48 protein-coding genes (2 of these 48 running past the window's edge) are annotated in these 57,671 nt (G+C 51.3%); 36 read left to right on the top strand and 12 right to left on the bottom strand.

All coding sequences use genetic code 11. The annotated features are described in order from the left end of the window. The 3 genes in view from mdtC to mdtA are tightly spaced (each overlapping or abutting the next) and all read right to left on the bottom strand, a layout consistent with a single transcriptional unit that may run on beyond the window. Positions 1–203 carry the beginning of a multidrug efflux RND transporter permease subunit MdtC gene (gene mdtC, locus NA624_RS15150; protein ID WP_001210091.1) on the bottom strand. Its footprint begins 2,878 nt before the window's first position, so only the first 203 of its 3,081 coding nucleotides appear in the window; the start codon lies at positions 201–203; its stop codon lies beyond the left edge, outside the window. Then, on the bottom strand, positions 204–3,326 hold the full coding sequence (gene mdtB / locus NA624_RS15145) for a multidrug efflux RND transporter permease subunit MdtB (RefSeq protein ID WP_001197795.1): 3,123 nt from the start codon (positions 3,324–3,326) through the stop codon (positions 204–206). Further along, positions 3,326–4,567, bottom strand: coding sequence for a multidrug efflux RND transporter subunit MdtA (gene mdtA / locus NA624_RS15140; RefSeq protein WP_000678803.1), 1,242 nt, complete (start codon positions 4,565–4,567; stop codon positions 3,326–3,328). The genes mdtB and mdtA overlap by 1 nt, the downstream gene beginning before the upstream one ends. A 282-nt stretch (positions 4,568–4,849) precedes the next feature. Here mdtA and NA624_RS15135 point away from each other — a divergent pair, with 282 nt between their 5' ends. Further along, entirely contained in the window at positions 4,850–4,909 is a 60-nt protein-coding gene (locus NA624_RS15135) for a type I toxin-antitoxin system Ibs family toxin (RefSeq protein WP_105887528.1), read from the top strand. A 98-nt stretch (positions 4,910–5,007) separates the two neighbouring features. Here NA624_RS15135 and yegD read toward each other — a convergent pair whose 3' ends face one another. Beyond that, the gene (yegD, locus tag NA624_RS15130; RefSeq protein WP_000469634.1) at positions 5,008–6,360 is read right to left on the bottom strand and encodes a molecular chaperone; all 1,353 of its coding nucleotides are present in this window, start codon (positions 6,358–6,360) and stop codon (positions 5,008–5,010) included. A 133-nt stretch (positions 6,361–6,493) separates the two neighbouring features. Here yegD and alkA point away from each other — a divergent pair, with 133 nt between their 5' ends. Beyond that, positions 6,494–7,363 (top strand): DNA-3-methyladenine glycosylase 2, encoded by an 870-nt coding sequence (gene alkA / locus NA624_RS15125; RefSeq protein ID WP_000494726.1) that lies wholly within the window; start codon positions 6,494–6,496, stop codon positions 7,361–7,363. Here alkA and NA624_RS15120 read toward each other — a convergent pair. Next, complete coding sequence (locus NA624_RS15120; RefSeq protein ID WP_000042944.1) at positions 7,331–10,321, bottom strand: MASE1 domain-containing protein; 2,991 nt, start codon at positions 10,319–10,321, stop codon at positions 7,331–7,333. The two genes, alkA and NA624_RS15120, sit on opposite strands and share 33 nt — an antisense overlap. Positions 10,322–10,651: 330 nt before the next feature. On the opposite strand from NA624_RS15120, the gene udk reads away from it, so the two are divergent. From udk to asmA, 3 genes are all read left to right on the top strand, one after another. Beyond that, positions 10,652–11,293 carry a uridine kinase gene (gene udk / locus NA624_RS15115; RefSeq protein ID WP_000132082.1) on the top strand — a complete coding sequence of 214 codons (642 nt, stop codon included), beginning with the start codon at positions 10,652–10,654 and terminating at the stop codon, positions 11,291–11,293. Positions 11,294–11,383: 90 nt separating this feature from the next. Then, a complete protein-coding gene (gene dcd, locus NA624_RS15110) occupies positions 11,384–11,965 on the top strand; it encodes a dCTP deaminase (RefSeq protein WP_001234783.1) in 582 nt (193 codons plus the stop codon). A 38-nt stretch (positions 11,966–12,003) separates the two neighbouring features. Continuing rightward, positions 12,004–13,860 (top strand): outer membrane assembly protein AsmA, encoded by a 1,857-nt coding sequence (asmA, locus tag NA624_RS15105; protein ID WP_001252247.1) that lies wholly within the window; start codon positions 12,004–12,006, stop codon positions 13,858–13,860. 85 nt (positions 13,861–13,945) lie between these two features. Here asmA and NA624_RS15100 read toward each other — a convergent pair whose 3' ends face one another. Further along, positions 13,946–15,526 (bottom strand): TerC family protein, encoded by a 1,581-nt coding sequence (locus tag NA624_RS15100; RefSeq protein WP_000454725.1) that lies wholly within the window; start codon positions 15,524–15,526, stop codon positions 13,946–13,948. 674 nt (positions 15,527–16,200) lie between these two features. On the opposite strand from NA624_RS15100, the gene NA624_RS15095 reads away from it, so the two are divergent. The 31 genes from NA624_RS15095 (at position 16,201) to wzzB (ending at position 53,221) form a co-directional block, all read left to right on the top strand. After that, complete coding sequence (locus tag NA624_RS15095; protein ID WP_000978077.1) at positions 16,201–17,340, top strand: polysaccharide export protein; 1,140 nt, start codon at positions 16,201–16,203, stop codon at positions 17,338–17,340. A 5-nt stretch (positions 17,341–17,345) separates the two neighbouring features. Next, positions 17,346–17,795, top strand: coding sequence for a low molecular weight protein-tyrosine-phosphatase Wzb (gene wzb / locus NA624_RS15090; protein ID WP_000482224.1), 450 nt, complete (start codon positions 17,346–17,348; stop codon positions 17,793–17,795). Continuing rightward, the gene (gene wzc / locus NA624_RS15085; protein ID WP_000137230.1) at positions 17,792–19,951 is read left to right on the top strand and encodes a tyrosine-protein kinase Wzc; all 2,160 of its coding nucleotides are present in this window, start codon (positions 17,792–17,794) and stop codon (positions 19,949–19,951) included. Before wzb ends, wzc begins: the two co-directional genes overlap by 4 nt. An 86-nt stretch (positions 19,952–20,037) precedes the next feature. Continuing rightward, the gene (gene wcaA / locus NA624_RS15080) at positions 20,038–20,880 is read left to right on the top strand and encodes a colanic acid biosynthesis glycosyltransferase WcaA (RefSeq protein ID WP_000205695.1); all 843 of its coding nucleotides are present in this window, start codon (positions 20,038–20,040) and stop codon (positions 20,878–20,880) included. A 2-nt stretch (positions 20,881–20,882) separates the two neighbouring features. After that, complete coding sequence (gene wcaB, locus NA624_RS15075) at positions 20,883–21,371, top strand: colanic acid biosynthesis acetyltransferase WcaB (protein ID WP_000888724.1); 489 nt, start codon at positions 20,883–20,885, stop codon at positions 21,369–21,371. Then, entirely contained in the window at positions 21,368–22,585 is a 1,218-nt protein-coding gene (wcaC, locus tag NA624_RS15070; protein ID WP_001023832.1) for a colanic acid biosynthesis glycosyltransferase WcaC, read from the top strand. Before wcaB ends, wcaC begins: the two co-directional genes overlap by 4 nt. After that, positions 22,560–23,774: a colanic acid polymerase WcaD gene (wcaD, locus tag NA624_RS15065; RefSeq protein ID WP_000091402.1), complete on the top strand. Its 1,215-nt coding sequence runs from the start codon at positions 22,560–22,562 to the stop codon at positions 23,772–23,774. The genes wcaC and wcaD overlap by 26 nt, the downstream gene beginning before the upstream one ends. Positions 23,775–23,786: 12 nt before the next feature. After that, positions 23,787–24,533 (top strand): colanic acid biosynthesis glycosyltransferase WcaE, encoded by a 747-nt coding sequence (wcaE, locus tag NA624_RS15060; protein WP_000480131.1) that lies wholly within the window; start codon positions 23,787–23,789, stop codon positions 24,531–24,533. 15 nt (positions 24,534–24,548) lie between these two features. After that, complete coding sequence (gene wcaF, locus NA624_RS15055) at positions 24,549–25,103, top strand: colanic acid biosynthesis acetyltransferase WcaF (RefSeq protein ID WP_001153603.1); 555 nt, start codon at positions 24,549–24,551, stop codon at positions 25,101–25,103. Positions 25,104–25,126: 23 nt separating this feature from the next. Then, positions 25,127–26,248 carry a GDP-mannose 4,6-dehydratase gene (gene gmd / locus NA624_RS15050; protein ID WP_000048160.1) on the top strand — a complete coding sequence of 374 codons (1,122 nt, stop codon included), beginning with the start codon at positions 25,127–25,129 and terminating at the stop codon, positions 26,246–26,248. 2 nt (positions 26,249–26,250) lie between these two features. Further along, on the top strand, positions 26,251–27,216 hold the full coding sequence (fcl, locus tag NA624_RS15045; protein WP_001041701.1) for a GDP-L-fucose synthase: 966 nt from the start codon (positions 26,251–26,253) through the stop codon (positions 27,214–27,216). 2 nt (positions 27,217–27,218) lie between these two features. Next, complete coding sequence (locus NA624_RS15040; protein ID WP_001542997.1) at positions 27,219–27,692, top strand: GDP-mannose mannosyl hydrolase; 474 nt, start codon at positions 27,219–27,221, stop codon at positions 27,690–27,692. Next, positions 27,689–28,912 (top strand): colanic acid biosynthesis fucosyltransferase WcaI, encoded by a 1,224-nt coding sequence (gene wcaI, locus NA624_RS15035; protein ID WP_000699648.1) that lies wholly within the window; start codon positions 27,689–27,691, stop codon positions 28,910–28,912. Before NA624_RS15040 ends, wcaI begins: the two co-directional genes overlap by 4 nt. Continuing rightward, entirely contained in the window at positions 28,909–30,351 is a 1,443-nt protein-coding gene (gene cpsB, locus NA624_RS15030) for a mannose-1-phosphate guanyltransferase (protein ID WP_000605959.1), read from the top strand. Before wcaI ends, cpsB begins: the two co-directional genes overlap by 4 nt. Before the next feature lie 110 nt (positions 30,352–30,461). After that, complete coding sequence (gene cpsG / locus NA624_RS15025) at positions 30,462–31,832, top strand: colanic acid biosynthesis phosphomannomutase CpsG (RefSeq protein WP_023245289.1); 1,371 nt, start codon at positions 30,462–30,464, stop codon at positions 31,830–31,832. A gap of 53 nt (positions 31,833–31,885) precedes the next feature. Beyond that, positions 31,886–33,280: an undecaprenyl-phosphate glucose phosphotransferase gene (wcaJ, locus tag NA624_RS15020; RefSeq protein ID WP_000183156.1), complete on the top strand. Its 1,395-nt coding sequence runs from the start codon at positions 31,886–31,888 to the stop codon at positions 33,278–33,280. 132 nt (positions 33,281–33,412) lie between these two features. Beyond that, the gene (gene wzxC, locus NA624_RS15015) at positions 33,413–34,891 is read left to right on the top strand and encodes a colanic acid undecaprenyl disphosphate flippase WzxC (RefSeq protein ID WP_000058690.1); all 1,479 of its coding nucleotides are present in this window, start codon (positions 33,413–33,415) and stop codon (positions 34,889–34,891) included. A gap of 21 nt (positions 34,892–34,912) precedes the next feature. After that, positions 34,913–36,193: a colanic acid biosynthesis pyruvyl transferase WcaK gene (wcaK, locus tag NA624_RS15010; protein WP_000770900.1), complete on the top strand. Its 1,281-nt coding sequence runs from the start codon at positions 34,913–34,915 to the stop codon at positions 36,191–36,193. After that, positions 36,190–37,410 (top strand): colanic acid biosynthesis glycosyltransferase WcaL, encoded by a 1,221-nt coding sequence (gene wcaL, locus NA624_RS15005; protein WP_439040276.1) that lies wholly within the window; start codon positions 36,190–36,192, stop codon positions 37,408–37,410. Before wcaK ends, wcaL begins: the two co-directional genes overlap by 4 nt. Positions 37,411–37,420: 10 nt before the next feature. Next, positions 37,421–38,824, top strand: a complete 1,404-nt coding sequence (wcaM, locus tag NA624_RS15000) for a colanic acid biosynthesis protein WcaM (protein ID WP_001111844.1) — start codon at positions 37,421–37,423, stop codon at positions 38,822–38,824. A gap of 177 nt (positions 38,825–39,001) precedes the next feature. After that, positions 39,002–39,895, top strand: a complete 894-nt coding sequence (gene galF / locus NA624_RS14995) for a GalU regulator GalF (RefSeq protein ID WP_000981469.1) — start codon at positions 39,002–39,004, stop codon at positions 39,893–39,895. A gap of 384 nt (positions 39,896–40,279) precedes the next feature. Then, positions 40,280–41,359, top strand: a complete 1,080-nt coding sequence (locus NA624_RS14990; protein ID WP_000642134.1) for an EpsG family protein — start codon at positions 40,280–40,282, stop codon at positions 41,357–41,359. Then, positions 41,359–42,360, top strand: coding sequence for a glycosyltransferase family 1 protein (locus NA624_RS14985; RefSeq protein ID WP_000924686.1), 1,002 nt, complete (start codon positions 41,359–41,361; stop codon positions 42,358–42,360). Before NA624_RS14990 ends, NA624_RS14985 begins: the two co-directional genes overlap by 1 nt. Further along, complete coding sequence (locus NA624_RS14980) at positions 42,344–43,351, top strand: glycosyltransferase (protein WP_001536394.1); 1,008 nt, start codon at positions 42,344–42,346, stop codon at positions 43,349–43,351. The genes NA624_RS14985 and NA624_RS14980 overlap by 17 nt, the downstream gene beginning before the upstream one ends. After that, a complete protein-coding gene (locus NA624_RS14975; RefSeq protein WP_000415709.1) occupies positions 43,338–44,537 on the top strand; it encodes a glycosyltransferase in 1,200 nt (399 codons plus the stop codon). The genes NA624_RS14980 and NA624_RS14975 overlap by 14 nt, the downstream gene beginning before the upstream one ends. Continuing rightward, positions 44,534–45,952, top strand: coding sequence for a mannose-1-phosphate guanylyltransferase/mannose-6-phosphate isomerase (locus NA624_RS14970; RefSeq protein WP_000632420.1), 1,419 nt, complete (start codon positions 44,534–44,536; stop codon positions 45,950–45,952). Before NA624_RS14975 ends, NA624_RS14970 begins: the two co-directional genes overlap by 4 nt. Before the next feature lie 14 nt (positions 45,953–45,966). Further along, on the top strand, positions 45,967–47,337 hold the full coding sequence (gene cpsG / locus NA624_RS14965) for a colanic acid biosynthesis phosphomannomutase CpsG (protein ID WP_038405876.1): 1,371 nt from the start codon (positions 45,967–45,969) through the stop codon (positions 47,335–47,337). A gap of 285 nt (positions 47,338–47,622) precedes the next feature. After that, positions 47,623–49,149, top strand: a complete 1,527-nt coding sequence (locus tag NA624_RS14960; RefSeq protein WP_001259152.1) for a hypothetical protein — start codon at positions 47,623–47,625, stop codon at positions 49,147–49,149. 136 nt (positions 49,150–49,285) lie between these two features. Then, positions 49,286–50,692, top strand: coding sequence for an NADP-dependent phosphogluconate dehydrogenase (gndA, locus tag NA624_RS14955; protein WP_000043533.1), 1,407 nt, complete (start codon positions 49,286–49,288; stop codon positions 50,690–50,692). A gap of 236 nt (positions 50,693–50,928) precedes the next feature. After that, on the top strand, positions 50,929–52,095 hold the full coding sequence (gene ugd, locus NA624_RS14950; RefSeq protein WP_000704821.1) for a UDP-glucose 6-dehydrogenase: 1,167 nt from the start codon (positions 50,929–50,931) through the stop codon (positions 52,093–52,095). Positions 52,096–52,237: 142 nt separating this feature from the next. After that, positions 52,238–53,221 carry an LPS O-antigen chain length determinant protein WzzB gene (wzzB, locus tag NA624_RS14945; RefSeq protein WP_080197204.1) on the top strand — a complete coding sequence of 328 codons (984 nt, stop codon included), beginning with the start codon at positions 52,238–52,240 and terminating at the stop codon, positions 53,219–53,221. Between the two features lie 80 nt (positions 53,222–53,301). Here wzzB and hisIE read toward each other — a convergent pair whose 3' ends face one another. The 6 genes in view from hisIE to hisC are tightly spaced (each overlapping or abutting the next) and all read right to left on the bottom strand, a layout consistent with a single transcriptional unit that may run on beyond the window. Continuing rightward, entirely contained in the window at positions 53,302–53,913 is a 612-nt protein-coding gene (hisIE, locus tag NA624_RS14940; RefSeq protein ID WP_000954841.1) for a bifunctional phosphoribosyl-AMP cyclohydrolase/phosphoribosyl-ATP diphosphatase HisIE, read from the bottom strand. Continuing rightward, positions 53,907–54,683: an imidazole glycerol phosphate synthase subunit HisF gene (hisF, locus tag NA624_RS14935; RefSeq protein WP_000880125.1), complete on the bottom strand. Its 777-nt coding sequence runs from the start codon at positions 54,681–54,683 to the stop codon at positions 53,907–53,909. The genes hisIE and hisF overlap by 7 nt, the downstream gene beginning before the upstream one ends. Further along, positions 54,665–55,402, bottom strand: coding sequence for a 1-(5-phosphoribosyl)-5-[(5-phosphoribosylamino)methylideneamino]imidazole-4-carboxamide isomerase (gene hisA / locus NA624_RS14930; RefSeq protein WP_000586406.1), 738 nt, complete (start codon positions 55,400–55,402; stop codon positions 54,665–54,667). The genes hisF and hisA overlap by 19 nt, the downstream gene beginning before the upstream one ends. After that, positions 55,402–55,992, bottom strand: coding sequence for an imidazole glycerol phosphate synthase subunit HisH (gene hisH, locus NA624_RS14925; RefSeq protein WP_001103591.1), 591 nt, complete (start codon positions 55,990–55,992; stop codon positions 55,402–55,404). Before hisH ends, hisA begins: the two co-directional genes overlap by 1 nt. Then, positions 55,992–57,059 (bottom strand): bifunctional histidinol-phosphatase/imidazoleglycerol-phosphate dehydratase HisB, encoded by a 1,068-nt coding sequence (hisB, locus tag NA624_RS14920; protein ID WP_000080050.1) that lies wholly within the window; start codon positions 57,057–57,059, stop codon positions 55,992–55,994. Before hisB ends, hisH begins: the two co-directional genes overlap by 1 nt. Then, positions 57,056–57,671, bottom strand: the 3' portion of a protein-coding gene (gene hisC / locus NA624_RS14915; RefSeq protein ID WP_000102706.1) for a histidinol-phosphate transaminase. 464 nt of this gene lie beyond the right edge of the window; the window shows 616 of its 1,080 coding nt (coding positions 465–1,080); its start codon lies off the right edge, out of view — the gene reads right to left on this strand; it ends in the stop codon at positions 57,056–57,058. The genes hisB and hisC overlap by 4 nt, the downstream gene beginning before the upstream one ends.

Raw genomic sequence — 57,671 nt, 5'->3', positions numbered from 1 at the left:
TCCAACGGCGTCGCCACCGACGAAGCCATGGTTTCCGGCGAGGCGCCCGGCAGCGAGGCGCTAACCATAATCACCGGGAAATCGACCTGCGGCAGCGGGGCGACCGGCAGCAGACGGAAGCCCAGAATGCCGCACAGCGTAATGGCGGCGGCAATCAAAATGGTGGCGACCGGGCGGTAGATGAAAAGGGCGAAAAAGCGCATCTACGCCTCCTCTTTATGGCGCGGAAAGCGACTTTTCACGTACAGCGACAGGCGGTCAAACAGGAGATAAATCACCGGTGTGGTAAACAGAGTTAATACCTGGCTGACCAGTAGGCCGCCCACCATTGCGATCCCCAACGGGCGACGTAATTCCGCGCCAACGCCGGTACTCAACATTAATGGCAATGCCCCGAGCAACGCCGCCAGCGTGGTCATCAGAATCGGTCGAAAACGCAGCAGACAGGCCTGGAAGATAGCGTCGCGCGGACTCATCCCCTGTTCGCGTTCGGCGGCGAGGGCGAAGTCAATCATCATGATGGCGTTTTTCTTCACGATGCCGATCAGCAAAATAATGCCGATAATGGCGATAATATCGAGCTCGCTACCGGCGATGATCAGCGCCAGCAGCGCGCCGACGCCCGCCGTAGGCAGCGTTGAGAGAATCGTGATCGGATGGATAAAACTCTCATACAGCACGCCGAGCACGATATACATCGCCACCACGGCGGCGACAATAAGCCAGACGGTGCTGCCCAGCGCCGCCTGGAAGGCGAGCGTACTGCCCTGAAACTGCGTTGTAATATCCGCTGGCAGGGCGAGCGTTTTTTCCGTATCGAGAATTGCCTGCACCGCATCGCCGAGCGAATAGCCCTCCGGCACGTTAAACGAAAATGTCGTAACCGGGAACTGATCTAAATGATTGATAGAGAGCGGAGCGAAGCGCTGCTCAATGCGGGCAATCGCGCTGAGCGGTACGGTGCCGCCGTCGCGGCTCGTCAGGCGAATCGTCTCCAGCGCCGCCAGTCCCGGCGTGCTGGCGGTATTATGTTCCAGTACGACGCGGTACTGGTTCGCCTGGGTATAAATCGTTGAAATCAGGCGTTGCCCGAACGCGTTGTAGAGCGCGTTATCCACATCCGCCATGCTGATACCCAGACGGCTGGCGCTGTCGCGGTCGACATTCACCCAGGCCGCTAATCCCCGATCTTGCCAGTCGCTGCTTACCTCAGAGAGCTGTGGTAACGACTGTAGCGCGTTCTGCAGTTTTGGCACCCAGTGACTGAGCGCATCGAGCGTCGTGGCCTGCAGGGTAAACTGATACTGCGTGCGGCTGACCTGCGTGTCGATGGTTAAATCCTGCGTCGGCTGGAGATACAGCGCCACGCCGGGAATCGTCGCCACGGCGGTTTGCAGCCGGGAGATCACCTGCTGCACGCGGTCATCACGCGCATCCAGCGGCTTGAGGTTAATTTGCAGGCGCGCGCTATTCAGCGTGGGGTTAGCGCCGTCTACGCCAACAAAAGTCGTCAGACTTTGCACCGCCGGGTCCTGTAATATCCGCTCCGCCACCTGGCGCTGACGTTGCGCCATACTGGCATACGATGACGATTGCGGCGCCTGCAGCGCCCCCTGGATAATGCCGTTATCCTGTACCGGAAAGAACCCTTTCGGGATGACTATCCACAGCATAACGCTGAGCAGGAGCGTGGCGAATGCCACGCTCAATGTAAGCCACGGATGGTTGAGCACTTTCGCTAATCCGCGTCCGTAGCTGGCGATCACGCGGTCAAACATCCGCTCGCAGGCGCGGGAAAAGCGGTTTTGTTTACGCAGAGATTGCTGGCTGAGCATACGCGCGCACATCATGGGCGTGAGCGTCAAAGAGACGACGGCGGAGATTAAAATCGCTACCGCCAACGTCACCGCAAATTCGCGGAACAGTCGACCAACAATATCGCCCATAAAGAGCAACGGGATCAGCACCGCAATCAGTGAAAAGGTGAGGGAAATAATGGTAAAGCCGATTTCGCCCGCGCCTTTGAGCGCCGCCGCCAGCGGTTTTTCTCCTTTTTCGATGTAGCGCGAGATGTTCTCGATCACCACAATCGCATCGTCCACCACGAAACCCGTGGCGATAGTGAGCGCCATCAGCGTCAGGTTATTAATGGAAAAATCCAAAAATACCATCACCGCAAAGGTGCCGATAAGCGACAGCGGTACGGCGATGCCGGGAATAATTGTGGCGGGAATATTGCGTAAAAACAGATAGATAATCATGACGACCAGCGCGATCGCCAGCATCAGTTCAAACTGGGTATCGCGCACGGAAGCACGAATATTGGTGGTGCGATCGGACAGGACCGTGACCTTCACCGATTTCGGCAGGCTTTCGGTAAGCTGGGGCAGCATCTGGCGAATGCTGTCCGCTGTCGCAATGATATTGGCGCCAGGCTGGCGTTGAACGTTCATCACGATAGCCGGCGCTTGATTCGCCCATGCGCCGAGCCAGCTATTTTCCGCCCCCTGTTCGACGGTGGCGACATCGCCCAGCCGTACCGGCGCGCCGTTTTGATACGCGATGATAAGCCTGCGGTATTCGTCGGCAGACTGCATCTGATCGTTAGCAGAAAGCGTCACCGCCCGTTCGGGGCCATCCAGACTGCCTTTCGCCGAGTTGACGTTGGCGCCGGTAATTGCGGTACGGACCGTTTCGCTGGTCAGACCGAGCGCGGCGACAGCCTGAGCATTCAGTTTTACGCGTACCGCAGGGCGCTGCCCGCCGGCAAGCGTCACCAGCCCGACGCCGGAGACCTGCGAGATCTTCTGCGCCACGCGGGTTTCTACCATGTCCTCTACCTGGGTCATCGGCATCGCGTTTGAGGTGACGGCAAGCGTCATAATCGGCGGGTCCGCCGGGTTGACTTTGCTATAAATCGGCGGATTCGGCAGGTCGGAAGGCAATAAATTGGTGGCTGCGTTAATCGCCGCCTGTACTTCCTGCTCGGCAACGTCCAGCGGCAGCGTCAACTGAAACTGTAGCGTTACCACCGATGCGCCGCCGGAGCTTTGCGACGACATCTGCTTAAGTCCTGACATCTGGCCGAACTGGCGCTCAAGCGGCGCGGTGACGGCGGAGGTCATGACATCCGGGCTGGCGCCAGGGTAGAGCGTAACAACCTGAATAGTGGGGTAGTCGACCTCCGGCAAAGCGGCGACGGGCAGGAAGCGATAGCCGATAATCCCGGCGAGTAAAATCGCCGCCATCAGCAGAGTGGTGGCCACGGGGCGCAGAATAAACAGACGCGAAGGGCCGCCCGTGCTGCCCGGAGGTAATACCTGCATCAGGCGCGCGCTCCTTTTTGACCTTCATGGCGGGAAGGGGATTTTTCATCCGCCACGGTGGTCTGCGGCTCAACGACCTCGACTTTTGCGCCTTCCGTCAGCCGATCAATACCATCGGTAACGACGCGATCGCCTGCCGACAAGCCAGCGCTGATCACCACGTTTCGGTTATCCTGAATACCGATTTTTACCCGCTTCTTGCTGACGTTATTTTCGTCGTTCAGCACCCACACAAAGTGGCCCTCATTGCCCATTTGCACCGCCGCGGCAGGCACCACAACGGCATTTTGTTCGGTATCGACCAGCATCCGGGCGTTCACAAATTGATTGGGGAACAGCGTATCGTCCTGATTGGTAAAGCGCGCTTTAATTTTGATCGTTCCCGTCGTGGGATCAATCTGGTTGTCCAGACTGAGCAACACACCTTCGCTCAATTTGTGCGAGTTAGTCCGATCCCAGGCTTCTACGACCAGCGCTTTCCCCGCTTTCTGTGCCTGAACTACGGTCGCGATATCGCTTTCCGGCAGAGTAAAAATGAGATCAATCGGGTGCGTTTGCGTAATGACGACAATACCGGCGGTATCGCTGCTGGAAATCTGGTTGCCGACATCCACCTGTTTCAGACCCACGCGTCCCGAGACCGGGGCCGTGATACGACTCCAGTCGAGCTGTAACTGCGCGCTGGCGACATTGGCTTCATCCGCTTTAATGGTTCCCTGGGTTTCGTTGACCAGCGCCTGTTGCGCATCCAGTTCCTGACGGGAAACCAGATTGGTTTTTGCCAGTTGCTGATAGCGCGCCAGATCACGACGCGCATTCGCCAGCGTAGCGTTATCTTTCGCCAACTGTCCCTGAGCCTGCGCCAGGGCGACCTTAAACTGGCTGGGATCGATTTGCGCCAGCAGATCGCCTGCGTTGACCTGCTGACCTTCCTGAAAGTGCAGGGCGATGAGTTGACCATCCACGCGGCTACGTACCGTAACGGTATTCGCTGCGGTCACGGTACCCAGCCCGCTCAGATAGCGCGGTACGGCCTGCGTGGTCGCGGTCGCGGCCTGTACCGGCGCCAGAGGGCCGTCGCGCATACCGCGGCGACCTGCGGCGGCGGTATGCGGCGCTTGCGCGGCGACGCCCGGCGCGGCGGTCGGGCTTTCGCTACGGTTATGCCAGAACCAGAATGCGGCGGCGGCTACTACAACCCCAATCGCTATTGCCCAGCGGAAAGTATTACTGCCTTTCATCGGTATAAGTTTCTCATCCTGAAACGTTTTGCGGAATGTTGCTCCCTCTATTGTAGTCAGCAGGGAAGGGAGAAAAATGGAGGAATTATGGAACACGGTCGGGATTATTCTGAATGGCGACCCGCTTTGCGAGGCGCTACGCAACTCTCATCGCTGAAAATCGTTAGCGCGCCGGAGTGCGGTAAAGTGGCGGCACGGCAATGAAGGTAAGCCACCGATTTCAGCAGGACGCTGAAACGGGAAAGCCCCTCCCGAGGAAGGGGCCAAAATAAGGAAAGGGTTATGATGAAGGTAGTCATCATACTGGTGATACTCTTAGTGATTAGCCTACCAGCTTACTAAGACACCAGGGGGAGGAGGAATCCTCCCTTACCCTCACTCCTGACGTTAAGCCACATCAAGAATAATGTCAATCCATCAGCTCTGGGCTTGCGAGGCGCTTAGCGGAAAACGACCTCCGCCCAGCGCGCCAGTCCTGCGGTGACGGAGCCGAAATCATCGCCGCCAGCGATGGGTATGCCCGGTAGCTGTTCGGAAAGCGCTTTTTTAATCAATGGCGAACGGGCGCTGCCGCCGGTCAGATAGATGACATCCGGTTTTTCCTGCGCGCTGTCCAGCGCCAGTTGCACCTGTTCCAGAATACGCGCCAGCGGTTGATCCAGCGCCGCTTCCAGTCCTTGCTGGCTGATAGCGACCGCCAGGTCGTCGCTGATAAATGGCAGCCTCGCCGTAACATCCGCCTGGCCGGAAAGGGCGATTTTGCTCTCTTCCGCGCAGCGTACCAGGCGGTAGCTAAGCCGCTGACGCCAGACCTTGAGCAGCAACGCGACCTTGTCTGCTTCACGCGCGTTGCGAACCAAATCGTTCAACAGACGACCATTCGCGCTACTGTAAAAATCGCTTTGCGCCGGGACGTCGTTAATCGCAACGGCGTTCCACCACGGCAGCACCGGCAGGGCGATGCCTTTTTCGGTTTCGCCGCCCATGCCCAGCAAAGGCATCAGATTTTTAAAGGCCAGCGCGATATCCAGATCGTTTCCGCCCACGCGGCAACCGCTGTGCCCCAACAGGCTGTTTTCACGATCGGCGCGCTGACGCCACTGTGGCCCCATTAGCAGCATGGAGCAGTCGGTGGTGCCGCCGCCAATATCCACGACCAGCACACGCTTCTCTTCCCGCAGTGTAGCCTCGTAGTCCAGGCCCGCCGCGACCGGTTCGTACTGGAATACCACCTCCTGAAAACCGGCGCGTTTTGCCGCCCGCTCCAGAATACCCTGCGCCTGGCGGTTCGCGTCATCGCCGCCGAGTCCCTGAAAGTTGATCGGGCGACCGATCACCGCTTGGGTAATGGCCTCCGGCAATTGGCTGTGCGCCGTATGACGAATATGTACCATCATGGCGCAGACCAAATCTTCAAACAGCGCGACCTGCTGCGGTTTCAGGCCGCTGGCGCCTAAAAAGGATTTCGGCGATTTGACAAACCAGACCTCCTGGGGATCGTCAATATAGTGCGCCAGCGACGCCAGACCAAACTGTACGCTTTGCGCGCCAACCTCAATATCTTCCTCGCGGTTGTAGCGTATCGCGCGGCGTAGCAGCGCCTGGGTTTCTTCGTCCGTTGTCGGCACATCATGATGGCGATACAGCCACTCGCTCACCGCTTCGCGCGTCGGCGCGCACAGCATAGACGGCAGTAATGCGCTGTTATTCTCCATTGTCAGCAACTGTGGATGCCCGTCGCGCATAATGGCGACCGAGCAGTTTGCCGTACCGTAATCAAATCCTATAAACACCTTAAAATCCCCATGCCAGTGAAGAAGGGGCGTGACTTTAGCGAAATGTCGTCGCGGCGACAACTGGAATATGAAAGCAAGGCGTTACGTGCGATTAGCGTTTATGCTGAAAAGTCAAATAAAGGAGAAAAGTATGTTTACCCTGAGCTGGCAGCCGCCTTACGACTGGTCGTGGATGTTGGGCTTTCTTGCCGCGCGTGCGGTGGACGGCGTAGAAACGGTAGGCGAGGGCTTTTATGCGCGCAGCCTGGTGGTGGGCGAGCATCGCGGACTGGTCAGCGTGAGGCCCAATCTGCCCACCCACACTGTGCAGGTGAGCGTAAGCGCCGGATTACTTCCCGTCGCGCCGGCGTGTCTGGCGAAGGTTTCGCGTCTGTTTGATCTTGACTGCCAGCCCGCGCAGGTTGCCGCCGTGCTGGGGCCACTGGGTGAGGACAGACCGGGGCTGCGTTTACCGGGATCGGTTGATATGTTTGAACAAGGCGTGCGGGCGATACTGGGGCAACTGGTGAGTGTCGCGATGGCGGCAAAGTTGACGGCGAAAGTGGCGCGCCGCTATGGCGAGGCGTTGCCGGATGCGCCCGATTATGTCTGTTTTCCCGGTCCGGAAACGCTGGCGTTGGCCGATCCGCTGGCGCTTAAAGCTCTGGGGATGCCGCTGCGGCGCGCCGAAGCGCTGATTCATCTGGCGCAGGCGACGCTGGCGGGAAAACTGGCGCTCGCCGCGCCGCCGGATATTGAGCAGAGCGTTAAAAATTTACAAACGTTTCCGGGAATTGGCCGCTGGACGGCGAACTATTTCGCCCTGCGCGGTTGGCAGGCAAAAGATATCTTTTTACCCGATGATTACTTAATTAAGCAGCGCTTCGCCGGGATGACGCCCGCGCAGATCCGTCGCTACGCGGAGCGCTGGAAACCGTGGCGTTCCTACGCGCTACTGCATATCTGGTATACCCACGGCTGGCAACCGTCAATGGATAGCGAAATAGCTGGTATTCAGTAACAAATCCAGTGGTTGCGCTTCGGCGATAGTGTCGCCATAAATTAGATCCACGCCAATACGGGAGAGCGTATCCAGCACCTGTGGGTTTTGTACCGGCCCGGCGAGCGTTTTGATGTCCAGATGCTGGGCGTGTCCCTGGATGATCGAGGTCAGCATTTCATCCATTAAACTCTCATGAACGTTGGCGATAAGGTCGCTATCCAGCAGTAAATAATCGACGATATGCGGGGGCAGTAAATTAAACAGCTGTAAATCGCGCCCGACATGGCTGAGAATCACCTGGCAGCCGCGTTGCCGCAGTTTTCGCAGAGTCGCAGCGGCGGTCTGCGCCTGCTTAACGATAACGTCAGCCGGGATAATCAGGTGTAATAACCGTGGCGGCAGTGGGCTATGCTCCAGTTGTTCCAGCAGCTCATCAATAAGGGTCGCGCTGTATAATCCCGCGGCGGACAGCGGCAGCGCAACGCTTAATCCCTTGCTGGCGACGGCGGTCGCCGCATGGTGGAAAAACTCATGGAATACCCGTCGGTCAAGCGCGTGATGCAGCGCGGAGTCGGCTAACCCTGCCCGGAACGCGCGCTCTTCCAACACTTCCCCTTCGCTGGTCCACAGCCTGAGTGAGACCAGCCAAAAGCTGGTGGCCTCCGGCGTACGCGGCGGCGCGACGTTTCTGGCAAGCATCAGCAGGTGGTTATTTTTAATCATATGCCACTGTTCTTCCAGCGGCATCATTCCCTTTGAGGAGGTTAATGCGTGCTGCGGTTCGTACACGGTCAGACGGCCTCGACCGCTATTTTTCGCGGCGTAGCAGGCAATATCGGCCTGAGACACGACCTCTGTGAGCTGGCAGTTATGTTCATTTATCATTGTGATCCCGGCGCTGGCGCCGATCCGATGCAGGCGTCCTTCCCACATAAAGTGATATTCATTAACGGCGTTGATAAGCCGCGTCACGATAAAGCGCGCGCTGTCACTATTACAATCCGGCAGCAACAGGCCAAACTCATCGCCACCCAGACGGGCCAGGAGATCGCCAGATCGAAGCATACTGAGCATCAGTGACGCGAGTTCGCGCAATAAGGCATCGCCGGCGGCATGTCCCGCGCTGTCGTTAACCGCTTTAAAACGGTCCAGATCGATAAACACCAGCGCATGATGTTGAGGCGATTCCTGTATTGTTTGCAGGCGCTGTTGAAGCTGCTTTTCAAAACTGGCGCGGTTGGCAAGATGGGTGAGGGCGTCATGCGTTGCGCTGTAGCTGAGCTGGCGTAACATTTTTCGTGATTCGGTAACGTCCTGGATAACCAGAACCGAACCAATCTTATCGCCGTCAAGCGTACTGAGCGGCGTGATACTGTAATGAATATCGTAGCTGCCGCCGTTATGACAATGGAGCACTATCTCCTGTTCCATGTCCGATCGCGACCTGTCGGCGCGATAAATATCCTCCAGCAGCGGCCCCTTATTACCTGACGTAATGCGCAGAACCGTTAATAATGGCGCGCCTAAAGCATCCTCCTGCCGCCAGCCGCTCATCTTCTCGGCGATCGGGTTCATAAAGGTGATATTCATCGCGACATCAATACACACCACCGCTTCTCCGATAGAGTCAAGCGTGATGTGCAACCGTTCTTTTTCCTGAAACAGCGCGTCGTTCGCCTGTGTAATACGCTCCATCAACCGCTGGTTTTCCTGCTCGCTTTGCTTGAGATCGTTAATATCTTCAATCTGAGCAATAAAATAGAGAGGTTTATTGTCTTTATGACGAACCAGCGAGACGGCCAGTAGCGCCCAGACGACATCGCCGTTGCGGGTGTAGTAGCGTTTTTCCATGGAATAGCTATTGATGTCGCCGCGCACCAGCATGTTTAGCTGTTCAAGGTCGTTATTCAGGTCTTCCGGCCAGGTCAATTGCTGAAATGTCATCGTGCGTAATTCATCCTGGCTATAGCCAAGAAAATGGCTCAGAGATTTATTGACCTGTAGCCACTGACCCTCCGTACCGACCAGCGCCATACCAATGGCTGAATACTCCATCGCGTTGCGAAAGCGGGATTCGCTCTCGGTGATATGTTTGCGTTCCGTGCGAAACGCGTACATCACCATCGTCATCATATTGGCAGGCAGCAGGATCATTAAAAAAGGCAGCCACGGCATATTGACCATCACGTCGGTTTTCGGCGTGGCGAGCAGCGTAGGGTCATTGGCCAGCATGAGCGAGACCACGATAACGGTAGCTAAAAAAATTAAAAACGCCTCCATTCGCGGCAGGCGCACCGCACTCCACATCAACAGGACGATAACGCACGTAAACGGCCACGGAATATAGCGCATAGCGAGCCAGCTTAGCGCCAGCGTAATGACCAGCGTCAATAGCGTTTCCAGCAACAGATGCGGGTCGCGATGACGCAACAGATAGTGTGGTTTAAACAGTAAACCTAACGGCACCAGCGTCAGCGCGCCGATGGCTTCCGATAATACCCAAATCAGAAACGCTTTCGAGGCGACCGCTTCCGGCGCTATTAGCCAAAATAACAGGCCGCCGAGTAGCGGCGGAATCACGGCGCTGCCGATAGCCAGACGAAACCAGTCATTCAAATTTTGTAAGGGGTTGTAGCTGGGGAGCAGTTTTCGCAGCAGTATCGCGCCAGTGGCCGCCTCGATAATATTTATTGCCGTCCAGCTAAAGTTAAGCGAGGCGGCAGGAAATAAAGTCAGTGAGGCGCCGATGCTGCCGAGCGAGCAGGCGACCGCGATCCCAGGCCACAGACGGCCCGCATGGCGGTAAAACGCGACCATCATAATGGAGGTGGGGAACCACAGCGGCGCGAGTTGGGTGCCGACACGCGATAATACGAGCGAAAAGAGCGTAAAGACAAACGCGACCAGGCCTAAACTGACCAGACGCAATAGCGGGTGGGGGACGGTAACGAAAACATGTTGGGATGGTTTACTCATTACCACTCTATCCGAATCGCCGGTAACGTCGCGGAATACCGGACGCGTCAGTTTACTCTGTGATTATGCTAGTATAAACGCGTAATGATTTATACGCTGGCTGAATATAAATTGTGGCTTCCGGCGTATTCCTCCTCCAGACGGGTCGATAAATCCGCTGTCCGCGTTAAAACTGAACGCTTTTACGTCGCGACGTCGAATGCGCCGCCAACAAATTCACCGTGGCATAGCGCCGGACTGGTATCGCGCTGCTGAAATCCCTATAATTGCCGCGTTTGGCGTTTCGGCGCCCCCCTTCCTTACATCCAGGTTAATCAGGTCGCTAAATTTATGACTGATCAGTCTCATCAGTGCGTCATTATCGGTATCGCTGGCGCATCGGCTTCCGGCAAGAGTCTTATTGCCAGTACCCTTTACCGCGAATTGCGTGAACAAGTGGGTGACGAACATATTGGCGTTATTCCCGAAGACAGTTATTACAAAGATCAAAGCCATCTGTCGATGGAAGAACGCGTAAAAACCAACTATGACCATCCGAATGCGATGGATCACAGCCTGCTATTTCAGCATCTTCAGGCGCTCAAGCGCGGTTCGGCGATTGAATTACCGGTATACAGTTATGTTGAGCATACCCGTATGCAGGAAACGGTTCGCGTAGAACCGAAGAAAGTGATTATTCTTGAAGGTATTCTGTTACTGACCGACGCGCGTTTGCGTGAAGAGATGAACTTCTCTATTTTTGTCGATACGCCGCTGGATATCTGTTTGATGCGCCGTATCAAACGCGATGTGAACGAGCGTGGTCGCTCAATGGATTCGGTGATGGCGCAATATCAGAAAACGGTGCGTCCGATGTTCCTGCAATTTATTGAGCCTTCCAAACAATATGCGGATATTATCGTGCCGCGCGGCGGTAAAAACCGCATCGCTATTGATATTCTGAAAGCGAAAATCAGCCAGTTCTTTGAATAAATCTGGCGAATTGTGTACCGTTCAGTGATAACCTGGTTAGCCCTTGATGTGCTTGATTTAAGGGCTTGATGCGCGAAAGGAGAAAGTGCCATGCGTTTATGCGACCGAGATATTGAAGCCTGGCTGGATGAAGGCCGTTTGTCTATCACCCCGCGACCTCCCGTAGAGCGCATTAACGGCGCGACGGTCGATGTACGTCTTGGCAATAAATTTCGAACCTTCCGTGGCCATACGGCGGCGTTTATCGACCTGAGCGGGCCGAAAGATGAGGTCAGCGCGGCGCTGGATCGCGTGATGAGCGATGAAATCGTTTTGCCGGACGGCGAGGCATTTTATCTGCATCCGGGCGAGTTGGCGCTGGCCGTCACCTTTGAATCCGTTACCCTGCCGCCGGATTTAGTGGGCTGGCTGGATGGCCGTTCCTCGCTGGCGCGTCTGGGACTGATGGTGCATGTGACGGCGCACCGGATCGATCCCGGCTGGTCGGGCTGCATTGTGCTTGAGTTTTACAACTCCGGGAAGCTGCCGCTGGCGTTGCGTCCGGGTATGCTCATCGGCGCGCTGAGCTTTGAGCCGCTGTCCGGCCCGGCGGCGCGGCCTTATAACCGCCGTCAGGATGCCAAATATCGCGATCAGCAGGGCGCTGTTGCCAGCCGGATTGATAAAGACTGAGCCATTCGGCGCAATACTGCCGGTCCATTGAGGGTAGCATGAGACGATTTCTGACGACGCTGATGATTTTCCTGGTCGTGCTGGTGGCCGGATTCTCTGCGTTGGTATTGTTGGTCAATCCGAATGATTTCCGCGCCTATATGGTGCAGCAGGTTGCCGCGCGTAGTGAATATCAGTTGCAACTGGACGGGCCGCTGCGCTGGCACGTATGGCCGCAACTCAGCATCCTTTCCGGGCGAATGACGCTAACGGCGCGAGGCGCCAGCGAACCGCTGGTGCGGGCTGACAATATGCGCCTGGATGTCGCTTTATGGCCGCTGTTGAGTCATCAGCTTCATGTTAAGCAGGTAATGCTGAAAGGCGGGGTGATTCAACTGACGCCGCAAACGGAAGCGGTACGCAGCGATGATGCGCCGGTCGCGCCGAAAGATAATACCTTGCCGGACGTAGCGGAAGATCGCGGCTGGTCGTTTGATATTCGTAGCCTGCGCGTTGCCGACAGCGTGCTGGTTTTCCAGCATGAAAATGATGATCAGGTCACGGTGCGCGATATTCGTCTGAATATGGAACAAGATGCCGAGCATCGCGGCACGTTTGATTTTTCGGGACGCGTGAACCGCGATCAGCGGGATCTTGCTTTATCGTTCAGCGGAACGGTGGATGCTTCCGATTATCCGCATAATTTAACCGCGGGTATTGAGCAACTGCGCTGGCAATTGCAGGGCGCGGATCTACCGGCGCAGGGGATTGAGGGGCAGGGACAACTGCAGGCGCAGTGGCAGGAGGCGCAAAAACGTCTTTCATTTAACCACTTAAATTTAACGGCGAATGACAGTTCTCTGACCGGGCATGTTCAGGTAACGCTGGCGGAGCAGCCGGAATGGCAAATTGACCTCCAGTCCAGCAAGCTTAATCTGGACAACCTGTTGCCGCATCATAGCACCGTGGCACAGACGGGCGGCGCGGTGTCGCAGGGGCAAAATACGCTCCCCCTGACCAGGCCAGTTATCGCGTCGCGTGTTGGTGCGCCGCCTTATCAGGGGCTGCAAAGCTTTACGGCGGAGATTGCTTTACAGGCGGATTCAGTTCGCTGGCGGGGAATGGACTTTACCCAGGTTTCGACGAAGATGTCTAATCAGGCCGGATTGCTGGATATCACCGAGTTGCAGGGGAAACTGGCCGACGGAGAGATGTCGCTGCCCGGCACGCTTGACGCCCGCACCGCCAGTCCGCGCATCGAATTCCACCCTCGCCTCAACCATGTTGAGATTGGGACTATCCTGAAAGCCTTCAATTATCCGATTAGCCTGACCGGTAAGATGTCGCTGGTTGGCGATTTCTCCGGGGCGGATATTGACGCGGAGGCGTTTCGCCATAGCTGGAAAGGAAAAGCGCATGTTGACATGAGCAATACGCGCCTCGAAGGAATGAATTTCCAACAACTGGTGCAGCAGGCCGTAGAGCGAAGCGGCGGCGACGCGCAGCAGTCGCAGGAAAATATGGACAACGCGACCCGACTGGATCGCTTCACGACCGATCTGACGCTAAATAAGGGCACGCTGACGCTCGACGACATGGTCGGGCAATCTTCTATGCTGGCGTTAACCGGCAGCGGAACGCTGGATCTGGTTAAGCAGAGCTGTGATACGCAATTTAATCTGCGTGTGCTGGGCGGATGGAACGGCAATAGCAACCTGATCACCTTCCTGAAAGAGACGCCGGTGCCGCTGCGCGTCTATGGCAAGTGGCAGGAGCTGAACTATACCCTGCAAGTGGATCAGTTATTGCGCAAGCATTTACAGGATGAGGCGAAGCGTCGGCTCAACGACTGGGCGGATCGCAATAAAGATACCCGTAACGGTAAAGATGTGAAGAAACTGCTGGATAAGCTGTAGTTTTTGGCCAAAGAGGAGTGCCGGATGGCGAGGCTAACGCGCCTCCGGCCTGCCTGGTAAGCAGGCCGGGGCAGGCGAACAGACGTTACATCTCCGGGTCTGGCTCGCCGTTATGCAGCGGAATTAACTGCACTTTCTGCACTCGATGGCTTTCTACCTGCAATGTTTTCAGCAAATAATCACCCACCTGAACCTCTTCACCGGTTTGCGGTATGCGCTGCAAATATTCCATCAATAATCCGGCAATCGTATGGTATTCCCGTTTTTCATCCAGCGGCAGCGGCACGTACTGCACCAAATCCTCCAGCGGCATATGGCCGTTTGCTGTCCAGGAACCGTCCGGGTTCTTCTGAATATCGTGGCGGGCGTCAATTTCCTCGACTTCATTCGGCAGATTACCGGCGATAGTCTCCATGACATCGCTTAATGTCACAATGCCTTCAACCGAGCCAAACTCATCTACGACAAAGGCAAAATGGGTTCTGGCGTTACGGAACTGCTCCAGCGCAGGCAGCAGCGGCAATGTTTCCGGGAAAACCAGCGGTTGGCGAATCAGCGCGCGCAGGTTGAGCGGTTCGCCGCGCAGCGATTGTTGCAACAGATCGATGACGTGGACGACGCCGAGTAAATCTTCCTGTTCATTTTCACCCGTCACGACCAGACGCGTATGCTGGTTCTTTTCCAGCAGAGCGCGGATTTCCGCTTCCGGCGCGTTGAGATCGATATGCTCGATATCGTGACGCGACGTCATGATGCTACTTACGGTGCGCTGGTTGAGATTCAGCACCCGCTCAATCATCCTGCGCTCCTGCGGATTAAAAATCTGGCTGTCGTCATGGTCTGCCAGCATCGCAGCGGTTTCGGCATCCAGTTCGGCATCCTCTTTTTTACCGCTAATCAGCCGCATCACGGCCTCCGTTGTGCGCTGGCGCAGCGTATGGTTAGCGGAAAGAAAACGGCGGCGGTTAAAAATAGCCAGTTGGTTGAGCGCCTCGATCATCACCGAGAAGCCGATAGCCGCGTACAGATACCCTTTCGGAATGTGGAAACCAAACCCTTCCGCCACCAGGCTAAAGCCGATCATTAGCAGGAAGCTAAGACACAAAATGACAATGGTGGGGTGGTTGTTCACAAATCGGGTCAGTGACTTGCTGGCGAGCAGCATCAGGCTAATGGCGATTATCACTGCCGCCATCATGACCGCCAGGTGATCGACCATCCCCACGGCGGTAATCACGGAGTCGAGAGAAAAGATAGCGTCCAGCACCACGATTTGCGCGACCACCGCCCAGAATTTCGCCCCCTTACGCTGGGTAGGGTTGGCGCTATCTTTCCCTTCCAGCCGTTCGTTAAGCTCCATGGTGGCTTTAAAGAGCAGGAAGAAGCCGCCGAACAGCATAATCAGATCGCGGGCGCTGAAGCTTAACGTCTGTACGCTAAAGAGCGGCTTAGTCAAGGTGACCAGCCACGAGATTGACGCCAGCAGCAGCAGGCGCATGATCATCGCCAGTATCAGGCCGGTAATGCGCGCGCGGTCGCGCTGCCCCGGCGGTAGTTTTTCAGCGAGGATGGCAATAAAGACCAGGTTATCAATGCCGAGAACAAGTTCGATAACGATTAACGTTACCAGTCCGGCCCAGATTGACGGATCGGCAATCCATTCCATAGTAAGAGCAATACCTTCTGTAATATGACAATTGTCACAATTCGATCATGGATAATACGGCGGAAAAATGCAATGCCGCAGAGCAATTTATCTTTGTTACGCGGCTATAAAATAACTTTAAAATAGCCGTAATGTTTCTGTCGGAAACTAAATAATGTCAAGAATATATTTAGGAAATATCGCAGGTGGAGTGGAGTAAATAAATATTGTCAACATCAATAAAATCCTAAAATCATCTGTTAATTCATTTAATATTAATCTTAAAAATATAGAATGGCGGGTTTGTTACCTTGCCTGTCATTAGGTTAGCTGCAACAATTCTTGCAGGATTAAGATAGCGCGCTTAAATATCCTGTCACGACATCGAGAAAACTATTAATACGTAACCTTTATTTCGCTGAAGATTTTTATCTGAACGAGGATGAAATCGGAGGGGAATGCGAAAATTTAGAATAATCAGTGTATTGGTAGCTAAGAAGCCAGGGGCGGTAGCGTGCCTGAAAGCCTGAATATAAGCCTTTATTATTCTGTCAATAGCCTGCGGATGAATTGATTTTTTTTCAGAATGATGCCAGTTAATTTTCTCTGCCATTAACTGCAAGGTAAATGTGCACGGACGAAGCCGCTATTTAAATTGCACAGGATAATGACTCTGCCAAAGTGATAAATAATCAATGATGAAATCCAAAATGAAATTGATGCCATTATTGGCGTCGCTCAGCTTGATAAGTGGTTGCACAGTACTTCCGGGCAGCAATATGTCTACGATGGGGAAAGATGTGATCAAACAGCAAGACGCTGACTTTGATCTCGACCGGATGGTCAATGTGTATCCGCTGACGCCACGGTTGGTTGAGCAATTACGCCCGCGGCCCAATGTCGCGCAACCGAATATGTCGCTGGACCAGGAGATCGCCAGCTATCAGTATCGCGTCGGGCCTGGCGATGTGCTGAATGTCACCGTCTGGGATCACCCGGAATTGACCACGCCAGCAGGCCAGTACCGTAGCTCAAGCGATACCGGCAACTGGGTACAGCCGGACGGCACCATGTTTTATCCCTACATTGGAAAGGTTAGCGTCGTCGGTAAAACTTTGTCAGAGATTCGCAGCGATATTACCGGGCGTTTAGCGAAGTACATCGCGGACCCGCAGGTGGATGTCAATATCGCCGCTTTCCGCTCGCAAAAAGCGTACATCTCCGGCCAGGTGAATAAATCCGGTCAGCAGGCCATTACTAACGTACCGCTAACCGTCCTGGATGCGATTAACGCTGCGGGCGGCCTGACCGATATGGCGGACTGGCGCAACGTCGTGTTGACGCACAACGGCAAAGAACAGCGCATTTCGCTACAGGCGCTGATGCAAAATGGCGATCTTAGCCAGAACCGCTTGCTCTACCCTGGCGACATTCTGTATGTGCCGCGCAATGACGATCTGAAAGTCTTTGTCATGGGCGAAGTGAAAAAACAGAGCACCCTCAAAATGGATTTCAGCGGCATGACGCTCACCGAAGCATTAGGCAATGCGGAAGGCATCGATCTGACCACCTCCAACGCCAGCGGCATTTTTGTGATTCGTCCATTGAAAGGCGAGGGGGGACGCGGCGGCAAGATCGCCAATATCTACCAGCTTGATATGTCTGACGCCACGTCATTGGTGATGGCGACGGAATTCCGACTTCAGCCTTACGATGTGGTGTACGTCACGACCGCGCCGGTTGCTCGCTGGAACCGTCTGATCAATCAGTTGCTGCCGACCATTAGCGGTGTCCGTTATATGACGGATACGGCCAGCGACATTCATTCCTGGTAATCGTTATGTTTAACAAAATCTTAGTGGTCTGTGTGGGGAATGTTTGCCGTTCCCCGACGGCGGAACGTTTGCTAAAGCGCTTTCATCCCTCGCTGACGGTTGCGTCCGCCGGATTAGGCGCGCTGGTCGGCAAAGGCGCCGATCCTGCGGCGGCGAGCGTGGCGAGCGCCCACGATCTGTCTTTGGAAAATCACTGCGCAAGGCAAATTTCCGCGCGTCTGTGCCGGGAATATGACCTGATTCTGACGATGGAGAAACGTCACATCGCCGCCCTGTGCGACATTGCGCCGGAAATGCGCGGCAAGGTAATGCTGTTTGGTCACTGGGACAGCGAGCGTGAAATACCGGACCCGTATCGCAAAAGCCGCGATGCGTTTGAGGCGGTGTACACATTACTGGAAAGGTCTGCCCGCCAGTGGGCGCAGGCACTGAATGCAGAGCAGGGAAAACCATGACAGAAAAAGTAAAACAATCTGCGGCGGTTACGGGTAGCGATGAAATCGATATCGGGCGTCTGGTCGGAACGGTGATTGAAGCGCGTTGGTGGGTGTTGGGGACGACGGCCATCTTTGCGCTGTGCGCGGTAATTTATACGTTCTTCGCCACGCCCATCTATAGCGCCGATGCGCTGGTACAGATTGAACAAAACGCCGGTAATTCGCTGGTACAGGATATCAATAGCGCATTAGCGAATAAGCCGCCGGCTTCCGATGCGGAAATTCAGCTCATTCGATCGCGCCTGGTGCTGGGGAAGACCGTTGACGATCTGGATCTGGATATTGCCGTCACCAAAAACACCTTTCCGCTGTTCGGCGCCGGGTGGGAGCGGCTGATGGGACGTCACAATGAAAGGGTGAAAGTCACGACATTCACCCGACCAGAGACGATGAGCGGACAGATCTTCACCCTCAAAGTGCTGGGCGACAAACGTTATCAGTTGGTTAGCGACGGCGGATTTAGCGCGCAGGGCGTTGTGGGCCAGCCACTCAATAAAGACGGCGTGACGATGCAGGTAGAGGCGATTGACGCCCGTCCTGATACAGAATTTACGGTGAGTAAATTCTCAACGCTTGGCATGATTAATAACCTGCAAAATAATCTCACCGTAACGGAAACCGGCAAAGATACCGGCGTTCTGAGCCTGACGTTCACGGGAGAGGATCGCGACCAGATCCGCGAAATTCTCAACAGTATTACCCGTAACTATCTGCAACAGGATATTGCGCGGAAATCTGAAGAGGCGGGGAAGAGTCTGGCGTTTCTGGCAAAACAACTGCCGGAAGTCCGTAGCCGTCTGGATGTGGCGGAAAACAAGCTAAACGCTTTCCGCCAGGATAAAGACTCGGTGGATTTACCGCTGGAGGCGAAGGCGGTGCTCGATTCGATGGTTAATATCGACGCCCAGTTGAATGAGTTGACGTTTAAAGAGGCGGAAATTTCCAAGCTCTTTACCAAAGCGCATCCGGCTTACCGCACCCTGCTGGAAAAACGTAAAGCGCTGGAAGATGAAAAAGCCAAACTGAACGGGCGGGTGACGGCGATGCCGAAAACCCAGCAGGAGATTGTGCGTTTGACCCGCGATGTGGAGTCCGGCCAGCAGGTCTATATGCAACTGCTTAATAAACAGCAGGAGCTGAAAATCACCGAAGCCAGCACCGTTGGCGACGTGCGCATCGTTGACCCGGCGATTACCCAGCCGGGCGTGCTGAAGCCGAAAAAGGCGTTGATTATTCTCGGCAGCATTATTCTGGGATTAATGTTATCGATTGTCGGCGTGCTGCTGCGCTCGCTGTTTAATCGTGGTATCGAAAGCCCGCAGGTGCTGGAGGAGCACGGGATCAGCGTCTATGCCAGTATTCCGCTGTCGGAATGGCAAAAAGCGCGCGATAGCGTCAAAACCATTAAAGGGATTAAGCGTTACAAGCAGAGCCAACTGCTGGCGGTGGGCAATCCGACCGATCTGGCGATTGAGGCGATTCGCAGCCTGCGCACCAGCCTGCATTTCGCCATGATGCAGGCGCAAAATAATGTACTCATGCTCACAGGCGTCAGCCCCTCTATCGGCAAAACCTTTGTTTGCGCCAACCTGGCGGCCGTCATCAGCCAGACGCATAAACGGGTATTACTGATCGACTGCGATATGCGCAAGGGCTACACCCATGAACTGCTCGGCACCAATAACGTGGACGGCTTATCTGACATTCTGGCGGGCAAAGGCGAGATAGCCTCCTGCGCGAAACCTACGGCGATCGCTAATTTTGATCTTATTCCGCGCGGTCAGGTACCGCCTAATCCATCGGAACTGCTGATGAGCGAGCGCTTCGGCGAGCTGATCGCCTGGGCAAGCAGCCGCTACGACCTGGTATTAATCGACACGCCGCCGATTCTGGCCGTGACGGACGCCGCGATTGTGGGTCGCCACGTCGGGACGACGCTGATGGTGGCGCGTTATGCCGTCAACACTTTAAAAGAGGTGGAAACCAGTCTGAGCCGTTTTGACCAGAATGGCATTCAGGTCAAAGGCGTCATTCTCAACTCCATTTTCCGCCGGGCGACGGGCTACCAGGATTATGGCTATTACGAATATGAATACCAGTCAGATTCCAAATAAAAAATAAGGCGTGCCGGATGGCGCGGCCTGTGACTGTAGGCCGGACAAGCGTAGCGCCATGCGGCAAAACTATCTGGGGAATAAGCATGACAACAGACAATCCGCTGATCTCAATTTATATGCCAACCTGGAACAGGCAGCAGTTGGCTATCCGGGCGATTAAATCAGTACTACGTCAGGACTACCGCCACTGGGAGATGATCATCGTGGATGATTGCTCCTCGTCTTATCAGCAGCTACAACAATTTGTTGAGGAGCTGAACGACCCGCGCGTCCGTTATACCCATAACGCCAGGAATACCGGTGCCTGCGCGGTTCGCAACCAGGCCATTATGCAGGCGCAAGGGCATTACATTACCGGTATTGATGATGACGATGAATGGACGCCAAACCGTCTGAGCGTGTTTCTGGCCCATAAACACCAGTTGACTACGCACGCCTTTTTGTATGCCAACGACTATGTGTGCGAGGGCGAGGTCTACTCTCAGCCTGCCAGCCTGCCGCTGTATCCGAAATCCCCTTATTCGCGCCGCTTGTTCTACAAGCGCAATATTATTGGCAATCAGGTTTTTACCTGGGCCTGGCGTTTTAAAGCGTGTTTGTTCGATACCGAACTCAAGGCGGCGCAGGACTACGACATTTTTCTGCGCATGGTGGTGGAGTATGGCGAACCGTGGAAAGTCGAAGAGGCGACGCAAATTTTACATATCAACCACGGCGAGATGCAGATTACCTCTTCGCCGAAAAAGTTCTCCGGCTATTTCCATTTTTATCGTAAGCACAAAGATAAATTCGATCGCGCCAGTAAAAAATACCAGCTTTTTACGCTGTACCAAATTCGCAATAAGCGAATGACCTGGCGCACGTTGCTGACGTTGCTCTCCGTGCGTAATAGCAAACGCCTGGCGGCCGGGTTGCGGGGGCGATAACGATGCTGGAAGACTTACGCGCGAATAGCTGGAGCTTACGCCCCTGTTGCATGGTGCTGGCCTACCGTATCGCTCATTTTTGTTCCGTCTGGCGCAAAAAGAATGTGCTGAATAATCTGTGGGCCGCGCCGGTGCTGGTGCTGTATCGCGTGATCACGGAATGCCTGTTCGGGTATGAAATCCAGGCCGCCGCGACCATTGGTCGGCGGTTCACTATCCATCATGGTTACGCGGTAGTGATCAACAAACATGTCGTCGCCGGTGACGATTTTACCATTCGCCACGGCGTCACCATTGGCAATCGCGGCGCGGACAGCCTGGCTTGTCCGGTGATTGGTCACGGCGTTGAGCTGGGGGCGAATGTCATCCTGCTTGGCGATATTACTATCGGTAATCACGTCACGATTGGCGCGGGTAGCGTGGTGCTTGACAGTATTCCGGACCATGCGCTGGTGGTGGGAGAAAAAGCACGGGTGAAGGTCAGCACATGAATATTCTGCAATTTAATGTACGGCTGGCGGAAGGCGGCGCGGCGGGAGTGGCGTTGGATCTCCATCTGCGGGCGCTGCAAAAAGGGCTGACGTCGCGTTTTATCTATGGTTATGGCAAAGGCGGAAAAAAAAGCGTCAGTCACCACCGCTATCCGCAGGTGATAAAACAGACGCCGCGCGGCACGGCAATCGCCAATATCGCGCTATTTCGTTTCCTGAATCGCGATCTGTTTGGCAATCTCGACAATCTTTACCGCACGGTTATCCAGACATCCGGCCCGCTGGTGCTGCATTTTCATGTTCTCCACAGTTACTGGCTAAACCTGGCGGACATCGTGACGTTTTGCGAAAAAGTCAAAGCGCAAAAAGCGGACGTCACGCTGGTCTGGACGCTGCACGATCACTGGAGCGTCACCGGGCGTTGCGCCTTTACCGACGGTTGTGAGGGCTGGAAAAGCGGCTGCCAAAAATGTCCGACCCTAAGCAATTATCCGCCGGTCAGGGTGGATCGGGCGCACCAGCTTATTGACGGCAAACGTCAGCGCTTTCGTGACATGCTGCGGCTGGGCTGCCAGTTTATTTCGCCGAGCCAGCACGTGGCCGAGGCCTTTAACAGCGTTTATGGCGCGGGGCGCTGCCAGATTATTAACAACGGTATCGATCTGGCGACTGAGGCGATTCTCGCGCAGCTATCACCTGTGCCGCTGAATCCGGGCAAACCGCGGATCGCCATTGTGGCGCATGACTTGCGTTACGACGGCAAAACTGACCAGCGTCTGGTACACGACATGATGGCGCTGGGCGAAAAAATTGAACTGCATACCTTCGGTAAATTTTCGCCTTTTACCGGCCAAAACGTCGTTAATCACGGTTTTGAAACCGATAAGCGCAAATTAATGAGCGCGCTCAATGAGATGGACGCGCTGGTCTTTAGCTCGCGGGTCGATAACTATCCGCTGATCTTGTGTGAAGCGCTCTCGATCGGCGTACCGGTGCTCGCTACCCACAGCGAGGCGGCGCAGGAGGTGCTGGCGAAATCCGGCGGCCAGACCTTTGCCGCTACAGATGTACTGCGCCTGGCGCAGCGGCGTAAGCCAGAGATTGCTCAGGCGGTATTTGGCGCAACGCTGGACGCCTTTCGTATGCGTAGCCGCGTCGCGTACAGCGGTCAACAGATGCTGGAGGAGTATGTCTCGTTCTATCAGAATCTGTAGCTATCTGCTGCTGCCGCTGATCTACCTACTGGTCAATGTCAAGATTGCCCAACTGGGGGAAAGCTTTCCTATTACCATCGTCACTTTTTTACCGCTGTTGCTGCTGTTATTTGTGGAACGCATTAGCGTAAAAAAATTGATGATCGCCTTAGGCATCGGCGCGGGGCTTACAGCATTTAACTTCTTGTTCGGCCAGTCGCTGAATGCCGGTAAATATGTCACGTCCACGATGCTGTTTGTCTATATTGTGGTCATTATCGGGATGGTCTGGAGTATCCGATTCAAAACCATTTCCGTGCATAACCACCGAAAGATTTTGCGTTTTTTTTATCTGGTGGTGGGTATAGTGGTCGCGCTCGCCGCGGTTGAGATGGCGCAAATTATCCTTACCGGCGGCAGCAGTATTATGGAAGGAATTTCGAAATATCTCATTTACAGTAATAGCTACGTACTGAACTTCATAAAATTTGGCGGTAAGCGTACCACTGCGCTTTATTTTGAACCGGCATTTTTCGCTTTGGCACTAATCTCAATTTGGCTGAGCATCAAACAGTTTGGTATCAAAACACCGAAAAGCGATGCTATGATTCTGGCAGGGATAATATTATCAGGATCATTTTCAGGGGTAATGACCTTTATCCTGTTTTATCTTCTGGAGTGGGCGTTCCAATATTTGAATAAGGATGCGATAAAGAAAAAACTTCCACTGGCGCTGGTCTCATTAACCCTGTTTTTGGTTGGGGTAATTATTGCATTTCCTTATATCGCGACACGACTTGGCGATTTAGGGACGGAAGGCTCATCTTCTTATTATCGTATTGTGGGCCCCTTAGTCATGGTCGGATATTCCTTGACCCATATTGATGGTGTAGTCAGATTTGGCTCACTTTATGAATATGTCGCATCATTCGGAATCTTTAACGGTGCGGATGTCGGGAAAACCATAGACAATGGATTGTATCTACTGATTATTTATTTTTCCTGGTTCGCAGTGCTAATGACGCTGTGGTATATGGGGAAAGTTTTAAAAATGGCGCTAAATGCGTTTGGCGATAATCGCAATTTTCGGGTGCAGCTCTATCTTTTTACGCCGGTGTCGCTGTTTTTTACCGGTTCAATATTTAGCCCGGAATATGCTTTTTTAATCGTCTGTCCGTTCATTTTGCGCAAGGCGTTAAAAATTTCATAACGGGGTGGTGGCATGTTTTTAAGCGTCGTTACCGTCGCCTTTCGCAATTACGAAGGGGTGGTAAAAACCTGGCGCTCGCTGCGCAATCTGGCGCGCGATCCGGGTCTGTCATTTGAATGGATCGTAGTGGATGGCGGTTCGGAGGACGGCACGCGCGAATTTCTGCAAAAACGTCACGGTGAGTTTAACCTGCGTTTTATCAGTGAAAAGGATCGCGGTATTTATGATGCCATGAACAAAGGCATTGCGCTGGCGCAGGGGCGCTATACCCTGTTTCTTAATTCCGGTGATGCGTTCCATGATGATGCCGCGCTGTTTGTCCGCCAACTGGCGCGACAAAAGGGCGAGGCGATGTATATTGGCGACGCGCTGCTGGATTTCGGCGGCGGGCATAAAATACGCCGGAAGGCTAAACCCGGGTATTATATCTACCATAGTTTGCCAGCCAGCCATCAGGCGATATTTTTCCCGACGGCAGCGTTAAAAAAGTATCCTTATGATCTGCAATATCATGTCTCTTCAGATTATGCGCTGGCGGCCCGTCTCTATAAAGCAGGCCATCCTTTTCGGCGAATTAACGGACTGGTATCTGAATTTTCGATGGGCGGCGTGTCAACCTCGAATAATCTGGAATTATGTCAGGATGCAAAAAACGTACAGCGAAAAATATTACGTGTGCCAGGGTTTTGGGCACAATTATCCTATTTATTACGTCTGAAAACGACGGGTAAAACAAAAGCGCGGTATAACAAAGTCTAATCACCGGGAGTTATTATGCAGGATCTTAGCGGCTTTACGGTGCCGAAAGGGTTCCGCGGCGCTAATGCGCTAAAGGTACAATTATGGTGGGCGGTACAGGCGACATTATTCGCCGGATCGCCGCAAATATTGTATCGCTGGCGAGCCTTTTTGCTGCGTCTGTTTGGCGCCAAAATTGGAAAGAATGTGGTTATTCGACCGTCAGTAAAAATTACCTATCCGTGGAAATTAACCGTCGGCGATTATGCCTGGGTAGGCGACGACGCTGTGTTATATACGTTGGGTGAAATTAATATTGGCGCACATGCGGTTATTTCACAAAAAGGGTATTTGTGTACCGGTAGCCATGATTATACCAGCGCTCATTTCGATATTAACGCCGCGCCGATTGTTATTGGCGAAAAATGTTGGCTGGCGACCGATGTTTTTGTCGCGCCCGGCGTGACGATAGGTCATGGCACCGTCGTCGGCGCGCGCAGCAGCGTATTTAAATCATTACCGGCAAATGCGATTTGTCGGGGCAATCCCGCAGTGGTAACGCGCCAGCGCGTTCAGAAAGTTACTCCCTAACGGGACTATTTGAGGAAATGAAAATGTCAAAAGTCGCTCTCATTACTGGCGTAACCGGACAGGATGGGTCTTACCTGGCAGAATTTCTGCTGGAAAAAGGGTATGAGGTGCATGGTATCAAGCGCCGCGCGTCATCGTTTAATACCGAGCGCGTGGACCATATTTATCAGGACCCGCACAGCTGCAACCCGAAATTTCATCTGCATTATGGCGACCTGACCGACGCCTCCAACCTGACCCGCATTTTACAGGAAGTGCAGCCGGATGAGGTCTACAACCTGGGCGCAATGAGCCACGTGGCGGTGTCGTTTGAGTCGCCGGAATATACCGCCGATGTGGATGCGATGGGCACGCTGCGCCTGCTGGAGGCGATTCGCTTCCTCGGTCTTGAAAAGAAAACGCGGTTCTACCAGGCCTCCACCTCTGAACTGTACGGTCTGGTGCAGGAAATTCCGCAGAAAGAGACCACGCCGTTCTACCCGCGTTCCCCCTATGCGGTGGCGAAACTGTACGCCTACTGGATCACCGTCAACTACCGTGAATCCTACGGCATTTACGCCTGTAACGGCATTCTGTTTAACCATGAGTCCCCGCGTCGCGGCGAAACCTTCGTCACCCGTAAGATCACCCGCGCCATCGCCAATATCGCGCAGGGACTGGAGTCCTGCCTGTATCTCGGCAACATGGACTCGCTGCGCGACTGGGGCCATGCGAAAGATTACGTGCGGATGCAGTGGATGATGTTACAGCAGGAGCAGCCGGAAGATTTCGTGATTGCCACCGGCGTGCAGTATTCCGTGCGCCAGTTTGTGGAGCTGGCGGCGGCGCAACTGGGGATAAAACTGCGCTTTGAAGGCGAAGGCATTAATGAGAAAGGGATCGTGGTATCCGTTACCGGACACGATGCGCCGGGCGTGAAACCGGGCGATGTGATTGTGGCCGTTGATCCGCGTTATTTCCGTCCGGCGGAAGTGGAAACCCTGCTGGGCGACCCGTCCAAAGCGCATGAGAAACTGGGCTGGAAACCGGAAATCACCCTGTCGGAGATGGTCTCCGAGATGGTGGCGAACGATCTGGAGGCCGCGAAAAAACACTCACTGCTGAAATCTCACGGTTACGAGGTGGCCATCGCGCTGGAGTCCTGAGAATGAATAAGCAACGAATTTTTGTGGCGGGCCATCGTGGGATGGTGGGATCCGCCATTGTACGGCAGCTTGCGCAGCGCGGCGACGTGGAACTGGTACTGCGCACCCGCGATGAGCTGGATCTGCTCGACGGGCGTGCGGTACAGGCGTTCTTTGCCGGGGCGGGTATCGACCAGGTTTATCTGGCGGCGGCGAAAGTGGGCGGCATTGTCGCCAACAACACGTATCCGGCGGATTTTATTTATGAAAACATGATGATAGAGAGCAACATTATTCACGCCGCGCACCTGCACAACGTGAACAAACTGCTGTTTCTCGGTTCGTCCTGTATCTATCCGAAACTGGCAAGGCAGCCGATGGCGGAAAGCGAGCTGCTGCAGGGGACGCTGGAGCCGACCAACGAGCCGTACGCCATCGCCAAGATCGCCGGGATTAAACTGTGCGAGTCCTACAACCGGCAGTACGGTCGCGACTACCGTTCGGTGATGCCAACCAACCTGTACGGCCCGCATGATAATTTCCACCCGGACAATTCACATGTGATCCCGGCGCTGCTGCGTCGCTTTCATGAGGCTGCGCAGAGCCACGCGCCGGAGGTGGTGGTGTGGGGCAGCGGCACGCCGATGCGTGAATTTCTGCACGTTGACGATATGGCGGCGGCCAGTATTCACGTGATGGAGCTGGCGCGTGAAGTGTGGCAGGAGAACACTGCCCCGATGCTGTCGCACATTAACGTCGGCACTGGCGTGGACTGCACCATCCGCGAGCTGGCGCAGACCATCGCAAAGGTGGTGGGTTACCAGGGCCGGGTGGTGTTCGACGCCGCGAAGCCGGACGGCACGCCGCGTAAATTGCTCGACGTCACGCGCCTGCATCAGCTTGGCTGGTATCACGAAATTTCACTGGAGGCAGGGCTTGCCGGTACTTACCAGTGGTTCCTTGAGAATCAGCAACGGTTCCGGGGGTGACAATGTTTTTACGTCAGGAAGATTTCGCCGCCGTGGTGCGGACCACGCCCCTCATCTCCCTCGATTTCATTGTGGAAAACGGCCAGGGGGAAATTTTACTGGGCCAGCGTCTCAACCGTCCGGCGCAGGGCTACTGGTTTGTGCCGGGGGGGCGGGTGTGCAAAGACGAAACGCTGGAGGCCGCCTTTGCACGCCTGACGCAGGCGGAACTGGGCGTGCGTCTGCCGCTGGCGGCAGGGACGTTTTATGGCGTCTGGCAGCACTTCTATGACGACAACTTTTCCGGTGAGGATTTTTCAACTCACTACATCGTGCTCGGCTTTCGTCTGCGCGTGGCGGAGAGCGATTTACGCCTGCCTAATACCCAGCATGGCAGTTACCGCTGGCTGACACCGGAACAGCTGCTGGCAAGCGATAATGTTCATGAGAACAGTCGGGCCTACTTCTCTCCTGACGCGCCGGCGGTGGGCCTATGAAGATCCTGGTCTATGGCATTAACTATTCACCGGAACTGACCGGTATCGGCAAATATACCGGCGAAATGGTGGCGTGGATGGCGCGGGAAGGCCATGAGGTGCGGGTCATTACTGCGCCGCCGTACTACCCGCAGTGGAAGGTCGGTGAGCGCTATTCCGCCTGGCGCTATCGCCGGGAAGAGGGCGAGGCTACCGTCTGGCGCTGCCCGCTGTATGTGCCGAAACAGCCCTCCACCCTAAAACGACTGCTTCATCTGGGGAGCTTTGCATTGAGCAGTTTTTTCCCACTGATGGCGCAGCGTCGCTGGAAGCCGGATCGGATTATCGGCGTTGTACCGACGCTCTTTTGTACGCCGGGAATGCGCCTGCTGGCGACACTCTCCGGCGCGCGTACCGTTCTGCATATTCAGGATTACGAAGTGGATGCCATGCTCGGCTTAGGAATGGCGGGAAAAGGCAAGCGCGGCAGCGTAGCGCGGTTAGCGACGGCCTTTGAACGCAGCGCGCTGCGTAACGTTGATAATGTTTCGACCATTTCACGCTCCATGATGAATAAAGCGCGGGAAAAAGGCGTCGCGGCGGAAAAAATCCTCTTTTTTCCGAACTGGTCGGAAGTGGCGCGCTTTCAGGACGTTAATGACGCTGACGTGACGGCTTTGCGTCAGCAGCTTGGCTTGCCAGAGGGCAAAAAAATTGTGCTCTATTCCGGCAATATCGGCGAAAAGCAAGGGCTGGAAAAGGTAATTGACGCCGCGGAACGATTACGCGATCGACCGTTGATTTTTGCGATTGTCGGCCAGGGGGGCGGCAAGGCGCGGCTGGAGAACATGGCCCGCGAACGCGGCCTGGCAAATATTAAATTCCTCCCGCTGCAGCCTTACGACGCCTTACCCGCGCTGCTGAAAATGGGCGACTGCCATCTGGTGGTGCAAAAGCGCGGCGCAGCGGATGCGGTACTGCCCTCCAAGCTGACTAACATTCTGGCGGTCGGCGGTAATGCGGTGATTACCGCTGAGCCGCACACCGAATTAGGACAACTTTGCGCGCGCTATCCGGGCATCGCCGTTTGCGTGGAGCCGGAGTCGACCGACGCGCTGGTCGACGGGATTAGCCAGGCGCTCGCCATGCCGAAAAACAACACGACGGCACGTGAATACGCCGAACGCACGCTCAATAAAGAGAACGTGCTACGCCAATTTATTGCAGATATTCGGGGATGATAATGCGTCAGACAAAACTTTACCCGGTTGTGATGGCCGGTGGCTCCGGTAGCCGATTGTGGCCGCTTTCTCGCGTGCTTTATCCAAAACAGTTTCTGTGCCTGAAAGGCGATCTCACCATGCTGCAAACCACCATTTGCCGTCTGAACAGCGTGGAGTGCGAAAGCCCGGTGGTTATCTGCAACGAACAGCACCGTTTTATCGTTGCCGAACAGCTCCGCCAGCTCAATAAGCTGACGGAGAACATTATTCTTGAGCCCGCCGGGCGCAATACCGCGCCGGCGATTGCGTTGGCGGCGCTGGCAGCGACGCGCCAGCATACGGACTGCGATCCGCTGATGCTGGTACTGGCGGCGGATCATGCGATCGCCAATGAAGAGGCCTTCCGCGACGCGGTGCGCGGAGCCATGCCCTATGCTGACGCGGGCAAACTGGTGACCTTCGGTATCGTGCCGGATCTGCCGGAAACCGGCTATGGCTATATCCGGCGCGGTGATGTCGTGCCGGGCGCGACGGATGCGGTGGCTTTTGAGGTGGCGCAGTTCGTTGAGAAGCCGGGGCTGGAAACCGCCCAGGCCTACGTCGCCAGCGGCGATTACTACTGGAACAGCGGCATGTTTCTGTTCCGCGCCGGACGCTATCTGGAAGAGCTGAAAAAGTTCCGCCCCGATATTCTGGCCGCCTGTGAACAGGCGATGCGCGGCGTCGATCCGGATCTTGACTTCATTCGCGTGGATGAAGAGGCCTTTCTCGCCTGTCCGGAAGAGTCCATTGACTACGCGGTGATGGAGCGGACGGCGGACGCGGTGGTGATGCCAATGGACGCGGGCTGGAGCGATGTCGGCTCGTGGTCCTCGCTGTGGGAAATCAGCGCCCACACCCCGGAGGGAAACGTCCACCACGGCGACGTCATCAGCCATAAAACGGAAAACAGCTACGTTTACGCCGAATCCGGCCTGGTGACCACCGTCGGCGTGAAGGATCTGGTGGTGGTGCAGACCAAAGACGCCGTGCTGATTGCCGATCGCCACGCGGTGCAGGACGTGAAAAAGGTGGTGGAGAAGATCAAGGCCGACGGACGCCATGAGCACCACATGCACCGCGAGGTTTACCGTCCGTGGGGCAAATACGACTCCATCGACGCGGGCGAGCGCTATCAGGTGAAACGTATTACCGTCAAGCCGGGGGAAGGACTGTCGGTGCAGATGCACCATCACCGCGCCGAGCACTGGGTGGTGGTGGCGGGGACCGCCAGAGTCACCATCAACGGCGAGGTTAAGCTGCTCGGTGAAAACGAGTCCATCTATATTCCGCTGGGGGCGACCCACTGCCTGGAAAATCCGGGAAAAATACCGCTCGATTTAATTGAAGTGCGTTCCGGCTCGTATCTCGAAGAGGACGACGTGGTGCGGTTCGAGGATCGTTACGGGCGGGTCTGACGCCTGCAATTATGCCCGGTAAGCGCAACGCGCCATCCGGCAATGAACAACAATAACGATGTTGGCCATTTATGGTCAGGGCTAACTGTTGCCTGAAGAAGGGTAAGCACATGACAAAATTAACCTGTTTCAAGGCCTACGACATTCGCGGCAGGCTGGGCGAAGAGCTCAATGAAGATATCGCGTGGCGGATTGGCCGCGCTTACGGCGAATATTTAAAACCGAAAACCATCGTGCTGGGCGGCGACGTGCGCCTGACCAGCGAGGCGCTGAAGCTGGCGCTGGCAAAAGGGTTACAGGACGCGGGCGTCGACGTGCTGGATATCGGTATGTCCGGCACCGAAGAGATTTACTTCGCCACCTTCCACCTCGGCGTGGACGGCGGTATTGAGGTGACCGCCAGCCATAACCCGATGGACTACAACGGTATGAAGCTGGTGCGCGAGGGCGCCCGCCCGATAAGCGGCGACACCGGTCTGCGCGACGTTCAGCGTCTGGCAGAAGCGGGCAATTTCCCGCCGGTGAACGAGGCCGCGCGCGGCAGCTACAGACAAATCAGCCTGCGCGACGCCTACATCGACCACCTGCTCGGCTATATCAGTGTTAACAATCTCACCCCGCTGAAGTTGGTGGTGAATTCCGGCAATGGGGCGGCGGGGCCGGTCATTGACGCCATCGAAGCGCGTCTGAAGGCGCTGGGCGCGCCGGTGGAGTTCATCAAAATCCACAACACCCCGGACGGCACCTTCCCGAACGGCATTCCCAACCCGTTGCTGCCGGAGTGTCGCGACGACACCCGCAAGGCCGTTATTGAACACGGGGCGGACATGGGCATCGCCTTTGACGGCGACTTCGACCGCTGCTTCCTGTTCGATGAGAAAGGGCAGTTTATCGAGGGGTACTACATCGTCGGGCTGCTGGCGGAAGCGTTTCTGGAAAAACACCCGGGGGCGAAGATTATCCACGACCCGCGCCTGACCTGGAACACGGAGGCAGTGGTGACGGCGGCGGGCGGGACGCCGGTGATGTCAAAAACCGGGCACGCCTTTATCAAGGAGCGGATGCGTACGGAGGATGCCATTTATGGCGGGGAAATGAGCGCGCATCACTATTTTCGTGATTTTGCCTACTGTGACAGCGGAATGATCCCGTGGCTGCTGGTGGCGGAGCTGGTGTGCCTGAAGGGACAGTCGCTGGGTGAACTGGTCCGCGACCGGATGGCGGCGTTCCCGGCGAGCGGGGAAATCAACAGCAGGCTGGCGGAGCCGGCGGCGGCCATCGCGCGGGTGGAAGCGCACTTTGCGGAAGAGGCGCAGGCAGTGGACCGCACGGACGGTCTCAGCATGTCGTTCGCCAACTGGCGTTTCAACCTGCGCTCGTCAAACACCGAACCGGTGGTGCGCCTGAATGTGGAATCACGCGGCGATATTCCGCTGATGGAAGCGCGAACACGCACTCTGCTGGCGCTGCTGAATCAGTAACGTCAGATCTCCCCTTACCGCCTGCGGGTAAGGGGCCAATCACAGGAACAACGATGACAAATCTAAAAAAGCGCGAACGAGCCAAAACCAATGCATCGTTAATCTCTATGGTGCAACGCTTTTCAGATATCACCATCATGTTTGGCGGGCTGTGGTTCATCTGTGAAGTCAGTGGACTGCCATTCCTGTACATGCACCTGTTGGTGGCGCTGATTACGCTGGTTGTTTTTCAAATGCTGGGCGGGATAACCGATTTTTATCGCTCCTGGCGCGGCGTCAAAATGTCGACAGAGTTAACGCTGTTACTGCAAAACTGGACGCTGAGCCTGATCTTCAGCGCCGGTCTGGTGGCGTTTAATGATGACTTTGACAACCGCCTCGCCACCTGGCTGGCCTGGTATGCGCTGTCCAGCCTGGGCTTAGTGTTATGCCGTTCATTTATTCGTTTCGGCGCGGGCTGGCTACGCAATCGTGGTTATAACACTCGCCGGGTCGCCGTCGCCGGAGATTTGCCTGCGGGCCAGACGTTGCTGGATAGCTTCCGTAATGAGCCGTGGCTGGGTTTTGAGGTGGTGGGCGTCTATCACGATCCCAAACCGGGCGGCGTCTCTGCTGACTGGGCCGGGAACTTCGAGCAGTTAATTGACGATGCGAAAGCCTCGCGAATTCACAATGTTTATATCGCCATGTCAATGAGCGACGGCGCCATGGTGAAAAAACTGGTGCGCGAGCTGGCCGACACCACCTGCTCGGTGATCCTTATTCCCGATGTGTTCACCTTTAATATTCTCCACTCGCGCGTGGAGGAGATGAGCGGCGTTCCGGTCGTTCCGCTGTATGACACGCCGCTATCAGGGATTAACCGTCTGCTTAAACGGGCAGAAGATATCGTGCTGGCGTCGCTGATTCTGCTGCTCATCTCACCGGTACTGTGCTGCATTGCGCTGGCGGTCAAATTGAGCTCGCCCGGGCCGGTGATTTTCCGTCAGACACGCTACGGGATGGACGGCAAGCCGATCAAGGTCTGGAAGTTCCGCTCAATGAAGGTGATGGAGAACGATAAGGTCGTTACCCAGGCGACGCAAAACGATCCGCGCGTCACCCGGGTAGGTAACTTTTTGCGTCGTACCTCGCTGGATGAATTGCCGCAGTTTATCAACGTATTAACTGGCGGGATGTCCATCGTCGGTCCTCGTCCTCACGCGGTGGCGCACAACGAACAGTATCGTCAGTTGATTGAAGGTTACATGCTACGCCACAAGATGAAGCCGGGCATCACCGGCTGGGCGCAAATTAATGGCTGGCGCGGTGAGACCGATACGCTGGAGAAAATGGAAAAACGCGTGGAATTCGACCTGGAATACATCCGCGAATGGAGTATTTGGTTCGATATAAAAATCGTTTTTCTGACGATTTTTAAAGGGTTTGTTAATAAAGCGGCGTATTAAGAACCTGACCCACAAGGCTATTTTACTTGCCATATTGAACCAGGGCAGCGTGTACGCTCCGGTTTTTCCGCGCTGCCCCTGTTCAATCTGGCTGCGCCAATGACGCCTTGTGAACAGGTTCTGGAGAAAAGAATGAGTTTACGACAAAAAACGATCAGCGGCGCTAAATGGTCGGCTATCGCCACGATAGTGATTATCGGTCTGGGGTTAATTCAGATGACGGTGCTGGCGCGGATCATCGACAACCACCAGTTTGGCCTGTTGACCGTCTCGCTGGTGATTATCGCGCTGGCCGACACGATCTCGGACTTTGGCATCGCGAACTCGATTATCCAGCGTAAAACGATTGGGCATCTGGAGCTGACCACGCTCTACTGGCTAAACGTTGGGCTTGGGATTGTGGTATTTGCGGTGGTCTTTTGGCTGAGCGATGCGATTGCCCATGTTTTGCATAACCCGGATCTCGCGCCGTTAATCAAAACGTTGTCGCTGGCGTTTATCGTGATCCCTCACGGGCAGCAGTTCCGCGCGCTGATGCAAAAAGAGCTGGAGTTCAATAAGATCGGCATGATCGAAACGACCTCCGTGCTGGCGGGGTTCACCTTTACGGTGATTAGCGCCCATTACTGGCCGCTGGCGTTAACCGCGATTCTCGGCTATCTGGTGAACAGCGCGGTGCGAACGCTGCTGTTTGGTTACTTTGGCCGCAAGATTTACCGTCCGGGGCTGCATTTTTCGCTGGCATCGGTGTCCACGAACCTGCGTTTTGGCGCGTGGCTGACGGCGGACAGTATCGTCAATTACATCAACACGAATTTATCGACGCTGGTACTGGCGAGAATTCTCGGCGCAAGCGTCGCCGGCGGATATAACCTCGCGTACAACGTGGCTGTTGTGCCGCCGGCGAAGCTTAACCCCATCATTACTCGCGTGCTATTTCCGGCATTCGCCAAAATCCAGGACGATACCGAGAAGCTGCGCGTCAACTTCTATAAGTTGCTTTCCGTGGTGGGAATTATCAATTTTCCCGCGCTGTTGGGCCTGATGGTAGTGGCGAACAATTTTGTGCCGTTAGTGTTTGGTGAGAAGTGGAACAGCATTATCTCGATCCTGCAATTGCTGTGCGTGGTGGGGCTGTTGCGCTCGGTCGGCAACCCGATTGGTTCGCTGCTGATGGCGAAAGCGCGCGTGGATATCAGCTTTAAATTCAACGTCTTTAAAACGTTTCTGTTTATCCCGGCAATTCTCATTGGCGGCCATCTGGCGGGGGCGATTGGCGTGACGCTGGGGTTCCTGGTGGTGCAAATCATCAACACCATTCTGAGCTATTTCGTGATGATTAAGCCGGTACTCGGCTCCAGCTATCGTCAGTATATTCTCAGCCTGTGGCTACCGTTTTATCTCTCATTGCCAACATTTATTACCAGCTACGGCGCAGGAAAGCTGGTCGACGGCTATTTACCGTTGTCAGGGGTATTCGCGCTACAGGTTATGGTCGGTATTTTGAGTTTTATTTTAATGATTATTTTTTCACGCAATGCGCTGGTGATGGAAATTAAAAATCAGCTTGTTGGCAGTGCAAAAATGAAAAAGTTATTACGTGTCGGATGACGGGGATATAAGAGGCTATTTATGAAATTATTAATTTTAGGCAACCACACATGCGGCAACCGTGGTGATAGCGCCATTATGCGCGGTTTGCTTGATGCCATCCGTCAACAGGCGCCAGAGGCGGAGATGGATGTGATGAGCCGTTTCCCGGTGAGTTCCGCCTGGTTGCAGGGGCGCCCGATTATTGCCGACCCGCTGTATCAGTTAAGTCAGAAACAGCAGGCGGCGGCAGGACTTAACGGTCGGGTGAAAAAAGTATTACGCCGTCGTTTTCAGCATAAAATTTTATTGTCTAAAGTCGCCCAGGAAGGATCGCTGCGTAATTTTGCTATCGCGCCGGAATTTGCCGAATTCGCGCAATTTATTGCGCAGTATGACGCCGTCATTCAGGTGGGCGGTTCAAACTATGTCGACTTATACGGTTTGACTCACTTTGAATATCCGCTGTGCGCGTTTATGGCGAACAAACCAATTTATATGGTGGGACATAGCGTCGGCCCTTTCCAGAACCCTGACTTTAACCAGCTCGCCAATTATGTTTTTGGACGCACCAGTGCGCTGATCCTGCGTGAAACCGTCAGCCGCGATCTGATGACCGCCGCGCAGATCGATACCCGGAAAGTGGAGCAGGGGGTGGATACTGCCTGGTTAGTCGAACGCCGTCACGACGAGTTTGTCGCCAGTTATGCTGTGCAGCACTGGCTGGACGTCACCGCGCGCCGCAAAACCGTCGCGATTACGTTGCGCGATCTGGAGCCGTTTGATAAACGCCTGGGCACCACTCAGCAGGCCTATGAGCAGGCATTTGCCCAGGTCGTGAATCGCCTGATTGCGGACGGTTATCAGGTACTGGCGCTGTCGACCTGCACCAGTATCGATCGCTATAACCGCGATGACCGGATGGTTGCGTTACGGATGGCGAAGTATGTAAACGACTCAGAGCATTTCCATATCGCGATGGACGAACTCAATGATGTGGAAATCGGAAAGATCCTCGCATCCTGCGTACTGACCATCGGGACGCGCCTGCATTCCGCCATTATCTCCATGAATTTTGGCACGCCCGCTATCGCCATTAATTATGAACATAAATCCGCCGGGATTATGCAGCAGCTAGGCCTGGCGGAATTGGCTATCGATATCCGTCACTTGCTGAACGGTTCATTACAAAGCGTGGTGGCCGATACGCTCAATCAATTGCCTGCGCTAAAGGCAAAAGTGGCTAACGCCGTCACCGAGGAGCGGGCGAAAGGGTTCACGATGATCAAATCCGTTCTCGACAAAATTCGGGAGGAACAATGAAAGTCAGCTTTTTTCTGCTGAAATTTCCACTCTCATCGGAAACCTTTGTGCTGAATCAGATTACTGCGTTTATTGATATGGGCCATGAGGTGGAGATTGTCGCGTTACAAAAAGGCGATACCCAACATACTCACGCCGCCTGGGAGAAGTATGGCCTGGCGGCGAAAACCCGCTGGTTACAGGATGAGCCCCAGGGACGGCTGGCGAAACTGCGCTACCGGGCATGTAAAACGCTGCCGGGGCTGCATCGGGCGGCGACCTGGAAAGCGCTCAATTTTACCCGCTATGGCGATGAATCACGCAATTTGATCCTTTCCGCGATTTGCGCGCAGGTGAGCCAGCCTTTTGTGGCGGATGTGTTCATCGCGCACTTTGGTCCGGCGGGCGTGACGGCGGCCAAATTACGCGAACTGGGCGTGCTTCGCGGCAAAATCGCGACTATTTTCCACGGGATTGATATCTCCAGCCGCGAAGTGCTCAGTCATTACACGCCGGAGTATCAGCAGTTGTTTCGTCGTGGCGATCTGATGCTGCCCATCAGCGATCTGTGGGCCGGTCGCCTGAAAAGTATGGGCTGCCCGCCGGAAAAGATTGCCGTTTCGCGCATGGGCGTCGACATGACGCGTTTTTCCCATCGTCCGGTGAAAGCGCCAGGGATGCCGCTGGAGATGATTTCCGTCGCGCGCCTGACCGAGAAAAAAGGACTGCATGTGGCGATTGAAGCCTGTCGGCAACTGAAAGCGCAGGGCGTGGCGTTTCGCTACCGCATTCTGGGGATTGGCCCGTGGGAACGTCGGCTGTGCACGCTCATCGAGCAGTATCAGCTAGAGGATGTCATTGAGATGCCGGGGTTTAAACCGAGCCATGAAGTGAAGGCGATGCTGGATGACGCCGATGTTTTTTTGCTGCCGTCGATTACCGGTACTGATGGCGATATGGAAGGTATTCCGGTAGCGCTGATGGAGGCGATGGCGGTAGGGATTCCCGTGGTGTCTACCGTGCATAGCGGTATTCCGGAACTGGTGGAGGCCGGCAAATCCGGCTGGCTGGTGCCGGAAAACGATGCGCAGGCGCTGGCGGCCCGACTCGCTGAGTTCAGCCGGATTGACCACGACACGCTGGAGTCGGTGATCACGCGCGCCCGTGAAAAAGTGGCGCAAGATTTTAATCAGCAGGCGATTAATCGCCAGTTAGCCAGCCTGCTACAAACGATATAAACGAGGTGGTATGCCCGCGACTAAATTCTCCCGACGTACCCTCCTGACGGCAGGTTCTGCGCTTGCTGTTCTTCCTTTTCTGCGCGCCTTGCCGGTACAGGCGCGTGAACCTCGCGAGACCGTCGATATTAAGGATTATCCGGCGGATGACGGTATCGCCTCGTTCAAACAGGCCTTCGCCGACGGACAGACCGTGGTCGTACCGCCAGGATGGGTGTGTGAAAATATCAATGCGGCGATAACGATTCCGGCGGGAAAAACGCTGCGGGTACAGGGCGCGGTGAGTGGGAATGGCCGGGGACGGTTTATTTTGCAGGACGGGTGTCAGGTGGTGGGGGAGCAGGGCGGCAGTCTGCACAATGTGACGCTGGATGTTCGCGGGTCGGACTGTGTGATTAAAGGCGTGGCGATGAGTGGCTTTGGCCCCGTCGCGCAAATTTTCATCGGTGGTAAGGAACCGCAGGTGATGCGTAATCTCATTATCGATGACATCACCGTTACCCACGCCAACTACGCCATTCTCCGCCAGGGATTTCATAACCAAATGGACGGCGCGAGGATTACGCATAGCCGCTTTAGCGATTTGCAGGGGGACGCCATTGAGTGGAATGTCGCGATTCACGACCGCGACATCCTGATTTCCGATCATGTCATCGAACGCATTGATTGTACCAATGGCAAAATCAACTGGGGGATCGGCATCGGGCTGGCGGGTAGCACCTATGACAATAGTTATCCTGAAGACCAGGCAGTAAAAAACTTTGTGGTGGCCAATATTACCGGATCTGATTGCCGACAGCTGGTGCACGTAGAAAATGGCAAACATTTCGTCATTCGCAATGTCAAAGCCAAAAACATCACGCCAGATTTCAGTAAAAAGGCGGGTATTGATAACGCAACGATCGCAATTTATGGCTGTGATAATTTCGTCATTGATAATATTGATATGACAAATAGTGCCGGGATGCTCATCGGCTATGGCGTCGTTAAAGGCAAATACCTGTCAATTCCGCAAAACTTTAAATTAAACGCTATTCGGTTGGATAATCGCCAGGTTGCTTATAAATTACGCGGCATTCAAATTTCCTCCGGTAACGCCCCCTCTTTTGTCGCCATCACCAACGTACGGATGACGCGTGCTACGCTGGAACTGCATAATCAACCACAGCATCTTTTTCTGCGTAATATCGACGTGATGCAAACTTCAGTCATTGGCCCGGCGTTAAAAATGCGCTTCGATTTGCGTAAAGATGTCCGTGGTCAATTTATGGCCCGCCAGGACACGCTGCTTTCTCTCGCTAATGTTCATGCCATCAATGAAGACGGGCAGAGTTCCGTGGATATCGACAGGATTAATCACCAAACCGTGAATGTCGAAGCAGTGAATTTTCCGCTGCCGAAGCGGGGAGGGTAAGTACCGCTATTTTTACGAAAATTCCTGGGAAAAAGTTGTTCATACTTAATGTTATGGTGCCGACTAAGACGTAATGTAGAGCGTGCCATCATTATCCCTGGCAGCAGAGTAATTCATGCTGGCGAAAACAAGCTAAAGAGCTATAATTCAGCAACCATTTTACAGGTGGAAGAAACAATGATGAATTTGAAAGCAGTTATACCGGTAGCGGGTTTGGGTATGCATATGTTGCCTGCCACCAAGGCAATCCCAAAAGAGATGCTACCGATCGTCGACAAGCCAATGATTCAGTACATTGTCGATGAGATTGTGGCTGCAGGGATCAAAGAAATCGTACTGGTGACTCACGCGTCTAAAAACGCCGTTGAGAACCACTTCGACACCTCTTATGAACTTGAATCACTTCTTGAGCAGCGCGTTAAGCGCCAGCTTTTGGCGGAAGTGCAATCTATCTGCCCACCGGGCGTAACGATTATGAACGTTCGCCAGGCGCAGCCGTTAGGGCTGGGGCACTCTATTCTGTGCGCGCGTCCGGTTGTGGGCGATAACCCTTTCATTGTGGTACTCCCGGATATTATTATTGATGATGCTACCGCCGATCCGCTGCGCTATAACCTTGCGGCGATGGTGGCGCGTTTCAATGAAACGGGTCGCAGCCAGGTGCTGGCGAAGCGCATGAAAGGTGATTTATCGGAGTATTCCGTTATCCAGACGAAAGAACCTCTGGATAATGAAGGCAAAGTCAGCCGGATTGTGGAGTTTATCGAAAAACCGGATCAGCCGCAGACGCTGGATTCCGATTTGATGGCGGTAGGCCGTTATGTGCTTTCAGCCGACATCTGGGCGGAACTGGAAAGAACCGAACCGGGCGCCTGGGGCCGTATCCAGCTCACCGATGCCATTGCTGAACTGGCGAAAAAACAGTCGGTTGACGCGATGCTAATGACGGGTGACAGCTATGACTGCGGTAAAAAAATGGGCTACATGCAGGCATTTGTGAAGTACGGGCTGCGCAACCTGAAAGAAGGAGCGAAGTTCCGTAAGAGCATAGAGCAGCTTTTGCATGAATAAGTATTAACAACCGTGATAAATGGTTGGTGATAAACATAATAACGGCAGTGAACATTCGAAGCGGCAAGTTGGCTGAAACGAGTGTTGACTGCCGTTTTAGTTTTGTATAAAGGGTTTAAGTAACAAGGGGTTATCTGGAGCATTTTAATGCTGATTTTATAAGATTAATCCTTGTTTCCGGATGCAATTAATAAGACAATTAGCGTTTAAGTTTTAGTGAGCTTTGCCCTGCTGGGCGAGGTTTGTAACAAGTCGATATGTACGCAGTGCACTGGTAGCTGATGAGCCAGGGGCGGTAGCGTGTCCTGAATAATTATAATATCGTATTTATAAAGATTATTTTTAGAAAACAATAAGAATAATTTTTTATTTGAGAGACTTAGCATGATATATTACATTTTTATTGTAATTTTTCCGTTCTTTTCATTTGTTAAGAATAAAAATATAAAAATTTACGCCTTGATGCTAAGTTTTTTATTTCTTGTCTCGTTTTGTTCTTTACGTTGGCAGACTGGTACTGATTGGCTCCCCTATTACGATGATTTCATGAGTCCAGGGAATCGACATGACTTTGAAATCGGGTATGTATTATACGTCAAATTAATAAGATATTTGACAGATAATTATACATTGTTTCTATTCACTACATCAATTATTCCTATCGCGTTAATATTCTGGGGATGCCTGAAAACACAAAAAAATATATCATTAACTATTCTGTCTGTTTGTGTTTTTTATAGTTATTATTATCTGGGGTCTTTTTTTGGGGCCGAAAGAAGAATTATTGCAATTGGGTTATCTTTTTTCGCTTTAATCCAATATAAAAGTAATAAAAAGGTGCAATCGCTTATTCTTATTCTATGTGCGTCGACATTTCATATCTCGTCTTTAGTTACCTTATCTGTTTTTTTAATCAATAAGTTATCTTTAAACTTATATAAAATATTACTTGTGCTTGGTGCCATTCTATCATTGCCTTTGTCACATTATTTATCAGATATAATTTCTTCCGTTATTAGTCTAATTCCTGTCGAAATTGTTCGCTATAAACTCACTGTTTATACTCAAAATGCACAAGAATATGGTTCCATAAGTATATCTGGAATTTTAAAAAGGGTGGTAATTTCTGCTATTTTTATTTACACATTATCTTTTGATATAAAAAATAATAAGGCAAATTTATTTTTGGTAAAAACATATTTATTTGGAACTATCATATATTTATTTTTATCTCCGATCTCAGCCATGTTCTCAGTAATTAGTATATATTTTACTATAGTCGAAATATTGTTGATTCCTGCAGTATTAGTGCGTGTAGGAATTTTTACACGGATTCCTGCTCTGATTTTTATAGTGATTTTTTATTTTGGCTATCAAGTTTACTCTATACTAGGGTCTTATCCTGAACTTTTCTATCCTTACATATCGGTATTTTCAGAAATTCAGCGTCAAGGTATTTACTAATGTTATTAATATATACGGGTTCGTATCCAGATGATAAATGTGGAGTAGGTGATTATGTTTATAATCTAAACCAAGAAATTAAAAAGAATTATACAGTTAACGTTGTCAAACTATCCTTATTCGAATTAATCTATAAAATAGTTTCTAATAGAAAAATTATCAAACTTATTAATATTCAATATCCATCGATTGGATTTTCGACAAACAAAATTGCGGCTTTTAAACCTCATGTTGCATTTATCTTAGCTAAGTTAGTTGGCTTAAAAACATCGATAACGCTACACGAATTTAGTAGTTTATCAAAGAGAGCTCAATATTTCCTAAAAATTTTTAAGCTTGCTGATTATATAATCTTTACAACTCAGTATGAGAAGAATATAGGTGAAAAAACATTATTTAATTCTGCAAAAACAAGACTAATTCCTATCGCATCTAACATACCTTCTTGCCAAAAGAAAGAAAAAAAATTTGATCTTGTTCATTTTGGTATAATTTCCAAAGGAAAGGGAATAGAAGAATTTATCTGGATTATTAAAGAACTTAATAAGAAAAATATTAAATTCCGCTCTGCCTTGATTGGTTATGTTCCTAGTGCTGACAATAGTTATGCCAATTTAATTATAGAACAGTGTACAGAACAAAAGTGCGAGTTACTTTTAAATAAATCAGCAGCCGAAATATCAAATCTGCTAGCTGAAACTGACATGGCTATATTACCATATCCCGATGGCATCTCAGAACGGAGAGGTACTGCCCTTGCTGCGATGATTAATCGAGTATTAGTATTTTCCCTAAGGGGGCAGTTTTCGTCTGAATTTGAAAATATTGCCGTATTAGGGAACGATAAAAATGATCTTTTGAGTAAGGTTTTATATTATATAAATAATACAGATAGCTTTGCCAAAATTAATGATAGTGCCTATGAGTACTCTGAAAAAAGAAATTGGCAGTCGATCGCTCAACTGTATATAGGACTAATAAACAATGATAGTAATAAATAATTATTTTAGTGGTGTTTTAAAAAGAGGAATACCGATTTATACTGAAGAGTTAGTTCTTCAAATGAAAAAGGACTCTATGCAAGTCTGTGAATTAACTTGTCCAAAAGTCCTATACCCTTTACCTGCTTTTATACATAATTTTTTATTCATATTCTATGAACAAATACTTACTCCGCTTATTGGACTTATATTAAAGTCAAAATTTAATATCTATCCATATAATAGTACATCAATTATAGACGCGTACTTGGGTAAATCAGTGGTTATTATTCATGATCTAATAAGCTTAAGAAAAAAGAACCATTCTTTATCCGCGAAATATGTGTCATATTGTATGCTCAAAGCATCACAATTAAAAGCCGATTATATATATATATCAAAAACAACTAAGCGTGTTATAGATAGCATTGAACTCTTTAAAAATTGTAAAGGCTATTATTTCCCAAACACATTTTTTCGTTTCGAGGAAATTGCGAAAAAAAATACGATTCTTGATCTTGGATATATATTATTGGTAACAGGGGTGGGTGATAATAAAGATCTCGATGGTGCTTTGAAATTATATTCATCTATTAGCAAGGATGAACGATTGCCGCTTAAAATATTAGGCTGTGGAAATGCCATAGAGAGGGTAAAAAAAATAATTGATGACCATAGAGTCCAAAGTGAAATTGAAGTTATTCCTTTCTTGGATCTTGATGATGTTGTAAGTCTTTATTGTAACTCTACCTTTATTTGGGCACATTCGAAATATGAGGGTTATGGAAGAGCTGTAGCAGAGGCTAAGTTGTCCCATAAAAAGATTTTATGTACACAAATATCAGCCTTTATGGAACAAAAAGATGAAAATGTATATCTTTATACTAATCAAAATGACTTTCACATCCAATATAAAGCTGTGTTAGCTAGCAAGTATAAAGATATCCATGGGCAATTGATAGAACATGAAATTTTTAAATCCCAACTCGAGTTTTTATATGGAAAAAAGTAAAATACTCATCCTCACCCCACGATTTCCGTATCCAGTGGTAGGAGGGGATAGGTTAAGGATATATCGCATTTGTAAGGAATTGTCTAAATACTACACATTAGATTTGCTAAGTCTATGCGATAGTATCGAAGACTTAAATTTTATAGTAAAAAATGATCACGTCTTTGATAAAATTTTCCGGATCTATCATCCTAAAATAAAAAGTTATTTTAATGTATTAAAAGCATTACCTGGTAGAAAACCACTTCAGATAGCTTATTATAAAAATACTGAATTTGAAAATAAACTTAATGAGATAATTGGGAATTATGATTTGACTCTTTCTCATCTCATTCGTGTTGGTGATTACACTTTAAATAAGCCTGGCTTGCATATTCTTGAAATGACTGATGCAATTTCCTTAAATTATTCGCGTATAAAAAAAGAAGCTCCGAAAAATTCTTTAAAAAGCATCATTTACTCTATCGAACAAGAGCGATTATTAAAATATGAAAAAGAAGTTTATGGCCGCTATTCACTCATATCGTTAATATCAGAGGTTGACAAAAAATTCCTTTTTGGGAATAGGAATGATAACATTTTGGTTTGTAATAATGGAGTTGATCTTGAGGATTATCCTTTTACAAAGAGAGTCATTGAAAATACCAATATAATTAATCTTATTTTTATTGGGAACTTGTGTTCATTCCAAAATTTTGACGGAGTGAAATGGTTCGTAAAAAATATTCTACCATCAATAAATAAAAATAATAACGGTAAGCAATATATTTTCCACATTTTAGGTAAAATAAACAAAAGTGATAAACTATATTTACAAGGTTTTGAAAATGTTGTGGTGAGTGGCAGCGTTACAAATATGGCTGATGCGGCTAAAATAGGACATATCGGAATTTGCCCAGTTCGGTTTGGTGCAGGTGTACAAAATAAAATATTAGAATATATGGCTCTTGGACTTCCAACTATCACATCCCGAATGGGTTATGAGGGTATAGAAGCAAATATTGGTGAAGAGATATTAATTGCTGATAATAGTGATGAGTACTTGAAGTCGTTAGAAACTTTGAGTGAAAATTCTGTATATCAAATGATTGCTAAGAATGCGCGAAATTTTGTTGCGGAGAAATTTAATTGGTCAACGCGTTTATCAGTTTTGGTGAAAAATATTGAGAGGTTAACAGGAAAATGATTACACCAATAATTATGGCTGGGGGAAATGGAAGTCGGTTATGGCCACTTTCTCGAACGTTATATCCTAAACAGTTTTTATGTTTAGATGGCTCTCAAAGTATGCTTCAGACCACAATTACGCGAATTAATAATTTGAATGCTTCAGATCCTATTGTTATTTGTAATGAGCAGCACAGGTTTATTGTTGCAGAACAGCTTAAAGAATTATCTAAATCATCTGGCGATATAATTTTAGAACCTGTTGGACGTAACACGGCCCCTGCAGTAGCCTTGGCAGCTTTAAAATGCCTTAAGAAAAACGCTTTACTGTTAGTATTGGCTGCTGACCATATAATTAAGGACGAAGAAACGTTTTGTAAGACTATACAAGACGCTAGAAAATATGCCGAAGCAGGAAAATTAGTTACGTTTGGTATTGTACCTACCATGCCAGAGACAGGTTATGGTTATATACGGCGTGGGCAAGCTCTTTTCTCTGCAGAAAATGATTGTTCTTTGGCGTTTAGGGTGGCTGAATTTGTCGAAAAACCCAATCTAGAAACGGCTCAGAGTTATCTTGATTCTGGTGAGTATTACTGGAACAGCGGTATGTTTTTATTTAGGGCAGATCGATATATTGAAGAGTTAAAAAAATTTCGCCCTGATATTTATAAAGCTTGCTCATTAGCGATGGAATCTGCTGTTACGGATCTCGATTTCATTCGAGTGGATGAAGATTCATTTTGCGCTTGCCCGGATGAATCAATTGATTATGCAGTGATGGAAAAGACGAATGACGCGGTTGTCGTACCTTTAAATGCGGGTTGGAGTGATGTCGGTTCGTGGTCTTCTCTTTGGGAGATAAGTGATAAAGATAGTAATGGTAATGTGACTAAAGGCGATGTATTAAGCCACAATGCAGATAATTGCTATCTCCATGCAGAAACGGGTTTGGTAACCGCTGTTGGTGTCAAAGATCTTATAGTCGTGCAAACGAAAGATGCCGTTTTAGTTGCAAACACAAACTGTGTTCAAGATGTTAAGAAAATTGTTGAGAAAATTAAATTAGAAAATCGTCATGAGCATATAACTCATCGGGAAGTTTATAGACCATGGGGTAAATACGATTCAATCGATTTCGGTGAGCGTTATCAGGTAAAGAGAATCACTGTAAAACCCGGAGAAGGAATTTCAGAGCAGCAACATTATCATCGCGCGGAACACTGGATTATCGTTGCAGGTACCGCAAAAATAACCATAAAAGGTGAAGTGAAAATTTTAACTGAAAATGAATCCGTATATATTCCTGTCGGTGTTAAGCACTGCCTTGAAAACCCAGGGAAAATTGCACTTGAACTTATTGAAGTAAGATCCGGCGCATATTTAGGGGAGGATGATATTGTTCGTTTTTCAGATAAGTATGGTCGTAATTAAGGAATAACGTAATAATGAATAATTTAACTTGTTTTAAGGCCTACGACATTCGCGGCAGGCTGGGCGAAGAGCTCAATGAAGATATCGCGTGGCGGATTGGCCGCGCCTACGGCGAATATTTAAAACCGAAAACCATCGTGCTGGGCGGCGACGTGCGCCTGACCAGCGAGGCGCTGAAGCTGGCGCTGGCAAAAGGGTTACAGGACGCGGGCGTCGACGTGCTGGATATCGGTATGTCCGGCACCGAAGAGATTTACTTCGCCACCTTCCACCTCGGCGTGGACGGCGGTATTGAGGTGACCGCCAGCCATAACCCGATGGACTACAACGGTATGAAGCTGGTGCGCGAGGGCGCCCGCCCGATAAGCGGCGACACCGGTCTGCGCGACGTTCAGCGTCTGGCAGAAGCGGGCAATTTCCCGCCGGTGAACGAGGCCGCGCGCGGCAGCTACAGACAAATCAGCCTGCGCGACGCCTACATCGACCACCTGCTCGGCTATATCAGTGTTAACAATCTCACCCCGCTGAAGTTGGTGGTGAATTCCGGCAATGGGGCGGCGGGGCCGGTCATTGACGCCATCGAAGCGCGTCTGAAGGCGCTGGGCGCGCCGGTGGAGTTCATCAAAATCCACAACACCCCGGACGGCACCTTCCCGAACGGCATTCCCAACCCGTTGCTGCCGGAGTGTCGCGACGACACCCGCAAGGCCGTTATTGAACACGGGGCGGACATGGGCATCGCCTTTGACGGCGACTTCGACCGCTGCTTCCTGTTCGATGAGAAAGGGCAGTTTATCGAGGGGTACTACATCGTCGGGCTGCTGGCGGAAGCGTTTCTGGAAAAACACCCGGGGGCGAAGATTATCCACGACCCGCGCCTGACCTGGAACACGGAGGCAGTGGTGACGGCGGCGGGCGGGACGCCGGTGATGTCAAAAACCGGGCACGCCTTTATCAAGGAGCGGATGCGTACGGAGGATGCCATTTATGGCGGGGAAATGAGCGCGCATCACTATTTTCGTGATTTTGCCTACTGTGACAGCGGAATGATCCCGTGGCTGCTGGTGGCGGAGCTGGTGTGCCTGAAGGGACAGTCGCTGGGTGAACTGGTCCGCGACCGGATGGCGGCGTTCCCGGCGAGCGGGGAAATCAACAGCAGGCTGGCGGAGCCGGCAGCGGCCATCGCGCGGGTGGAAGCGCACTTCGCGGAAGAGGCGCAGGCGGTGGACCGCACGGACGGACTCAGCATGTCGTTCGCCGACTGGCGTTTCAACCTGCGCTCGTCGAACACCGAACCGGTGGTGCGCCTGAATGTGGAATCACGCGGCGATATTCCGCTGATGGAAGCGCGAACGAAAGAAATTCTTCAGCTACTCAATTCATAAAAAGCAGCCCTTCTTTATGGAGGGCTAACTTTTCGGATATTCTCTAACCAATTCGTAGTATAAAGCCAATAAATATTAAGTGTGTTTGATTGTTGTTGGTTTCCATTTCTAATAGATATAAGGCTTTCGCTATGTTCTTTTCGGACAGTATAAATAATCATTGATATGATTATTTATTTTACCTTCCTGGTAATATTAATTATTATGGGGCTAATAATAATTGATGTAATCCTGTAACTTCCCACGAATATTTATTTACTTTAAGTTTACATCCGGAAAGTAAAAATGCGAACTATAAAAGCGATTAACAACTTTAAAGTTGATTTATTTATTACTTTTTTTCTTATTGCGCTAGGATTTTATCTTCGAACTATATTTGTCTCTAAGATGGGCGCTGATTTAACAGGTGTGATGTTGTTATTTACACAACTGACTGCTTATTTAAATCTCGCCGAGCTTGGCATAGGGGTAGCTGCGGCAAGCCTTTTATACAAGCCGCTGAGTGAGGGGGATTATGCAAAAATAAAATACTTAACTTTATTGCTGTCTACAATCTATAGATATATCTCGTTTTTAGTTTTATTGATAGGTATAGTAATTGGCTTTGGTATTTACTTTTTCATCGATTCTGTTAATGCAGTAAGTCACGTTTTTATTTATTGGGCATTTTTTGTAATAAATACATCTTTAACTTATTCTTATGCAAAGCATTCAACTCTATTAACTGCAAATCAGCAATATTCAGTAGTCCGTAAAATACAGGGTGGCGGGAAAATATTAATTATTGCGCTGCAAATATTGCTATTAGTCACCACACATAATTTCTTACTCTATTTGCTCGTTGAAACTATTGGCGTGATAGTACAGTATTTTATATTTAAAAATATTATTAATAACGACATCCATTTTAAGGTAGTTCCACAATCTATTAGCGATGATGAAAAAACAACATTAAAAAATGAATTAAAAATAAAAATAAAAAACATGTTTTTTCATAAGATTGGTGGTGTGTTAGTTTTAAATACTGATTATTTGCTAGTTTCAAAATTTCTTAATTTAAGCTACGTCACGATTTATGGAAGTTATATGATGGTCTTCCAGGTTGTGACTGTGCTTATGTCCAGTTTTGTTAATGCTATTACAGCTAGTGTGGGTAATTTTTTAATCAATCAAAATGATGATGAAGTTACCAGTATTGCAAAGCAATTTAACACAGTATTTATAGCATTGGCTACCTTCATTTCTTTGAATATGTATTTTTTGGTTAATGACTTTATTACCAGCTGGATAGGCGAAAAATTCATACTAGGTAATGGTATTGTTATATTAATGCTTGTTAATGTATTTATAAGTGTCATTAGAATTCCTTGTGATATTTTTAAAAACGCAACTGGTTTTTTTGGGGATGTATATTATCCTTTGCTTGAGGGAGTGGTTAATTTATTTTTTTCCGCGCTCCTGGCTTTTTATATTGGTCTTCCCGGTATTATTATTGGCACGATTATATCTAATGTATTAATTACATTAATTGCAAAGCCATTATATCTATATGGTAAAATGTTTGGTAGATTTAATGCATTAAAAAAGTACTTGTCATTTGTACTGAAACCTTTAATATTCTCATTTGTTATTTTTGCTGTTTTTTATTTTACAAGAGAACAAATAATTTTCTTTAAAGTTTCCAACTGGTTTGACTTTATAAGTAAGCTTACTATTGTATCGCTGGTAAGTATGATTATAGTTTTTGCGGTTTTTTATGCAGATGCTAACTTTAGGTCTTTTGTTAAAAGAATTTTACGCGTGGTATTTTAAGTTAACCAAGCGGGAAAATATCCGCCGAACCACAATGTGCTATTAATGGACAAGTATTTAATATGCTTTACGCTGTAAAATTTGTAGCACATAATGGTGAAATATATGTAACTTCCACACCTGACAGGAGTATGTAATGTCCAAGCAACAGATCGGCGTCGTCGGTATGGCAGTGATGGGGCGCAACCTCGCGCTCAACATCGAAAGCCGTGGTTATACCGTCTCCGTTTTCAACCGCTCCCGTGAAAAGACCGAAGAAGTGATTGCCGAGAATCCCGGCAAAAAGCTGGTGCCTTATTACACGGTGAAAGAGTTTGTTGAATCCCTCGAAACGCCTCGTCGTATCCTGTTAATGGTGAAAGCGGGCGCAGGTACTGATGCAGCTATCGATTCGCTGAAACCGTATCTGGAAAAAGGCGATATCATTATTGATGGCGGTAACACCTTCTTCCAGGACACAATCCGTCGCAATCGCGAGCTGTCTGCGGAAGGTTTTAACTTTATCGGTACCGGCGTTTCCGGTGGTGAAGAGGGCGCGCTGAAAGGGCCATCTATCATGCCTGGCGGTCAGAAAGATGCCTATGAACTGGTGGCGCCGATCCTGACGAAGATTGCTGCCGTGGCAGAAGATGGCGAACCGTGCGTGACCTATATCGGCGCCGATGGTGCTGGTCACTACGTTAAGATGGTCCATAATGGTATCGAATATGGCGATATGCAGCTTATCGCTGAAGCTTACTCCCTGCTGAAAGGCGGCCTGAACCTCAGCAATGAAGAGTTGGCGAACACTTTTACCGAGTGGAATAACGGCGAGCTGAGCAGTTATCTGATCGACATCACTAAAGACATCTTCACTAAAAAAGATGAAGACGGAAACTACCTGGTGGATGTCATTCTTGATGAAGCCGCCAACAAAGGGACCGGTAAATGGACCAGCCAGAGCGCGCTGGATCTGGGCGAACCGCTGTCGCTGATTACCGAATCTGTCTTTGCGCGTTACATCTCTTCGCTGAAAGCGCAACGTGTTGCCGCATCTAAAGTGCTCTCCGGACCGAAAGCGCAGCCGGCAGGCGACAAAGCGGAATTTATCGAGAAAGTGCGTCGTGCGCTGTATCTTGGCAAGATCGTCTCCTATGCGCAGGGGTTCTCGCAGCTACGCGCCGCGTCTGATGAATATCACTGGGATCTTAACTACGGCGAGATTGCTAAGATTTTCCGTGCGGGCTGTATCATTCGCGCTCAGTTCCTGCAGAAAATCACCGATGCTTACGCAGAAAACGCCGGTATTGCCAATTTGCTGTTAGCGCCTTACTTCAAGAAAATTGCTGATGAGTACCAGCAGGCGCTGCGTGATGTTGTGGCTTACGCGGTGCAGAACGGCATTCCGGTGCCGACATTCTCTGCGGCAGTGGCCTACTATGACAGCTATCGCGCCGCAGTACTGCCAGCTAACTTAATTCAGGCGCAGCGTGACTACTTTGGTGCGCACACCTATAAACGTACTGATAAAGAAGGTGTTTTCCATACCGAATGGTTGGAATAATTTCTGCAAGCTTGTTTAAGCCCGGTTTAATACCGGGCTTTTTTTTATCTCTATTCTTATTGATTTATCGCTTTTGCTTAATATTAACTTAATAATCTGTGTTTATCGTAATGAAGATAATCTGAATTGTTTTCGTCTGCGTTGCACTTTATATACTCAGGCGTTAAAACTTTAATATCTTATCAGGATGCGAAATACATCATGATTCATAATTAAGTTAATTCTGAGAGCGAATAATGAAAATCACGATATCCGGGACGGGTTATGTTGGCTTGTCTAATGGTTTGCTTATTGCACAACATCATGATGTGGTGGCATTAGACATTGTTCCTTCCCGTGTTGAACTATTAAATGATCGGATATCTCCGATTGTTGATAAAGAAATTCAGCAATTTTTAAAGGAAGATAACATCAGATTCAGGGCAACGCTGGATAAGTTTGATGCGTACCAGAATGCAGATTACGTCATCATTGCTACGCCTACAGATTACGATCCAAAAACCAACTATTTTGATACGTCCAGTGTGGAATCGGTCATTCAGGATGTGATCAGCTTCAACCCCGCAGCCGTGATGATTATTAAGTCTACGGTGCCGGTTGGCTTCACGGCAGCAATGCGCCAGAAGTTTGCGACAGAAAATATCATTTTCTCTCCGGAGTTTTTACGTGAAGGTAAGGCCCTTTACGATAACCTTTATCCCTCCCGTATCGTGATTGGGGAACAGTCTGAGCGCGCCAGAGAATTTGCCGCATTACTCCAGGAAGGCGCTATTAAACAGGAGATTCCGACGCTGTTTACGGATTCCACTGAAGCGGAAGCCATTAAACTTTTCGCCAATACTTATCTCGCTATGCGAGTCGCTTATTTTAATGAATTAGACAGCTATGCTGAAACGTTAGGGTTAAATACCCGACAAATTATTGAAGGGGTATGCCTCGACCCGCGTATTGGCAATCATTATAATAATCCCTCTTTTGGTTATGGCGGATATTGTTTGCCAAAAGATACCAAACAGTTGCTGGCTAATTATCAGTCGGTGCCTAATAATATTATCTCCGCTATCGTTGAAGCAAACCGTACGCGTAAAGATTTTATTGCCGACGCTATCCTCGCCAGAAAGCCTAAAGTGGTGGGCATTTATCGCCTGATTATGAAGAGTGGCTCCGATAACTTCCGCGCCTCATCGATTCAGGGGATTATGAAGCGCATTAAAGCGAAAGGCGTAGAGGTCATCATCTATGAGCCGGTAATGGAAGAAGATACTTTCTTTAACTCACGTCTTGAACGTGATTTGCACTGCTTTAAACAGCAGGCGGATGTCATTATTTCCAACAGGATGGCGGCAGAGCTTTTGGATGTCGCTGAAAAAGTGTATACCCGCGATCTTTTCGGTAGTGATTAATAAGGCAATCGGGGCTGATGAGTCCCGATGATTTATTGACCAACTGGAAATAATGTCTGATTTTTATCATTAATCCTATGGCATATATTTGCTTTATGGCTACACTGTCTCCAGCTTCATCCTTTTTTTAGTTAGGGTATCTATGACAGTGGATAGTAATACGTCTTCCGGGCGTGGGAACGATCCGGAACAGATTGATTTGATTGAGTTATTGCTACAGTTATGGCGTGGGAAGATGACCATTATTGTAGCCGTTATTATCGCCATTTTGCTGGCCGTAGGCTACCTGATGATAGCCAAAGAAAAATGGACATCCACGGCGATTATTACCCAACCTGATGCCGCGCAGGTTGCCACCTATACCAACGCGCTCAACGTCTTGTATGGCGGGAATGCCCCCAAACTCTCTGAAGTGCAGGCGAATTTTATAAGCCGCTTTAGCTCTGCGTTTTCCGCATTATCGGAAGCGCTGGATAATCAGAAAGAGCGGGAAAAGCTCACCATTGAACAGTCGGTAAAGGGGCAGGCGCTGCCACTCTCGGTTTCTTATGTGAGTACTACCGCTGAAGGGGCACAGCGTCGGCTGGCGGAATATATCCAACAGGTGGATGAAGAGGTCGCTAAGGAACTGGAAGTTGACCTGAAAGATAACATCACGCTGCAAACCAAAACGTTGCAGGAGTCCCTTGAGACGCAGGAAGTTGTGGCGCAGGAACAAAAAGATCTGCGTATTAAGCAAATCGAAGAAGCGTTGCGCTATGCGGATGAGGCCAAAATCACGCAGCCGCAGATTCAGCAAACCCAGGATGTTACCCAGGACACGATGTTCCTGTTGGGGAGCGATGCGCTAAAATCGATGATACAGAACGAAGCGACGCGTCCACTGGTCTTTTCTCCGGCCTATTACCAGACGAAGCAGACACTGCTGGACATTAAAAATCTGAAAGTGACTGCCGATACGGTGCACGTCTATCGTTATGTGATGAAGCCGACGCTGCCGGTCTGTCGCGATAGCCCGAAAAAAGCCATTACCCTCGTGCTGGCTGTGTTGCTGGGCGGGATGATCGGTGCCGGGATTGTGCTGGGGCGCAATGCGCTACGTAGCTATAAGCCAAAAGCCTTGTAAGCTTCTTTGCCGGATGGTGGTCGGCTTCGAAAGGTAAAATTTCTCATTAAAAAACCGGGCATTGCCCGGTTTTTTTACGCTTATTGATGACGCTTACGAAGATTGTCGATCACGGTGGTGAGGTTGAGATCCTGATCCTGCAACAGCACCAGCAGGTGGTACATCAAATCAGACGCTTCATTGGTCAGCTCAACACGATCGTTAACGGTGGCCGCCAGCGCGGTTTCCACACCTTCTTCGCCAACTTTTTGCGCAATACGTTTGGTACCGCTGGCGTACAGTTTCGCCGTGTAAGAGCTGGCCGGATCGGCGGTTTTGCGCTCTGCCAGTAGCTGCTCCAGTTGATACAGGAATAACCATTGATGGCTGGCGTCGCCAAAGCAGCTGCTGGTACCTTTGTGGCAGGTCGGCCCGACAGGGTTTGCCAGCACCAGCAGTGTATCGTTGTCGCAATCTGGCGCAATGCTGATGACATTCAGCACATGGCCTGAGGTTTCGCCTTTGGTCCATAAACGCTGTTTCGTGCGTGAGAAGAACGTGACATGGCCGGATTCAATGGTTTTGTCCAGCGCTTGTGGGTTCATATAGCCCAGCATCAATACTTCGCCGGATACCGCATGTTGCACGATGGCTGGCATCAGGCCATCGGTTTTTTCCCAGTCCAGCTCGCGGCGTTGTTGCTCTGTTAACATATCCTGATCTCCACGCCCTGGCCTGCCAGGTACGCTTTTAATTCGCCAATATTGATGATTTGCTTGTGAAAAACGGAGGCGGCAAGCGCGCCGTCGACATCGGCATCACGGAATGCCTCAAGAAAGTGTTCCATCGTACCCGCGCCGCCGGAGGCGATCAGCGGCACGCGGCAAACGTCACGGACTTTTTTCAACTGCGTCAGATCGTAACCGTTACGCACGCCGTCCTGGTTCATCATATTCAGGACGATTTCCCCCGCGCCGCGCTGTTGTACCTCTTGCACCCAATCCAGCGTCTCCCACTGCGTCACGCGGGTACGGTTTTCATCGCCGGTATACTGGTTAACATGATATTTCCCCGTGGCGTCGTCAAACCAGGTATCAATCCCGACGACAATGCACTGTACGCCAAAACGGTCAGCCAGACGGGTAATCAGCGTTGGGTCAGCCAGTGCAGGGGAGTTGATAGAGATCTTATCCGCCCCGAAAGAAAGAATTTTGGCGGCGTCGTCAATTGACCGGATACCGCCCGCTACGCAAAACGGAATGTCGATCACCTCGGCAACGCGCGCCACCCAGCTTTTATCGACTACGCGACCATCGCTGGAGGCGGTAATGTCATAGAACACCAGTTCGTCCGCGCCTTCGTCGGCATAGCGTTTGGCCAGCGGAACGATATCGCCAATGATCTCATGGTTGCGAAACTGTACGCCTTTCACCACCTGACCATCACGAACATCCAGACACGGAATTATACGTTTTGCCAGCATTGGATGGCCTCCTTAACGGTAAATTTCCCTTCCAGCAGAGCGCGTCCGACAATCACGCCGCGCACGCCGGTGCCGCGCAGGGCGGCAATATCATCGATATCGCCAATACCGCCGGAGGACTGAAAGGCGATCTGCGGATATCTGGCGCATACCTCTTCGTACAGCGAAACGTTAGAGCCCGCCAGCGTGCCGTCGCGAGAAATATCGGTACACAGTACATGTTTCAGGCCGACGGGGAGATAGGTCTCCACCAGTTGTTCCAGCGAGACGCCGGAATTTTCCTGCCAGCCGCTAACCGCCACCTGCTTGTTGCCGTGTTCGTCTATGCGAACGTCCAGCGCCAGCACCAGCGCCTGCGCGCCAAAACGTTCAAACCAGCCTTTCACCACGTCAGGGGATTTCACCGCCGTTGAACCGATGACCACACGGGCAACGCCAGCTTTCAGTAATGCCGCAACGTCTTCTTCGGTACGCACGCCGCCGCCGACCTGAACAGGCACGTTCACGCCCGCGACCAGGGTTTTAATCAGCGGTATCTGTCGCTTCGCCGGATCTTTAGCGCCGGTCAGATCTACCAGATGCAGCACCCCGGCGCCCTGGGCGGCGTAATCCTGCAAACGGGGCAGGGGATCGTTACCGTAATCCCGCTGGCGGGCGTAGTCGCCCTGATGGAGACGCACCACGGTGCCGTCAATTAAATCTAATGCCGGAATAATCATTACATCTCCAGGAAGTTTTTCAGCAACTGAGCGCCCGCCGCGCCAGAACGTTCCGGGTGGAACTGTACGCCGAAGAAATTATCTTTCTGTACCGCCGCGGTGAATGGCTCGCCGTAATTGCACTGGGCGATAGTCCACGGGTTGACCGGCATCGCGTAGCTGTGCACAAAGTAAAAATAGGCGCCATCTTCAATGCCCTGAAACAGTCGGTTGCCCGCCTGCGGATACACGCGATTCCAGCCCATGTGCGGCAGCGGCAGACCAAAGTCGGTCATTTTCGGCACGTCTTGCTCGATAATGTTCAGCAGATCCACGCCGCGCGTCTCTTCGCTGCGACGACCCAGCAGTTGCATCCCTAAGCAGATACCCAGTACCGGCTGAGTACACGCTTTAATTAAGTCGATCAGTTCACGTTCGCGCAGTTGATCCATAGCGGCCTGCGCCGTGCCGACGCCGGGCAGAAAGAGTTTGTCAGCGCGTAATACGATTTCCGCTTCGCGGCTGACCACCGGGGTGTAACCGTGGCGCGCCACGGCGGATTTTACCGAGCTTAAATTGGCGCAGCCGGTGTCAAGGATGACGACGTTCATCACAGCACTCCTTTCGAGGACGGTAATGTATCGCCCTCCACGCGAATAGCCTGGCGTAGCGTTCGACCAAAGGCTTTAAACAAACTTTCGACACGGTGGTGATCGTTCTTACCCTTAGTCTTGAGATGCAGAGTGACGCCCATCGTGTAAGAGAGTGAGCGGAAAAAGTGTTCAATCATCTCTGTGCTCAAATCGCCCACACGCTGGTAGGTAAATTCAGCTTTATATTCCAGATGCGGACGACCGGAAATATCCAGCGCGCAGCGCGCCAGACATTCATCCATCGGCAGTACAAAGCCAAAACGGCAGATACCGCGTTTGTCGCCGAGTGCCAGTTTTAACGCCTCACCGAGCGCCAGCCCGGTATCTTCTACCGTGTGGTGATCGTCGATATAGAGATCGCCCTTAACGGTAATCTCCATGCGAAAGCCGCCGTGGGTGGCGATTTGATCGAGCATATGGTCAAAGAAGCCGACGCCGGTATTAATCTTGCTGTTGCCTTCGCGATCCAGCCAGACGCTGACATCAATCTGTGTCTCTTTGGTGTTGCGGACCACATGCGCATAGCGATCGCGTTTCGTTAGCTGTTCGCCAATCATCGTCCAGTTCAGCGTTTCACGGTGATAGCGTAAACCAGTAATGCCCATATTATCAGCGAGCTGGATATCGGTTGCACGATCGCCAATCACATAACTGTTGGCGCTATCCATCGCTTGTTCCGCAAGATAACGCTCCACCAGCTTCACTTTGGGCTTACGGCAGTCGCAGTCGTCTGCGGGCAGGTGAGGGCAGATCAGCACCTCATCAAAGCGTACGCCCTGTGAGGTGAAAATCTGCATCATCAGGTTGTGCGGTCCGTCGAAGTCCGCCTGCGGGAAGCTTTGCGTGCCAAGTCCATCCTGGTTAGTGATCATCACCAGCTTAAAACCGGCTTTTTGCAGTTTCAGCAATACGGGAATCACCTCTGGCTCAAAGGCCAGTTTATCAAAGCGGTCTACCTGAAAATCGCTCGGCGGTTCGGAAATTAAGGTTCCGTCCCGGTCAATGAAAAGATACTTCTGACTCATACTGGCTCCGCACGTAAGGCGTCAATGACGCGCTGGTTTTCCTGGCGGGTGCCGACCGTAATCCGCAGGCAGCCGCTTAAAGAAGGTTGTTTATTCTGATCGCGTAAGATAATGCCCTGATCCCATAAGGATTTAAACACGCTGCTGGAGGCGGTAAACCGCGCCAGAATATAGTTGGTTTCAGAGTCAAAGACGTGTTCTACGCAGGCGGTCTGTTGCAGGGCATTCACCAGATACTGACGTTCCTGCACTGTCTGCGCCACGCGATCGCGCATTGCGTTTATTCCCTGCGGACTCAGCGCCTGGGCGGCGATATCCGCCACTGGCGTAGAAAGCGGATAAGGGGCGATCACTTTTAACAGCAGGTTGATCACCTCTTCATTAGCCAGCGTAAAGCCGCAGCGCAGACCCGCCAGCGCAAAAGCTTTCGACAATGTGCGCAGGATAACCAGATGAGGATATTCAACCAGCCAGCCTGTCAGCGTGGCCTGTGGGCAAAACTCAATATAAGCTTCGTCAGCGACGACTATCGCTTTACCGCGTATCAACTCCAGCAGCGTGCGCAGATCCTGCGGGTTGATAAGTTGTCCGGTAGGATTATTGGGGCTACAA

The sequence above is a fragment of the Salmonella sp. NW38 genome (assembly GCF_051807745.1).
GTDB lineage: Bacteria > Pseudomonadota > Gammaproteobacteria > Enterobacterales > Enterobacteriaceae > Salmonella > Salmonella enterica.
The sequence above is the reverse complement of the archived record's forward strand: the minus strand, read 5'-3'. Positions and strand labels throughout refer to the sequence as shown.

Coding starts and splice junctions, on each gene's coding strand:
- mdtB (WP_001197795.1), bottom strand. CDS start 3,326: ATGCAGGTATTACCTCCGGGCAGCACGGGCGGCCCTTCGCGTCTGTTT.
- cpsB (WP_000605959.1), top strand. CDS start 28,909: ATGATAATGCGTCAGACAAAACTTTACCCGGTTGTGATGGCCGGTGGC.
- wcaD (WP_000091402.1), top strand. CDS start 22,560: ATGTCTCGTTCTATCAGAATCTGTAGCTATCTGCTGCTGCCGCTGATC.
- wzzB (WP_080197204.1), top strand. CDS start 52,238: ATGACAGTGGATAGTAATACGTCTTCCGGGCGTGGGAACGATCCGGAA.
- wcaL (WP_439040276.1), top strand. CDS start 36,190: ATGAAAGTCAGCTTTTTTCTGCTGAAATTTCCACTCTCATCGGAAACC.
- hisIE (WP_000954841.1), bottom strand. CDS start 53,913: ATGTTAACAGAGCAACAACGCCGCGAGCTGGACTGGGAAAAAACCGAT.
- NA624_RS14980 (WP_001536394.1), top strand. CDS start 42,344: ATGATAGTAATAAATAATTATTTTAGTGGTGTTTTAAAAAGAGGAATA.
- NA624_RS14990 (WP_000642134.1), top strand. CDS start 40,280: ATGATATATTACATTTTTATTGTAATTTTTCCGTTCTTTTCATTTGTT.
- udk (WP_000132082.1), top strand. CDS start 10,652: ATGACTGATCAGTCTCATCAGTGCGTCATTATCGGTATCGCTGGCGCA.
- wcaM (WP_001111844.1), top strand. CDS start 37,421: ATGCCCGCGACTAAATTCTCCCGACGTACCCTCCTGACGGCAGGTTCT.
- NA624_RS15100 (WP_000454725.1), bottom strand. CDS start 15,526: ATGGAATGGATTGCCGATCCGTCAATCTGGGCCGGACTGGTAACGTTA.
- wcaK (WP_000770900.1), top strand. CDS start 34,913: ATGAAATTATTAATTTTAGGCAACCACACATGCGGCAACCGTGGTGAT.
- NA624_RS15120 (WP_000042944.1), bottom strand. CDS start 10,321: ATGAGTAAACCATCCCAACATGTTTTCGTTACCGTCCCCCACCCGCTA.
- cpsG (WP_023245289.1), top strand. CDS start 30,462: ATGACAAAATTAACCTGTTTCAAGGCCTACGACATTCGCGGCAGGCTG.
- NA624_RS14960 (WP_001259152.1), top strand. CDS start 47,623: ATGCGAACTATAAAAGCGATTAACAACTTTAAAGTTGATTTATTTATT.
- wzb (WP_000482224.1), top strand. CDS start 17,346: ATGTTTAACAAAATCTTAGTGGTCTGTGTGGGGAATGTTTGCCGTTCC.
- galF (WP_000981469.1), top strand. CDS start 39,002: ATGATGAATTTGAAAGCAGTTATACCGGTAGCGGGTTTGGGTATGCAT.
- NA624_RS15040 (WP_001542997.1), top strand. CDS start 27,219: ATGTTTTTACGTCAGGAAGATTTCGCCGCCGTGGTGCGGACCACGCCC.
- wcaB (WP_000888724.1), top strand. CDS start 20,883: ATGCTGGAAGACTTACGCGCGAATAGCTGGAGCTTACGCCCCTGTTGC.
- hisF (WP_000880125.1), bottom strand. CDS start 54,683: ATGCTGGCAAAACGTATAATTCCGTGTCTGGATGTTCGTGATGGTCAG.
- mdtA (WP_000678803.1), bottom strand. CDS start 4,567: ATGAAAGGCAGTAATACTTTCCGCTGGGCAATAGCGATTGGGGTTGTA.
- alkA (WP_000494726.1), top strand. CDS start 6,494: ATGTTTACCCTGAGCTGGCAGCCGCCTTACGACTGGTCGTGGATGTTG.
- NA624_RS14985 (WP_000924686.1), top strand. CDS start 41,359: ATGTTATTAATATATACGGGTTCGTATCCAGATGATAAATGTGGAGTA.
- NA624_RS15095 (WP_000978077.1), top strand. CDS start 16,201: ATGATGAAATCCAAAATGAAATTGATGCCATTATTGGCGTCGCTCAGC.
- cpsG (WP_038405876.1), top strand. CDS start 45,967: ATGAATAATTTAACTTGTTTTAAGGCCTACGACATTCGCGGCAGGCTG.
- NA624_RS14970 (WP_000632420.1), top strand. CDS start 44,534: ATGATTACACCAATAATTATGGCTGGGGGAAATGGAAGTCGGTTATGG.
- gndA (WP_000043533.1), top strand. CDS start 49,286: ATGTCCAAGCAACAGATCGGCGTCGTCGGTATGGCAGTGATGGGGCGC.
- NA624_RS14975 (WP_000415709.1), top strand. CDS start 43,338: ATGGAAAAAAGTAAAATACTCATCCTCACCCCACGATTTCCGTATCCA.
- wcaF (WP_001153603.1), top strand. CDS start 24,549: ATGCAGGATCTTAGCGGCTTTACGGTGCCGAAAGGGTTCCGCGGCGCT.
- wcaI (WP_000699648.1), top strand. CDS start 27,689: ATGAAGATCCTGGTCTATGGCATTAACTATTCACCGGAACTGACCGGT.
- asmA (WP_001252247.1), top strand. CDS start 12,004: ATGAGACGATTTCTGACGACGCTGATGATTTTCCTGGTCGTGCTGGTG.
- gmd (WP_000048160.1), top strand. CDS start 25,127: ATGTCAAAAGTCGCTCTCATTACTGGCGTAACCGGACAGGATGGGTCT.
- wzxC (WP_000058690.1), top strand. CDS start 33,413: ATGAGTTTACGACAAAAAACGATCAGCGGCGCTAAATGGTCGGCTATC.
- wcaC (WP_001023832.1), top strand. CDS start 21,368: ATGAATATTCTGCAATTTAATGTACGGCTGGCGGAAGGCGGCGCGGCG.
- fcl (WP_001041701.1), top strand. CDS start 26,251: ATGAATAAGCAACGAATTTTTGTGGCGGGCCATCGTGGGATGGTGGGA.
- hisA (WP_000586406.1), bottom strand. CDS start 55,402: ATGATTATTCCGGCATTAGATTTAATTGACGGCACCGTGGTGCGTCTC.
- wzc (WP_000137230.1), top strand. CDS start 17,792: ATGACAGAAAAAGTAAAACAATCTGCGGCGGTTACGGGTAGCGATGAA.
- wcaA (WP_000205695.1), top strand. CDS start 20,038: ATGACAACAGACAATCCGCTGATCTCAATTTATATGCCAACCTGGAAC.
- wcaJ (WP_000183156.1), top strand. CDS start 31,886: ATGACAAATCTAAAAAAGCGCGAACGAGCCAAAACCAATGCATCGTTA.
- hisH (WP_001103591.1), bottom strand. CDS start 55,992: ATGAACGTCGTCATCCTTGACACCGGCTGCGCCAATTTAAGCTCGGTA.
- dcd (WP_001234783.1), top strand. CDS start 11,384: ATGCGTTTATGCGACCGAGATATTGAAGCCTGGCTGGATGAAGGCCGT.
- ugd (WP_000704821.1), top strand. CDS start 50,929: ATGAAAATCACGATATCCGGGACGGGTTATGTTGGCTTGTCTAATGGT.
- wcaE (WP_000480131.1), top strand. CDS start 23,787: ATGTTTTTAAGCGTCGTTACCGTCGCCTTTCGCAATTACGAAGGGGTG.
- hisB (WP_000080050.1), bottom strand. CDS start 57,059: ATGAGTCAGAAGTATCTTTTCATTGACCGGGACGGAACCTTAATTTCC.